The organism is uncultured Tyzzerella sp. (assembly GCF_963558545.1).
GTDB lineage: Bacteria > Bacillota > Clostridia > Lachnospirales > CAG-274 > Tyzzerella.
Map to the genome: position 1 here is coordinate 1 of NZ_CAUWHO010000009.1, position 57,671 is coordinate 57,671.

Sequence of the window (57,671 nt, forward strand, 5' to 3'; positions counted from 1 at the left end):
ATAACTCTGACTTTACTTTTTTCGTATTTTATATACAAGTGTGTGTTCACTTTTTAAATCTTCGGGTTGTTTAATTCACTTTTTGATTATTTAGTTTTCAATGTTCAATATAATTAATTTTGCCGCTTCCAATTTTTCTCTTTTCCTTAGCGACTTGTTTATAATATCATATAATTTTTCTTATGTCAACACTTTTTTTAATTTTTTATTTTATGATATAGTATATGCCTACTAAAAAATATAAAAATAATATAAAAAACAAATATAAGATATAATTACATTATAAATTATATCTTATATTTACTATACACTATTTTAAAGAGTAACTTATTTTTTACTTTAAAAACTTAAACTTAACACTTAAAAACTTCTTATGTTGTAACTATATTTTATCTTAAACTAAATTTTATTTACATAATCTTTATCAATTACTTATAATTTATACTAGAAAATATATAATATTAATTACTACTTTTTTCAATTTTAATTAGTTTTGGTATTGTTTCTCCTTTAACATATGTAAATATAGCCTCATTTCTTGGGATTTTATATACATTATTCAAGCTTGTATAATCAATATCAGCAAGCGGATATCTAATATAGAAGTAGCTTTCAATTTTATCTTTTTTACAGAATATAAATAATGACTGTCCATCACCATATTTTATTGTACTATTCTCCAATCTATTAATATTTATATTAAAATGTTTTTTAATATATTTTGAATCACTATATGGTGGAATTATAATTAATGTATCCCATTCACCATCTACTAGCTCGCTAAAGTTAATTTCATTTAACTCCAGTATTTTTTCTTTAATATCATTTGGAATAGGTGTTTCTTTAATCAAATAGCTGGAATTATACCATACATATAATCCATATAAAAAAGAAAATAATATACATATAAAGATAAAAATTTTTTTATAAATTTTCATATATAATTCCCCTTTCTTAAAGGTCAGATTTGTAGTAATTTGTTTTAATCTAATTTTCCAAGATTATATAATTATTTTCTATAAATAACCTAACTATAAAAACTAATACCCATATTTTTTACTATATTTTTTTATAAAATAAATAGACATTATTAAAGCTAATATTTCTGAAACTGGTACAGAAAGCCAAAGCCCGTTTATATTAAATATTAATGGTAATATAAAAATAGTTGCTATTAAAAATATAAATGTTCTACAAAATGAAATGATAGCAGAAATCTTACCATTAGATAAACTAGTAAATAACATACTAGAAAATGTATTTATTCCAACAAACAATAAAGCTATAGAAAATAGTTTGTTACCATTATAAGCTAGTTCAAATACTTTTGAGCTTTCGCTAGTAAATATACTTACTAATTGTTTTGAAAATGTTATTGAGCATATAGTAGAAAGTATAGATACAAAAATTATAAATACTAAACTAATATTTTTAAGTTTTTTTAGTTTATCCTTTTCGTTAGATCCGTAAAAATAGCTTAACATAGGTGCAATCCCAAACATATACCCTGTGTATAATGCACTCATAAAACCAAAAACATAAAAAGTTATTGTACTTGCCGATATTCCATTTTCTCCTGCATAATGCAACATTCTAGCATTAAATAATAGCATAACTATACCACTTACAAAATTTGTTGCAAATTCAGAAACACCGTTACTTATTGTTTTAGTCAATGTATTTAATCTAAATTTAGGTAATATAAAGTGAATAGATTGTTTTTTACCTATAAATCCTTTTAAGAGTATTAAACAAGGTATTAGCATTCCTAATCCACTTGAAATAGATGCTCCAAACATACCCAAATTAAAAACTTTAATTAATAAAAAGTCAAATACTATATTAAATATACCCCCAAATATAGCACTAAACATCGCTAATTTAGATTTTCCTGATGCTAAAGTGTAAATTTGTAGACTAGAAAAAAGTACCTGTGGTATAATGAAGAAACTATATGCAAATAAATACTGATTTGAATACGTTGTTACAACTTCATTCGCCCCAAATAAATATACTATATTATCATAAAAAAACATCATAAATATTGTAATAATTATACCTATAAAAGTTGTTATCAAAATAAGCATTGAAAAATCTTCTCTTGCTTCTTTTTCTTTTTTCTCTCCCATTTTTTTCATAATAATAGCATTTCCACCAGATGAAAACATAGCCCCTAAAGCTATAAAAAAATTAAATAATGGTGAAATCAACGTTAGAGCAGAAAGTGCATCATCTCCTATTATATTTGATATAAATATTCCATCTATCATAGAATATGATGCTTGAATTAATACCATTATCATCGTTGGTATTACATACAGTAAAATATTTTTAAAATTAATATCCTTATTATATACTTGTTCATTCATAAAACTAATCTCCTTTTTTAATTTATTCAAATAAATTGTAATCCTTTCAGTTACTGTAAAGTCAATAGTTTTATTTAATTAAATTTATTATTTATATATTTTTACAATAAATTTTGTTTATTAATATCAATTTTTCATATTTTATTTTCTAAACATATTCTTGTATTTATTATTATTTGTTTTATATAATAAATACAATTTTATTATATAAAACAAATTTATCTGTGTCAATAAATAGTTCCTAAAGTATACTTAAATTAAAAAGGCTTACTAAAGTATTTAAACCTTAATAAGCCCTTTATTTTAATTATTAGCTTCTGCCTTTTTATTTGAAAATTGTCTACCCTCGTGGTCCATATAGTAATTTTCTTTATGTATTAACTCTCCTATTGGCACTACATCATATCCCTTATCTTTTAAACCTTTTAATATAGTATCTAAAGAATCTGGTGTGTATTTTGCATCATTATGAAATAACATTATAGAACCATTCCCTAAATGTTTATGATTTAAAACTTGGTTTACTTCGTGTTCAACACCATATTCTTTCCAATCTAAACTATCAATATCCCATTGTATTGTATGATAGCCAACTTCATTAGCAGCCTTTAATACAGTATCATTATATTCTCCAAAAGGTGGTCTATATAAATTCATATCATATCCTAATAAATTTTTTATTTTATTATGTACTTCCATTATTTCATTTTTGTTCTGCTCTAGACTTATTTTGCTGCCATGAGGGTGTGTATTACTATGGTTTCCTATTTCGTGTCCTTCTTCATATATTTTTTTAACTTCTTCTGGATATTTATCTATCCAATAACCACACAAGAAAAATGTAGCTTTAACATTATTATTTTTAAGTATAGTTAAAAGCTCATCTGTATCATCAGCACCCCAAGCAGCATCAAAACTTATAGCCACCTTTTTTTCATCAGTATCTACACAATAAATAGGCAAATTTTTTTTAGCAGGTTGTGGTTGTGCAGATACAGTAGCTGTCTCCATATTTTTTTGTACAATAGGTCTAAATGTCAAAACTAAAGAAAAGCAAAGTATAGCTAATATAGCAAAGTATTTTAAATTAGCATTTTTTAACCCTTCTAATATTTTTTTAATTATTCTCATAATATTCTCCTTTATATATATTTATATATAAATATTATTAATCCCATATAAACTTTATTCTAAATTTATTAAAATATAAATTATATACTAAACTGTAACAAATACACTAGTTTAATATTAATTGTATTTCTATTTTTCGTTGTTAGTCCTATATATAAAATCTTATTACACACCAAAATAAGAATACATATATTTCTGTATTCTTATTTTTATTTATATCAATTAAGGTATGACTTATTTTTTCAAATAAAAAAATAAACAAGTTTCAAGTTTTATTTTTTATGCCGAAAAAATTCATTAAATACAATTAAGATATTCCTGTATATTTTTAATTTATTATAAATTAATTTTGTGTATTTTACTTTATTTATAATTAATGTTACCGTTATCTTAATTTAAATACTATAAAATTTTTATTAGGTAAATTAAATATTTATGCTAAGTATCTATAATTATAATATAGTGCTTTCACTTCCAAAAAATGTTGAATAAACATATTAAACTATTTCATTAGGTACAATAAAAACACATATTATATACATAAATAATAAAACTCCAAAATATGCAAATAAAATCAAAAATAAAATTCTAACCAAATTGGAATCTATATTGTAATATTTACCAATACCTCCACATATTCCAGCAATTTTTCTATCATAAAGACTTCTTGTAAATTTTTTCATAATTCTCCCTCCTTAGTTACTACCATCTATAATATTATTATCCGTAGGTATTATAGCCGACATTATAAAATATGCTATAATAGGATATATACCTAAAGCAGTTAAAAAAAACACTATAAATAATACTCTTACTAAAACTGGGTCTACGCCAAAATATACTCCTAAGCCTCCACAAACACCACTTATTACTTTTTCATTGCTTTTATACAATCTTTTCATAAAATTTATCCTCCCATACATTAATATTATCTTTTTCTGCCATCTATAATAATATATACGAGGTAAAATAAATTTTGTTTATTCATAACCTAAATTACATAATCCTTTTTTAGCAAAACTAAAGCTATCCTTACCACAAATTATTATATGGTCTAAAACTTTTATACCAACGTGTGACAAAGCATTATTAATTTTTATAGTAACATCAACATCAGCATTAGATGGCCTATTATTTCCATTTGGGTGATTATGCCCTATTATAACAAATGAAGCATTATGTAAAAGAGCATCACTCATTACCTTTTCCATATAAATGTGTGTGTTGCTTGTAACTCCATCACTTATTTGTACTATCTTTTTAAGTCTTTTATTAAGGTCTAGGCATATCATATAAAAACTTTCAAAAGACTTTCCTATTAAAGCTGCCTCAAAATAGCTATGTGCAATATTAAAAGAATTTATTAAAGGTCTATCATTGTCAAGACCACTGCTTAAAAATTTTCTAGCAAGATGAAGTACCATAGATATTAAAACAGCTGTTGTTTCAGATACCTTACATCTTTTAGCAATTTCTTCTGGTCTTGCGTTCATTAAAGTATATAGACTACCATATTCATCTAACAATTTATGAGCAAGTTCGTTAGTATCTCTCCTTGGGATAGAGTAAAATAATAAAAGCTCTAAAACTTGATGTTCTTCAAAACTGTCTAGGTTACCATCTTTTATAAATCTTGCTCTAACTCTATTTCTATGATTTGCGTGTAAATTTTTACTCATTAATTAAACTCCTAAATTTATATTAGTAAAAATATTATACTTTATTTTTTAAATTTGTCTAGTTCTTTTAGTAAATATTCATTCAATACTTTTATATAAGTACCTTTCATACCTAAAGAACGTGTTTCTATAATTCTTGCACTTTCAAACTTTCTAAGTGCATTAACTATAACAGACCTTGTTATGCCTGCCTTATCAGCAATTTTACTAGCTACAACAAGGCCTTCTCCATTTTCTATCTCTTCAAAAATACTTAATGCTGCTTCTAGCTCAGAATATGATAAGGTTGATATACAAGTTCTTATATTTTGATGTTTTGTTTGTTTTTCATTTGTTTCTATAATTTTATAGTTCCATATTAAAAGTCCAAATAAACTTGATATGTATTCACATAATGTAGATATATCACTATCAAAACAATCATCTTTTCTATATATAATAATATTTGCCAATTTTTCTTTATACATATATATGGGTAAAAATAACCCATACATATTTTTTAAAGCATCTCTATCAAACCTTGTAGTATATAGATTATCTAAAGTTATATTAATTTTTATTTTTTCAATATTTTCTAGCTGTTTTGATATTTGCGTTTCTATAATTTTTTCATTAGAAATTTCATTTTTTAATGCAAAAGATGAAAAATTATTATTTATTTCGTAAAGTACATTTCCGTAAGTATCTAATATAAGTATATCGCTATTTAAATATTCACAAATTTTACTGGAAAAAAACATTAAAACATCATCTTCTTTAGAGATATCTCCCATTGTAATATATAAAGATTTTATTATTTCTTTTAAATCCATATTTAATTTAATATCCTCTCTATACTATTTTTCTTCTTTTTCTAAATAATATCCACAGTCATCATTACTACAACAAATTATTTTTTTCTTAGTTCCTTTTTCTATTAAAAAGCTATTACATTTTGGGCATCTTTCTCCTGTTGGTTTGTTCCAAGACATAAACTCACATTCTGGGTTATTTTCACACCCATAAAATTTTCTACCCTTTTTAGTCTTTTTAATAAGAACTTTTCCACCACATTCTACACAGGTTACGCCAGCTTCTTCATAAAAAGGCTTAGTGTTACTACATTCTGGAAAGTTAGGACAAGCTAAAAACTTGCCAAATTTACCATATTTTATAACCATATTAGCACCGCATTTTTCACATAATATATCTGTTTTTTCATCTTCTATTTCTATATGCTCTATCTTTTCATAAGCCTCTTCTATTGTACTTTCAAATGGAGGATAAAATTCTCTTAAAACTTCTTTCCATTCTATATGACCTTCTTCTATTTCATCTAGTTTGTTTTCCATTTTAGCAGTAAAATCTACATTAATAACATTTCCAAAATTATTTTTAATAATATCATTTACTATTTCTCCAAGCTCCGTTTTATAAAAAACTTTTTGTTCTTTAGTAACATAATTTCTAGCTGTTATAGTAGATATAGTAGGTGCATAAGTACTAGGCCTACCTACACCTATTTCTTCTAAAGTTTTTATAAGTGTAGCTTCTGTATATCTAGCTGGAGGTTGTGTAAAATGCTGTAAAGGTTTAATTTCCTTTATTTCTAATTCTTGATTTTTGTTAATATCTGGTATTAAAATATCTTCTTCATTTTCTTTTGCTTTTTCTTCATTTTTTTTATATACTTTTAAATAACCTTCAAAATCTAATAAAGACCCAGTTGCTCTAAAATCATATCCATTAGCCTTTATTTTTATTGTTTTTGTTATATAACTAGCTGGTGTCATTTGGCTAGCCAAAAAGCGTTCCCATATAAGCTTATATATTTTATATTGCTCTGCAGATAAAGATTCTTTTATACTATCTGGAGTTCTATCTGTATAGGTTGGCCTTATAGCTTCGTGAGCATCTTGAGTTTTACCTTTAGCTTTATATTTTCTTCTTTCTTTTTCAAAAAATTCTTCACCATAATTAGATATAACAAAATCCTTTGCTTGCAAATAAGCCTCATCTGATATTCTAACAGAATCTGTACGAATGTAAGATACAAGACCAACTGTACCCTCACCTTTAATGCTTATACCCTCATAAAGTTGTTGTGCAATAAGCATTGTTTTAGATGATGCATATCCAAATATTTTAGATGCTTCTTGTTGCAGTGTACTTGTTGTAAAAGGAGGTAAAGGATTTTTTTGTCTTTTACCGTTTTTAACATCATTTACTACAAATTTGCTATCTTTTATACCTTTTAAAATTTCATCAACTTGCCCTTCAGATGATACTTCCATTTTTTTATCATCTTTACCATAAAATTTAGTTTTTAATACTTTATTTTTTTCAGCTTTTAAATCTACATCTATTGTCCAATATTCATCAGGTATAAAGTTTTCTATTTCGTCATCTCTGTCACAAATTAGCCTAAGAGCAACAGATTGTACCCTACCAGCACTAAGGCCTTTTTTTATTTTTTTCCATAATAAAGGGCTTATTTTATAACCTACTATTCTGTCTAATGCACGTCTAGCTTGCTGTGCATCAACAAGGTTCATATCTATTTCTCTAGCCTCTTTTATAGATTTTTGTACAGCATTTTTTGTTATTTCATTAAAAGTTATTCTATATACGTTTTTATCGCTATTTTCGTTTAATTTTAAAGCATATAAAAGATGCCAGCTTATAGCCTCTCCCTCTCTATCAGGGTCAGTTGCTAAATATATTTTATTAGCAGTTTTTACTTCCTTTCTAAGCTTTGCTAAAACTTCACCTTTACCTCTTATAGTAATATATTTAGGTTCAAAATCATCTTCTATATTTATACCCATTTCGCTTTTAGGTAAATCCCTAACGTGCCCCATTGTTGCTTCTATTTTATAATTGCTGCCTAAAAATTTTTTTAAAGTTTTAGCCTTGGCAGGTGATTCTACTATAACTAAATTCTTTTTAACCGCCATATAATATAAATCCTCCTAAAATTAGTTATAAAGCCTTTATATATTTTTGTCCTGCAAGTTTTTTAATATACCCTTTAAGCTCTAGCATAGTTAAAACATACTGTGCTGTTTGTATATTTATTTTAGCCTTTACAATTATTTCATCTATGGTAACAGGACCTTCTTGTATACAAGCATATACTATTTTTTCGTCTGGTGCAAGTAAATTTTTTATATTTTCAGATTTTTCTATGTTATTATTAATATTTTTATCATTTTTATTGTATTTATGTAGTATACCTAAATTTGACAAAATGTCATCTATATTAGTTAAGGGAAAAGCACATTCTTTTATAAGATTATTAGTCCCTTCACTCATAGGGCTATTTATATTACCTGGTATAGCAAATATATCTCTTCCTTGCTCTAATGCTTGCCCAACAGTTATTAAAGTTCCACTTTTTTTACCAGATTCTACAACTAATATAGCATCGCTCATACCACTTATTATTCTATTTCTCATTGGAAAATTAGCAGGATAAGGAGGTGTTCCAATAGGAAATTCGCTTATAACACACCCATTTTTTATTATATCTTCTCTAAGAGCTAAATTTGAAGGTGGGTATACTATGTCTAAACCACAACCTAAAACTGCTATTGTTTTTCCACCACCATCAATAGCCCCTTTATGTGCCATAGAATCTATACCCATAGCCATACCACTAACTACTACAATATTATTTTCTCCAAGCTCTTTTCCAAACTTGTAGGCATTCATAGCACCATATTGTGTACATTTTCTTGCTCCAATAACACCAACCTTGTTATTTAAATCGTCTGGCATATTTCCTAGCATATAAAACCCAAGTGGTGCATCTGGTATTTGCTTTAGAATATTGGGATAATCTTTATTATTTTGAGATACAAATTTGAAATTATATTTTTTCATATGGTTAATGTAATTTTCTAATATAATTTCATTTTTAACATCTAATATATTATTTATATCTATTCTATTTTTATTACAAAACAATCTAATTTCAGATACATCTGCATAAAAAAAATCTTTTGCTGTTTTAAAATGGTTTAAAATTTCCCATTTTTTCTTTATACTAATACCATCTATTCTAGAAAGCCACATTATAAAATTATCTTCTAGCATAATAAACCTCATTAAAATATAAATTTTCTATCTAAGTTTCTAAGCTGAACTGCTTCTGCTATATGTGTTATACCTATATTTAAGCTCTGCTCCAAATCTGCTATCGTTCTAGCTATTTTTAATATTTTGTGATAAGCTCTTGCACTTAATTGTAGCTTATCAAAAACTCCTTTTAGTATTTCTCTTTCGGCATCTCCTAAAATACAATATTTTTCTATAAGGCTAGCTGTTAACTGAGAATTAAAATATATACCATCATTTTTATATCTTTCTATCTGTATTTTTTGTGCCAACATAACTCTATCTTTTATATCTTTAGAAGATTCTGTTGCCTTTATATCCAAATCTCCATAATTTACAGCAGATGCTTCTACCTGTATGTCTATTCTATCTAATAAAGGGCCACTTATTTTACCTAAATATTTAGATATAGCATTTTGAGAACAAGTACACTTATCAGAATATCCATAAAATCCACAAGGACAAGGGTTCATAGCTGCCACTAACATTAAATTAGCTGGAAATGTCATTGTACCATTTACTCTTGATATAGTAACTTGTCTATCTTCTAAAGGTTGCCTTAATTCCTCTAAAACACTTCTGTTAAATTCTGGAAATTCATCTAAAAATAATACACCATTATGAGATAAGCTAACCTCTCCTGGCTTAGGTAATCTACCTCCACCTACCATAGCAGATTTTGATATAGTATGATGTGGTGCTCTAAAAGGCCTTTTTGTAACAAGTGAATTTTTATTTTGTAAAATTCCAGAAATACTATATATTTTAGTTATCTCTATACTTTCTTCAAAAGATATATCAGGCAATATGCTTGGTATCCTTTTTGCCATCATAGTTTTTCCAGAGCCTGGTGGGCCTACCATAACAATATTATGCATACCTGCTGCTGCTATTTCTAAAGCTCTTTTTACATTTTCTTGCCCTTTTACATCTAAAAAGTCAAAATTATTAATAGGTGTATTATTTTTCAATAAATTGTAAATATTAATATTTACAGGCTCTATTTTTTTTATACCATTTAAATGTTGTATAAGCTCTAATAAGTTTTTTACACCTACTATTTCTACATTATCAACTAAACCTGCTTCTTCTATATTATCATATGGAACTATATATTTTTTTATGCCCTGTTCTTTTCCAGTATGCACCATAGGTAAAACACCATTTACAGGCTTTACAGACCCATCTAAAGATAACTCTCCTATTATCATAGTATCTTTAAATGATGTATCTTTTATAACCTCTATACAAGCTAATATTCCTACTGCTATTGGCAAATCAAAAGCAGGACCCTCTTTTCTTATATTAGCTGGAGCCAAATTTATAGTTATTTTTTTAACTGGCATATTTATATTAGAGTTTTTTATAGCTGTTCTAACTCTATCCTTAGACTCTTTAACAGCCGAATCTGGTAGCCCAACTATGTCAAAAGACGGTAACCCCTGACTTATATCTACCTCTACAACTATCTCAAAACCATCTATCCCTATTAATGTGGACGATAGAACTTTTGAAAACATATTACCCCTCCCAATTCCATATGTTAATAGTATTATTTTATATATATTAACAGTATTTTTAAAATTTTTCAAATGTTTTTTATTTTTACTTGATTATTTTTATAATAAAGTATATAATCTTTTTATTGATTTTTATTAAAAAGGAGGATTTTACATTGATTTATGTACAATACCTAATATTAGCAGGATTTGTAGTTTTTTTATCCATATTCTTATCAAAATATGTAGATGCTTTAGATAAAAAGACAAATCTATCTGGTGCATTTATTGGTGGTGTTTTGTTAGCGGCAGTAACCTCTTTACCAGAATTTATAACAAGTCTAACAGCTATTTTTTCTTTAAACCAACCTAACCTTGTGCAAGGTAATGTTTTTGGAAGTAATATATTTAACCTTACTATAATAGGTGCTTGTATTTTGTTATTCCCTAAAAGATTTAAAAATTCTTATTTATCTAAAAGCCATTTACTAACAAGTATATTTACAATTATTATATTTTTTATATGCCTTTTAGGTATGAAATTTAATTATAGTATAAATTTAGGATTTTTAAATGTTAGCTACGCATCGATTATTATTTTAATACTATATGCAATAAATATAGCAAAATCTAATGATAATACAAGTGATGATAATACAGATACCATTGATGATAATATTGTAAATTTAACTGTAAAACAAATAATATTTAGATTTGTTGTTTGCTCATTATTATTAGTTATATTTAGTGTATTATTAACAAATGTTACAGATAAACTTAACACAAAATTAAACTTAGGTACAACAATTGGAGGTGCTATATTTTTAGGTATAGCAACATCTTTACCAGAGCTTACATCATCTTTTAATCTTGTAAGACTTGGAAATTTTAATGCCTCTTTTGGTAACGTAATAGGAAGTAATATATTTAATTTTACAATATTATCTATTGGAGATATATTTTATTCAAAAGGAAATATATTTTCACCAGATAAACAATCATTTAATATTATAATTTGGGGTATTATATCTACAATTATAGTTATATCTACCCTATATACTAAAAAAAGTGAAAAAACTTCTATGTTTTTAGGTTTACTAATTATAATATCATATATTTCTAGCATACTATTTTCTATATAAAAAGTTAAGGTATGGGCTAGCCCATACCTTAACTTTTTATATAGAAAACTAATACTAATTATTATTTTTAAAAAATATAAATTAAAAATAGCTATGACTGTCTTTCTTTTTTCCTAAGGTTTTTAAATTTATACATTTTTTCATCTGCCTTTTCTAATATTTCTTCAACAGATAGTTTTGTTTCTTCATCTATATAAACAACTCCATAACTAATAGACATATCATACTCTTTATCGCTATTTTCCAATATTTCATTTAATTGGTTTAATTTACTCTCTAAAATTCCATCTTTACATTTTGGTAGTATAGCTATAAATTCATCTCCACCTATACGACATATGACATCTGTATCTCTAGCTAAAGTAACTATTTCTCTTCCTATAAATTTTATGTATTCGTCACCCTCCAGATGTCCTAAATTATCATTAACTGGCTTTAGTCCATCCATATCTATCATACCTATGCTAAAACTCTCTTTTTTTGCTAACATAGAATACAAAATTTTTAAGCAATACCTTCTATTAAATAGACCTGTCAGCTCATCTTTAAATGCCATATTTTCAAGCTGTTCTTTTTTACCAACTTCTGATGTTATATCTGTAATAAAATGTACATATGCTATTGTATCATTCCATTGTATTAAAAAGGACTTGCAATGAAAAATTTTTTTATTATATTCATAATCAAACTCAAAATTAACATTATCATCTCCAATACTAGAGTACTTTATAATTTGAGCTAATATACCATCTCTGTTTGTATTTTCTTTTATATCATTATCAATATCATCAAATAACACTCTTGCTGCTTGATTTACATAAATAATATCTCCACTGCTTTTTTCTGTAACAATTATCCACTCTTGCAAGCTATCCATAATTGATACCATCAAATCCATACTCTGCATTAAGGCAGTAGTTCTAGACCTAAGTTTATTTTCTCTTTCCTCTAATTGCTCAATCATTTTATTAAATGCACTTGAAAATTCTCCCAAAAATCCTACTCTTTGTTTATAATCTCCATTTGCAACCTGATTAGCTTGCCAAGTTAAATGCTTAAGTCCAGAATGTAACTCTTTTAAGCTCCCAGATAGAAAGTTATGCCTACTGGGTGTTTGAGCATCTAAATTACCAGCGGCCAAATTTGTTAAAAATTGATTAGACTCAACTATACAATTAGAAAGATAATCTATTGCTTGTTGCAAATTTTCTAGTTCTTTAGTATTTGTCTTTAAATCCTGTGATATAGGTTTATTTAAGATAATATTTTTTATTTGCAAAAACAAACGGTAAATATCTTGTTCTTCCATAAGTTGCTCCTTTTATACTACCAATAATTAAGGTCTAACTTTTGCATCAAATCTACAAACACGAGACCCCATAGCCCAACAATCAATTTCTGTAACTATATAGTCTTTTTTAGTATATTCTTTTAAAATACCTGCTAAAAACCCTTCATCATAATTACAAACAGTTTCCCCTGTTATTGGTAATGCAGAGCAGTCTAAATCCTCACCAATAGTTAGCGTAGCTTCTCCTGTTTCTTCATCAAATTTTTCAATTCTTAATATACCAATTTTACACTCTTCTAATGTTTTTTGAAATTGGGCTATAAACTCATTAATAAGGTAGGGATAAATCTAACATATGGTTTGCAAATTAAAATCCTGCTAGTTTACCTGCATTTCTAAATACTTCAACAGTTGCTTCATTTCCAAATTTTTTTGCAATTTCATCTTTTATTGTAAATTGGAATAGTCTATAAATAAACACTGGCATTTCTTCGCCAAGATTTTTTCTCCCATCAATAACATCTCCTATAGAATCCCATAAAAACTTATTTTCATCAAACTCCTCAAAAATATTAAACATACCTTTTCACTACCTCATAGTATTATTAATAAATATATTGTATTGATATATATAATAATACATTTTTACATAAAAATCAATCTATAATTTATTAATAGTATATTAAATTATAAGTTTATTTAATAAATATTATTGTAAAATATTATCTATAATATCCATTACACTTTCCATTAAACTTTTTAATTTATTATCTGCTTTACTATTATCTTCTTCTTCTACACCAAAGTATATTTTAATTTTTGGTTCTGTACCAGAAGGTCTAACACAAAACCAAGATTTATCATTTAATGCAAAATATAATACATTAGATTTTGGTAAATTAGTACCTGATAAGGTATTGTCAACTATATTTTTTATTTCTCCTAATTTATAATCCCTAGTTTCTACTACTTCTGCACCATTTACACTTGTAGGAGCTGATGTTCTTAAATAAGTCATTATTTTATCCATATCTTTAAGCCCATCTATACCTTTTAATGTAATAGATTTTATATCTTCTTTAAAATACCCATATTTTTTGTATACTTCTTGTAACCCTTCATATAAAGTTATGCCTTTATTTTTATAAAATGCTGCCAGTTCACATATAAGCATAGTAGCAACTACGGCATCTTTATCTCTAGCATATGTTCCTGCTAAACAACCATAACTTTCTTCAAATCCAAATATATATTCATTAGAGCCTGTTTGTTCAAATTGTTTAATTTTTTCTCCAATAAATTTAAATCCTGTTAATACATTAAAATAGTCCATATTATAGCTTTTAGCTATTTTTTCTGTCATATTAGAAGAAACAACTGTGGATACTATTGCACCTTTACTAGATAATGTGCCTTTTTGTTGTTTTTGGCTAAGTATATATTCTGTTAATAATACTCCCATCATATTACCAGATAATACTACATATTCGCCTTCATTATTTTTTACAACAGTTCCTACCCTGTCTGCATCTGGGTCTGTACCAACTATAATATCTGCACCAATTTCATCTGCCAATTTTAATGCCAATTTAAATGCATTAGGGTCTTCTGGGTTTGGATAAGAAACTGTGCTAAATTTACAATCAGGAAGTTCTTGTTCTTTTACTACATTAACATTTTTAAAGCCTGCTTTTTCTAAAATACGTCTTACTGGCTTATTTCCTGTTCCGTGTATAGGTGTATAAACTATTTTTAAATCACTAGATTTTTCTATTACATCTTTATTTACTAATTGATTTAATACATTTTCATCGTATTTATCGTCTATTTCTTTACCTATAATGTTAAATAACCCTTCTTTTATAGCTTGTTCTTTATCTAATCTTTTTATAGTTTTAAAATCTTTTACATTGTTCACATAAGATATTATTTCTGTATCTTTAGGATAAGGTACTTGCCCTCCATCTTCCCCATATATTTTATATCCATTGTATTCTGGTGGATTGTGGCTAGCTGTAATCACTACACCTCCTATACAACCTAATTCTCTTATAGCAAAAGAAACCATAGGCGTTGGTCTTAATTCGTCAAAAAGGTATGTTTTTATACCATTTCCATTTAAAACAAGTGCTGTTATTTCTGCAAAATCTTGGCTCATAAATCTAGAATCATATCCAATAGCAACACCTTTTTCTTTAGTATATTCTTTTTGGTCTAATATATAGTCTGCTAGTCCTTGTGTAGCCTTACTAATTGTGTATATATTTACACGGTTAGTACCAGCACCTATAATACCTCTTAATCCACCTGTTCCAAATTCTAACTCTTTGTAAAATCTATCTTCTATTTCCTTTTCATTACCTTTTATATTTAATAACTCTTCTTTTGTTTTACTATCAAAATACTCATCATTTAACCAATTTTCATATATGTCTTTATAATTCATAGTTTACCTCCATAAAATTAATCTAAATTTATATATAAATTATTATATATCTAATATAATAAATATACAAGATTTAATTTATAATTATTATGTAAATTATAAAAATATAATAATACATTTAAACTAATACATTATTAATACTTTTTATAATCTATTAATATTTTTTCGTTCATTTTGTATTATATTTTATGTATTTTTTTGTATTTTTTTGCAATAAAAATTATCACATATATTGACATTCCTTTTATACTAATATATAATGGTTTTTAAGAGAATTTTAATTTTATTACAAGAGGTATATAATGGTAACTTTAAGCATTCTTTATAAGGATAAATACCTTTTTAAAGATTTTTTAAAACATAAAAATTTTAATTTTAATAAACATTGTCTTATTAGAATATATACTGCTATTTGCTCCCCTGAAGAAATAATGCCAATAATTAACGATATAAAAGAAACTATACCAAACTCAAGCATTATTGGTGGTAGCTGTAGCGGTGTTGTATTTAGTGGAGAACAATTTGATACAGAAACTTTAGTAATTATCGAGCAATTTGATAATGCTACTATAATTGTAAATAGACACTCATTTAAAGATAAACATCCTGCTCATGTAGCAAAAGAAGTTAACGATGCAATAGAAGGGTTTAATGTTCCTCTTATGCATATTTTATGTAGTGACTACTATGGTGATGTAACTAAATTTGTAGATTCTTTTAATTCTATAAACCAAACTACAAGGTTGGTTGGAGGTGTTTTAGGAGAGATTTTACCAAAAAATATTCCACCTTATGCCTTTACAGAAGAAGGTGTGTTAGAACAAAGCATAGTAACTGCTAGTATAATAAAAAAAGAATTACATATTTTTGCAGAAGTAAACGTTGCTCACGAGCCTATTAGCCAAGTTTACACCCTTAATTCTTGCGATGGTAGCAACCTATTAGAGATAAATAATACTCCTGCTATAGATTGGTGTAAAAGCCATTTTGGTATGGAAGACTTAAAATCTTATACAGACTGGCAAGAAATTGCTGAAAATGATTCATTGCTTAGATTTCCTTTAATTTTACAGGGTCATAATTCTAATAATATTAGTAGATTTATAAAATACGATTCTAAAAGCCAAAATATGTCTTGCTATTTTTCAAAGCTAAACGAAAATACACAGTTTAAAATAGGATATGTTAACCCTATGAAGTGTGTGCAAGAAATGTATAGAATATGTAGCTCAATAAAAGAACAGCCTATAGAAAGTCTATTTTTCTATTCTTGTCTGTTTAGGAAATTATATTTAAGTAACTGTGCAAAATGGGAAATAAGCCCATTTGGTAAAAATATATGTGGTATATTTTTATTTGGAGAAATTTTTTATGTAAATGGTAAAAATGAATTTTTAAATGGTTCTTGTTGTTTTATTGGATTAGCAGAACAAAACTCTAAAAATATAAACATAGACTTTTCTGTATTTGATGAATTATATAAAATAAAAGATGACAATGAACAATTATTAAATATTGTATTAAAAAAACAAAGTGCTACTATATACGAACAAAACAAAAAACTTCTAGAGAATGTATTATTACACCAAGAATTTTCTAAGCAACGTATTTATATAGATGCCAATTTAGGTATAAATAATAGTATTAAATTTTTAAATGAAAAGCACACTAAAAATTTTAATAAAATATGTATGATACAGTTAGAAAATTCTGACCTTCTTATGTCTAGGTTAGGCAAAGATGAATATTTTGAAATTATTAAAAATGTTATACATTCCCTATCAAAGTTTATAGATAACTACTCTCCATACAACAACAACTATAGTATTTACGCCTTAAATGACAACACTATCTTCTTAGCTGTTGGAAAAACTATGCACGATGATAAATTTGATAAGTTTATTAACGAAATATACAAAAATTTTCAATTTATAAAACTTCCTAATAGAGAAGAACTTATAATCTTTAGATTTGCTATTGTTATTGATGAAAAAAACTTAATAGAATGTGGACTAGAAACTTTACAAAAATGTAAAAGCCTTCAAACATATTTCTTAGTATATAATTCTTCTAACGAAAAAGAAATCCAATTTGATAATGAAATGGAAATTATACAATTATTAAATGAAGTTATAAAAAATAATTGGGTTATACCTTATTTTCAAGGTATGTACGATAACAAAAATAAAGTTATAAATAAATACGAAGCATTAATGCGTATAAGAGATAAAAATGGCAAAATATATTCACCTTATTATTTTATGGATATTGCAAAAAAATATAACCTTTACCCAACTTTAAGTAGAATGATGGTAGAACAAGTACTAGATATTTTTGATAACCTACAAACTAATGTTTCAATCAATTTCTCTGCTTATGATATAAATTCTAAAAGCTTTCAAAATGCTATTTTTAAAAAGCTAGAAAACATAAAAAATAAAGGCAATTTTACTTTTGAAATTTTAGAAGATGAAAATTTTAGAAGTATGGAAATGTTAAAAATATTTATAAAACGTGCTAGAGAACATAATGTAAAAATAGCTATTGATGACTTTGGTACAGGTTATTCTAATTTTATGGAAATATCAAAAATTGCACCAGATTTTATTAAAGTAGACGGAGCTATAATAAAAAATATTGATAGTGATATTATGAACTTTAAAGTATTAAAAACTATTGTATACTTAGGGAAACAACTAAATGCTACTCTAATTGCAGAGTTTGTTGAAAATGAGAGTATACAAAAAGTTATAGAGCACCTTGATATACAGTTTTCCCAAGGGTATTATTTTTCAAAACCAGAACCTTATGAAAATATTAAAGATAACTTAAAATAAATAAAATTAATATTTTTATAAAAATATAAAATAATAAATAAAAGCTAGTTTTTAAATACAACTAGCTTTTATTTATTATTGAAAAAATTTTAAATCTTCTTTTGTTGTTATTTTTATGTTGCTATAACTTCCCTCAACCATTTTAACTTTTACGCCAAAGCTTTCTACAACACTTGCATCATCTGTTACAAATATACCACTATTAATAGCATAATCATAGGCTTCTTTTATTATACTATATTTAAATACTTGTGGCGTACTGGCAAGCCATACATTATCTCTATTAGGCGTATCTTCTATAAAACCGTCCTTACATATTTTAATAGTATCTTTTGCTCTAACCCCTAAAACACAAGCATTATAAATTTTAGTTTTTTCTATTATATTTGTTATTTCATCTTCTGTTATAAAAGGCCTTACACCATCGTGTATAGCTACTATACTATCCTTATCTTTTATATAGTTTATACCATTATATACAGAATTTAACCTCTCTTTGCCTCCTTCTATAACAGCAACTATTTTTTTATATTTGTAAATACCTATTATATCGTCCCTAAAATAATTTATATATTCCTTATTAGTAACTATTATAATTTCATCTATACTACTACAATTTTCAAATTTATCTATTGTGTAGCAAACAATAGGCTTATTATTTATGTTTATAAACTGCTTAGGCATATCACTGTTCATTCTTTTACCTACTCCAGAACAAACAATTACTACTATATTTTTAGACATAATAACTCCTTAATCTTTAAAGTATCTAGAAAAGTTTAATATTAACCCTGTACAAGCCATCATTATTAATAAAGATGTACCACCGTAGCTTACAAAAGGAAGAGGTATACCTGTGTTAGGCATAGTATTAGTAACAACGGCTATATTTATAATAACTTGCACAGCTATCATAGTTGTTATACCTACACATACATAACTCATATAAGATTTAGGAGAATGTATAGCTACTATATACCCTCTCCATATTATCATTGCAAATAATAATATAAATATTATAGCACCAGCAAGTCCAAGCTCCTCGCATATAATAGAAAATATAATATCATTTTGTGCCTCTGGTATAAAGCCAAGCTTTTGCCTACTTTGTCCTATACCAAGCCCAAAAAAACCTCCAGATGCTATTGCATATAAAGATTGTACTGTTTGGTATCCTTTGTCATTTATTACCCCTTCAGCAAAAGGGTTTAGCCAAGCCTGCACCCTAGCCATTCTAAACGTATCTCCAAATATAATAATACCAGCTATACCAAGTACACCAAATAGAACCATAGGTACAAAATATTTTATTGTAGGAGATGCTACAAATATAATAGACATACCTATAACTGCCATTATTATAGCTGTACTAGTATTTTCTATCAAAACTAAGCCTGTTGGTATAGCTATTATAAAACAGCATTTTAAAAAGCCTTCCCAAGTATTTAATATATTTTTATTATCTGATACATATTTTGATAAATATAATATAAGCCCAACTTTTGCTACCTCTGATGGTTGAAACTGTATAGGACCTATTCCTATCCATCTTTTAGCACCTTTTACTTCTTTACCAATAAATAAAACTAAAACTAAAAATATAATAGATACTATAAATACCATTTTAGATGAATTTTTATAAAATCTCCAGTCAAAATGTATTATTATAGCTACTAAAATAAATCCTATAATAGCAAAAAGTCCTTGTCTTTTAAAAAAATGTAAAATATCATTAAAATCTGTTTTACCTACATAATAACTAGCACTAAAAACCATTATTACACCAAATGAAACTAAAATAATAAGGCTTAGCAAAATTATAGGGTCTATTTTACCTTTATGTATAATTACTTCTTCTATTTGCTCTATCTCAAAACTTCTTATATTGTTACGTTTATTTATACGTTGTCTTTCGCTTTCCCTAAGATGTGAACTTCTCCTAGATGTGGCCAATATAAAATCACTCCTTCAAATCCTTTACGTACTGTTTAAAAATATTACCTCTTTCTTCGTAATCTTTAAACATATCAAAGCTAGCACAGGCTGGTGATAAAAGGACACATTCTCCAGCATTTGCATTTTCATAACAATAATTTATAGCTTCAAAAAAAGTTTCTTTTATTATATAATTATTAAAATTTAATTTTTCACAATCTTTTGCAAGTCTGTCCCTAACTTGCCCTATAATAACAGCTTTAACAACTTTATCTTTAAACTCCTTTATCATAGGTAAAAAATCTGCATTTTTTTCATACCCACCAACTATAAGATATGTAGGCTTTTTCATAGCATTAATTGCTTTTATTGTTGCATCTGTATTAGTCCCTTTAGAATCATTATAATAGTCTACACCTTTTTTGCTAGCAACATATTCTATACGATGCTCCACTGCTTTAAAGGTTTTAATACCCTCTATTATAACATCGGTAGGCACTTTATAACATATACACATTAGTATAGCTACCATAATATTTTCCATATTATGCTCACCTAATATTTTTATATCATCTGTATTTATAAATGGATAATTATCTATATAAATGTAATTATCTTTTAAATATGCTCCATTTTTTATTTGCTCTTTTGTAGAAAAATACATTACTTTAGATTTAGCTTTTGGCTCCATTTTCCTGCACTCTAAATCATCATAATTTAATATTAAAAAATCGTTTTCATCTTGATTTTCAAATATTTTCTCTTTAGCTTTTATGTAATTTACCATTGTTTTATGTCTGTTTAAATGGTCTTCTGTTATATTTAAAACAGATGCTATTATAGGCTTAAATGTTTTTATAGTTTCTAGCTGAAAACTACTAAGCTCTAATGCTACTATGCTATCTTCTTCTAAATCTAGTGCATAATAAGAAAAAGGTACTCCTATATTGCCTGCTACATATGTTTTTTTATAATTTTTTAAAATATGCCCTAAAAGACTTGTAGTTGTTGTTTTTCCATTAGTTCCTGTTATAGCTATAATAGGTGCTTTGCACACTAAATATGCAAGCTCTATTTCGCTTATTACAGGTATCTTTTCACTAGCATATTTTACAAAATCTAAATCCGTAGGTAGACCTGGACTAATAACCATTAAATCCATACTATCTATAAGGCTATTACTTGGGTTTTTCCCCAAATATAAATTTATATTATTTTCTTTTAAAGTATTTATTTGCTCTATATCTTCTTCAGTTTTTAAATCTTGTATAGTTACGTTTGCTCCTAATTTTTTTAACATTAAAGAAGCACATATACCACTTCTTGCTATACCACAAACAAGCACATTTTTATTATAAAATTCCATACATAAAATCCCCCTATTTTAAAAGAAATTTTTTGTAGCCAAAAATCCTACAAGACAAGCCATAGCAGTTATTATATAAAATACTGCAACAACTTTAACCTCTTTCCAACCACATTGTTCAAAATGATGATGTATTGGTGCCATTTTAAAGAGCCTTTTACCTTTTGTAAGCCTAAAATATCCAACTTGTAGCATAACAGATACAGCTTCCAAAACATATATTATACCAACAATAATAATAAATAAAGGCATTTTCATTATTATTGCTATGCTAGCTACTAATCCACCAAGAGCAAGAGAGCCTGTATCTCCCATAAAAACTTTTGCAGGGTGTGTATTAAAAAGTAAAAATCCAAGTAATGCTCCAACAGCTGCTCCTGTTATAGGTAAAAGAGATTTATTAATAGCTAGTGCATTAAATAAAAAGAATATAACTACTAAAACAGTAACTCCAGATGCAAGTCCGTCTAGCCCATCTGTCAAATTTACACTATTAACTGTCCCTACCATAACAATAAAGAAAAATGGTATAAATAAAATACCAAGTTCTAATGTTTTTCCATTTGTAAAAGGTATATACACATCTGTACCAACATTAGAATAATTGTATAAATAATATAAAAATACGCCTGTAATAATAATCTGTCCTATTATTTTTTGGTATGCCCTAAGTCCTAAAGAACGCTTTTTTACAACCTTTATATAATCATCTATAAATCCTATTATACCATATCCTATCGTAACAAATAATACTGCTATTCCATCTTTATTCCCTTTTAAAAAAAATAATGATGATATAACTAAACTTATTAAAATCATTATTCCACCCATAGTAGGTGTTCCAGACTTTATAAGATGACTTTGAGGCCCGTCATCTCTAACATTTTGCCCAAATTTTAATCTAGTTAAAAATGGTATAATAATAGGGCATAAAAATATATTAATAATAAAAGCTATTAATATTGCATAAATAGCCGAATATAAATCAAACTGCATTGCTTTCTCTCCTTATAATTTTGTCTACCGTATTTTCTAATTTCATACCCCTAGAGGCTTTAACAAGGATAGTATCTCCTTCATTTAATACATTATATATATCTTTAATAAAATCATCTTGAGTTTTAAAATAATTTATGTTAGATTTACTATTTTTATTACTATTTGCACCTTGTAGCATATAATAGCTATGTTCTCCTATAAATATAAGTTCATCTATACCTTTTTCTGTTGCATATTTTCCTACATCATAGTGCATATCGTTAGAATATTCTCCAAGCTCAAACATATCACCAAGTATTGCAACTTTTCTACCTTTTGTAGTAGCTAGCACATCTAATGTTGCTTTCATAGAAGTAGGGTTTGCATTGTATGCATCATTTATTACTGTATATTTATCTACTTTTATAATATCCATTCTCATTTTGCTAGGCTTAAAAGTTTCTAACCCTTCTTTTATTTCATTTTCTTTAAGCCCTAAAATACTACAAACTAATGTAACAGCTAAAGCATTAGATATCATATGCTTGCCAGGTATTTTTAAGTCTAAATTAAAGCTTTTATCAAAGTAATTAATTGTAGCACTTATACCCTCTATTCCTTTTTCTTTTATATTAGTAGCGTAAGCATCTAACGTACTATCTACACTATAAAAATAACATCTACTACTATCTTCTTTTAGTGTATATAGCATATCGTCATCGCCATTTAAAATTTTTATTCCATTAGGTTTTAAGTATTCAAATATTTCATATTTAGCACGTAGTATTCCTTCTCTACTACCTAAATTTTCTATATGAGATACACCTATATTTGTTATCAATGCTATATCTGGCTTTGCTATTTTGCTAAGCTCTCTTATTTCTCCAAAATGGTTCATTCCCATTTCCAAAACAACTACCTGTGTATCTTCTTCAATATTAAAAATAGTTAAAGGAAGTCCTATTTCATTGTTAAAATTGCCTTGTGTTTTTACTGTGTTATATTTTACTGACAAACAAGATGCCAACATATCTTTAGTTGTTGTTTTACCAGCACTACCAGTTAATGCTATTACTGGGATATTAAATAAACTCTTATAATAAATAGCTAAATCTTTTAAAGCATCTTTGGTATCTCCAACCTTTATTACTATATTATCTGTTTTTATATCTTTTTGGCTTAAACAAGCAATAGCCCCTTTTTCAAATGCCACATCTATAAAGTTATGCCCATCAAAATTTTCACCTACTATTGGTATAAACAAATCTCCTTGTTTAATTGTTCTTGTGTCAGTAGATATGTTTTTTATAAAAATATCATCTGTATTAATATTATTATTTATACAACCATTTACAGCTTTTATAACATCTTCTATAAAAATAGGTTTCATTTTATAAATCCTCCAAAGCCTCTTTTGCTACCTCTGTATCGTCAAAATGTATTGTTCTATCTGCAAAAATTTCATAATCTTCGTGCCCTTTACCTGCTATTATAATGCTATCATTAGGTTTTGCTATATAAACTCCTCTATAAATAGCCTCTCTACGTCCTGTTATTTTTTCATAACTACTTGTTATAGGTTTTATCCCTAGCTCTATTTCATCAATTATAGCTTCAGGTACTTCAGAGCGAGGGTTATCTGATGTAACAATAGTATAATCTGATAATCTAGCAGATATTTCCCCCATAATAGAGCGTTTTTTTCTATCTCTATCTCCACCACAACCAAATATAGTTATAACTTTACCTTTTGTAAATTCTCTAACTGCTTTTATTATATTATCAAGTCCATCTGGCGTATGAGCATAATCTACTATTACGTTAAAGCCTTTATCATTAGGTATAGTTTGTATCCTACCAGGTACACCTTTTATACTTTTAATACCTTGTTTTATAATATCTATTGGTATATTTTGCATTAAACAAGCACCTATAACACCAAGAGCGTTATAAACACTAAACCTACCAGGTATATTTAAAATAAAGCTCTCTATGTTATCATTAATTTTTACATCAAATGTTACCTTATCCATAAAATATTGTATATTAATGGCTTGTAAATCACTTTCTTTTTCTATACTATAAGTAAATATTTTACAACTAGCATTTTTTGTTATTTCTTTTGCATATTTATCATCTACATTTATTATTCCTATTTTACACATATTAAATAGTTTGCTTTTTGCATTACAATAATTTTCCATACTTTTATGCATATCTAAATGGTCTTGTGTAAGATTTGTAAAAATACCTATATTAAAGTTACATTCGTCAACTTTATGTAACTCTAATGCGTGAGATGATACCTCCATAACAACGTTATCTACATTATTATTAGCCATTTTACTAAAAAGTTCATTAAGCTCTATTGTGTCTGGAGTTGTACTTGTTGCAAAATCAAAATCTATTTTTTTACCGTTTTCTCTAATCTCAATAGTACCTATAATTCCTACTGTTTTTTTATATTCTAACAATACTTGCTCTAAAAAATATGTTGTGCTAGTCTTTCCGTTAGTACCTGTAACACCTATAAGGTTTATATCTTTAGTAGCATTATTATAAAAATTTTTAGCTATTGTAGCTAAGGCTTCTCTTGTATTTTTTACTTGTAATATAGCTACATCTTTAATTTCACTTTTTTCTATATTGTCTATATTCTCACAAAGTATTAAAGATGCCCCACTTTCTATAGCATTTTTTATAAACTTATGACCATCTACGTTAAATCCTTTTATAGCACCATACATAGAGCATTTTTTTACTTTTCTAGAATCTATTGTAAGATGAGATACTTCAATATTTTTATTTCCAATCAATTGTATGTATTTTAAATTTTTTATTAAATCTCCTAATATCATATATATTACCTCATAAACTTTATATTCTATTTATATTAATTATACATCTAATTTAACATTTTGTGTATCTTTTTTTAAGACAAAATATTTTATTATTTTATATATACAACTATTATCTTTTAATATACCATATTTTTCAATAGTTATCTATAATTATTATAAAATTTTTACTTTAAAGTTTTACAAAATATAAATAGGAATTGTAAAATTACAATTCCTATTTATATTTTATTTATTTACCGTTAATTTTATTTTTAACATAATTTAAAAGAATGTTAGACACCTCTGCACGTGTTACAATCTCTTTTGGTTTTGAAAATATTTCTGAGCTAGAGGATATAATTCCATTTTGTAAAGCCCAGTTTACACTTTCATAAGCCCAAGGAGAAACATTTTCTAAATCTGTATTATTTGTAATTTCTACATATGTTTCATCTCCACTAAGTTTATGAAGCATAACTGCTAATTGTTCTTTTGTTATATGTGTATTTGGAGAAAAGTTTCCATTTCCAAATCCGTTTATAATACCATTATTAGATGCCCATACAACTGCATCTGCAAAATAATCTGATTTGTTTACATCTAAAAATACATTTTTTTCTGTAGCAACTGGCCTATCTTCCAAACGATATAAAACTTCTGCAAACATACCTCTTGTCATAGAAGCTTCTGGTGAAAATTTATCTTTTGTTGTACCAAAAAATAGCTCACGGCTTGTTACAAAATCTACTGATTCGCTATACCAATCATTTTTAGAAACATCTTTAAAGCTTTTGCTATTATCATATACTTCTATTGTTGCACTTTTATCTAGGTTAACTAATAATCCCTCTTCTGTAGCATATGAATATTTAATAGGCTTTTTATTACCATTTTCATCTACAATAAATGATACCATTTTATTACTATTATCAATACCTTTAATAATAACTGTTTGTGGTTTATCATTTGGTATAACTACATTTGAAACTATTTTACCATCTGGTGTTATTTGTGCTTCTGCAACAATTTTAGTTTTATTTTCTGTTGTTTGTACTGTATTTTGTGGTTGTTGTGTTGTATTTTGGCTACTAGAAATAACTGCTCCTCCAGAAGAGAATTGTCCTCCACCTAAACTACTACTAGTAACATTTATGCTACATTTTGCTATATGCTCTCCATTCCTTGTCTTTACAAATATAGTAGCATTACCTTCTTTTTTGGCAACCACTTTAATAGTATTTTCATTAATTTCTTCAATATATACTGCATCTCCTTCTACACTCCAAGAAACTGTTTTGTCACTTGCATTTTCTGGTAACACAGTAGCTTTAATATTAGTGGTATCTCCAACATTAAGATTTATATTATTCTTATCTAAAACAATATTATCTGTATTTATATTATTTTGTATATATTTTGCAACTATATTTACGTTATTAGCTGGCATTTTAAATGTTGTTGTTAAACTATTTGGTGAATTAAATACAACACCACTAGAAGTAGATGTCCATTCTACAAATTCTTTTCCATCAATTTTGTCAGCAACTATTTCAACAATTTCGCCCTCTTTTGCTGTTGTTTTATTAGCTATACCATTTTCTATATTTATTGTATAACTATTGTCTGCATCAGATGGCTCAATAATAAGCTTTCCAGCTACAAAAGTTACATCATAATTTGGGTTTATTCTTTCTGGTAATACGCCAATATATATATCATATTCACCTGGATTTGATATATTATGTTGTTCGTACCCCATTTTAACTGGGCCAATATCATTAACATCTTTAGCATCAATACTATAATGTATATTTAATTCTGGTTTTGTAATATCCATAGGGCTTTGTCCAGCTTTAATTGTTTGAGATTTTGCTGTAACTGTAACAGGTTTTTGTGTTATTTTAAAGTTGGTTGATGTTTCTCCTATAGAGTCTGCAGTATCAATTTTTACACTAATTCTATAATCACCAGCATTTATTGGCTTATCTCCACCAAGACTTTTATTATTTGTTATATCATAAAATTTAACTTGAAATTGGTTATTTTCATACCCATCTACAGACCAAGAATCATATCCATTTCCACTATAAACAATATTAGGTGCATTAAGTTTAAGATTTATTGGTGTTTTATCTGTTATCTTAAAGTTATATTCAATTATTAAATCCTTGTAATTATCATATGTAAGTTCAATAGGAATTGAAAATTCTTTTACATTTATATTATTTTTTAATTTAAATTTTAATATGTTATTATCTACATCTATTGTTGGTACTGTTTCAAAAAGTACATCACTATTAGCTATATTTCCCACTTGTTTAGTTTTAGGTGTAACACCTTTTGGCAAATGTGATGAGAAATTAATACTAAAATCAACTTGATTTGATTTTATAACCTCTGTTGGTTTTATAAGCTCTGATAAAGTTGCTTTTAAGATTTCTACATTTGCTGGCACTCCTGTAAATTCTTGCCCTTCTAATTCGTACCATTTTGCACTATCTCCAGTTAACTTAAGCTCTTTTATATCAGCTATATTGTATATCCCAACGTCTGCTTTAGCAACAGTAGCTTTCCCTCTTAATTTAGCTCCAGCTAAATCATTATTATTCCATTCAACATCTTGTATATTTGTTTCTTTTGTAGTTCCGTCATATACAAAATTTTCTAATACAACATTTTTAATATTATCTTTATTTATTGTAGCCTTGTTTAAAACTACACTAACCTCTTTAGACTGTCCGTTAAGTTCATCACTTCCACCATATGTAGCAGTTACTGTCCCTTGTCCTATTTGTATAATATTGCTTTTTGTATTATATATAAAATGTGCTTGTCCATTAACAACAGGTACTTTTCCTAAAACTTTATCTCCATATTTAAACTCAACTTCATTTTTTTCTACACTACGAGCAAATCTCCTACTATTAGGATTAGCTTTTGCTTTAAATGTAAATTTTATTTCTTCTCCATATGTATATTCTTCTTTATCTCTTGTAAATTCTAAATGAGCATCTACTTTTCCTATTTCAAATTCTTTATTTAAAGTTCCTTTATATTTTCCAATACCGTCAATTTTTACTTTAGCTTTTCTATCTTCAGTTGTTATATTTATATTATTTTCATAAGTTACAATAAAGTCTGTATTTTCTTCTAATGTTTGACCATCTAAAGTAACTTGGATAACAGGTTTAATTTCTTTTCCTGTATATGTTTGTGTTGGTATTTGAGAAACAACTGCATTATCTATTGATTTTGCTCCCGTATTGTCAGGATTTTTATGAACAGTTAAATCCATTTCAGCTTTTTTCATTCCTATTAGTTGTTCTACTGATGAATTTTTAATCTCATCTTCAAAGTCTAGACTTTTATTCTCATCTATCATAAAAAGTACTTTGTACTTGCCTACTAATGATTCAGGTGTAAATGTTGCTGCTTGGAAATAGTATGTTCCATACTTTTCTTGGTCATTTGCAAGGTAAAGTTCTATTTCACTTTCCCAATTTTCAGCCTTATTTTCATAATCTTTAATTGGTATTACAGCAGCATACACTTGTGGATTATATTCTACATTATTTATATCTAAACATTTTATAACGTGTTTATAGTGCTTTGGATTACCATTATCACCATTATTATCTATAAGTTCATTTAAAAATACTGATGTAGGTCCAGACACAATCTCCATACTTCCAAATACTCTATCTTCAGGGGCAATCTCTTTTTCCACTTGCAAGTTATTACCCACTTGTTTAATTTTGTACCCTGTATGTAAAGGGTTTAAAGAAAATTTACCATTACTTTCGTTCTTGCAAATTATATAATCTTTATTTTCTTGTAAATTTCCGGCATCAGCAATAGTATTCCCCCAAGTTTTAAATACTGTTTTTCCAGAAATATTACCATCTATAATAAGTGTATCGTTAGAATCAAGTATTAAATTTCCATTACTTTCAAAATTACCTTTAATTCTTGTTCCAAACATATTTCTAAGGTTTAATGTAGAATCTTTCTCAATTTTAATATTTTTTATTACTGCCCCATCATCAGTAGGAAATGGCTCATAAACTGCATTACCCTTTAACTCTATGTTTTCAACATCTTTTACTTTAATCCCTGTAGTAACTATATCTCTAACTACAAGTGTTGTTTTATCATTACCAAAAATTTCCATATTGCCACTTAGTGAAACACCCTTTGCTCCTCTAAGTTCTATTAAAACATTACCTGTATTTTTTGTAGCGTTTATGCCCTCTCTTACAATTGTTTTATAATCTAAAGAGATAGTTGTATTTCCATTATATGGAACCATACCATAATTACCAGATTCATTACCTGTGTAAATAGCTTTTATTTTTGTATTAGAGTTAGCTCTTTCAACTGTAAATTGAGCGTGGTTACCTATTTTACTTGAGCTAGTATTTTTATATGCTCCTGCATATATTTCAGGTAAAAGTTCATCTTCCTGACTTCCAAAACCACCTAAAGAGCCTCCTGCACCTTTTGTATAACAGTTTACATTTTCAAATATAAGGCTATGACCTGCAAGAAAAATCTCTCTATGCCCTACACCACCAATAGCACTCGAAGATATAAAATTAAGCTCTATATCTTTAAATCTAACATTATCCCCTGTAAGTTGAATAGGAGAACGAAATACTAAGGCTGCATCTGTTCCAGCTTTTCCTTCAATAGTTACATTACCAGGAAATTCTACTGGAATTAAATTATCATCTGCTTGTCCAGATGAGTCGTTTAATACAGTTATTGATTTTGTTACAACTATGTGATTGTTCCCCTTTTTTAATTCCCTCATAAAATCATTGTATGTACTAACTTCAACCTTATTTACTGCATTAATTTTTTCTTCAAATAAATTTTCTTTATTTTTTTCTTTTACTTCTACAACTTCGTTTTCATCATATTCTAATGTATCATCATTTTGTACTAAGCTATCATTTTCATCAACAAAGCTTTTAAACTGTTTTAATTCTTCTTCTGTTAAAAATGATAGTTCATCTTTTGCATATGCAATAGACCCCCCAAAGTGGCTTGATGCCAAAATAACTGCTAATGTTGCAACAAGACTTTTTTTATTTTCCAAAATACCTTTCCCCTTTCAAGTTATGTTTTATATTGTATAATTTTATTAACTTTTTAAAGTTAATATTTAACTTGTAACAATATTTTATATATTTAAATTATATACTGTAACATACTAAGTGTCAATAATTTTACCATTAAATGTAACTGTTATATGCCAAAAAAAGACAAAATTATAAATATACATTTGTCTTTTTTAGTATTAAATAAAATTAATTTAATATATTATATATTTTTTGCATATTAAGATTTTCTCTAAAATTGGTTGCCAATAAATCAAACTCTTTATTTAAATAACTTATATAATTTTCTTCTGTTTTATTATGTAACCTACTTAATAAAAGTTCTTTTGTTTTCATAATACCATTATCTACAAGGCTATCTTCGTCTTCAATATTTATATCAAAATATGGTAATACACCTAAAACATCTTTTTTACAAATATCCTCAATAATACTTACACCATCTTTAAAATATTTAGCATCACCTTTAAATTTATTTATGACAACACCTTTTACAAGGTTTTGTTCATCTTTAGACATAAGATTTATTGTTCCATATAAAAATGCAAAAATACCACCTCTTGATATATCAGACAATAAGATTACTGGAGAATTTACTTTTTTAGCAAATCCCATATTTACAATATCACTTTTAATAAGGTTAAGCTCAACAGGACTTCCTGCACCTTCTATAACAACAATGTCGTGTTCATCACAAAGGCTATTAAATGATATTATAGCTTGGTTAAAAAAATCCCCTTTTATATCCTCATAACTAAATCTATCCATATTACCCTTATATTCACCATTTAAATAAACTTCTGTATTATTATTACTTGGTAATAATAATATTGGATTCATTCTATAATCTGGTTTTATATTACAGGCATATGCACATATAGCTTGAGAACGTGCTATTTTTTTACCATCATTTAGTATGTGAATATTAGATGACATATTTTGTACCTTAAATGGTGCTACATTATATCCATCTTGTGTAAAAATTCTACATAAAGCTGTAGAAAATATAGATTTTCCAACACCAGATGATGTACCTTGTACCATTATTATTTTTGCCATTTTATCACCTATTTTTGTAGCTCTGGATATAATGCCTTAGCTATATTTTCAAAAGCTTGTATAGAATTTTCATTTGCTCTTGCACTTGTATTTTGTTCTATTACATATACTCTATCATTTTTAACTGCATCTATATTTTCCCAACCTGCTCTATTTTTTATCTCTTCAGTTACATTTTCTATATAATCTGCATTAGTTATTATAACACTAGGATTTTTAGCAACTACTTGTTCTTCAGATACTGGTAACCAACCTTCTTGGTCATCAAATATATTTTTTGCACCTAATAAATTAAGCATATCATTTAAAAATGTATCTTTACCAAATGTATAAGCCTCTGGCATAGGAGATGTTTCAAAGTATACACTTATAGGTTCATCTATTTTTAAACTTTCTATTTCTTTTAAAATAGAGTTAATCTTCTCATCATATTCGCTTACTATTTTTTTAGCCTCTTCCTCTTTTTTTGTAACTTTACCTATATATAATATATCTTCTTTTATTCCATCTATACTTGTAGATGTAGGAACAACTGTTACAAAAGCACCCATTTCTACCATTGGAGAAAATGGGTCTGTACCCTTAGATTTACTCATACCAGTACCAAAAATAATATCTGGTTGGATAGAAACTATATTTTCTGCATCTGGGTTCATAATATCAAATATTGGTAAATCTTTGTTTACACCTTCAACTTTTATAGAATATTTATCAACTGCTACAAGATTATCTGTAAGTCCTAAATTTATTAAAGTTTCTGTTATGCTAGGTGCTAAAGATATTATTTTATCTGTTTTTTCTGGTAAAACTATTTCGTTACCTTCTCTGTCTAAAACCTTACCATTGTCTTTATTACTATCTGATGTACTCTCCAAACTTGATGTACTTTGTTTATCATCTTGTTTTGTAGTATTATCACCACAACCAGATAACATAGTTGCTAACATAATAGCAAAAATCAAAATAAGCTTTTTAAAACTTTTCATTACTTATTCCTCCTAAATTTGTTTATAATTTTTATGTTTATTTTTAAAGAATATAGCATACCCTCTGCCATATGTTGGCAACCAATCATAAAAACTTTTATTTTCTTTAAATAAATAACTCATTATGATAGATATTACCCCACTATGACAAACTATTGCTACATCTCTAATATCATTTTTTATACAATGTTCAATTAAGTTATTAAACCCTTTAATAACTCTGTTTTTAAACTGCTCTTTGCTCTCACCATTAGGTACTTTATTTTTTTCTATATCTGTAATCCAATTTTGGTAATTTTTATTATTTTTTAATTGCTCATAACTTTTAAGCTCAAATTCTCCAAAATTCATTTCTTTAAAATGTTCATCTATTATGTAATCTACATTTCCAAATAATATATTTAAAGTTTGTGTAGTTCTTTTAAGGCCACTTGTTATAAAAAGATTAGATTTTTTATATTCTACTTTATTTTTTAATAATTCAAGCTCTCTTATACCATCTTTACTTAGCTCTATATCAGAAAAACCATAATACAATTTTTGCTCATTAGCATAAGTCTTTCCGTGTCTTATTAAACTAATTTTTATTTTAACTCCATTGGTATCCCACAAAATAATCTAACCACCTTATCGCTGTTTTTTGATATTATAGATAGACAATGCCCTATATTTTCTCGAAAAATACGCATCTCATAATCTATTGGTACTATACCACAGGATATATCTTCACAAGTTATTATTTTATCTTTAAATTTATCTATATTAGCTTTTATGTAAAATATAGGGTCTTTATTATTTTTTATCATAGCAAAAATAAATTTATCTATATTAGCTATAATTTTTCTATTAAAGTCTATCCTTATATCTTCTTGGCTACAAAAAAATACATCATCATATTTTATATCAAATTTTTCTCTAGCAAAATCTAATTTACCTTGGTAAGCTCCACCTATAATAAGTATCATAAAACCCTCCCATATGTTTATAATATAGCTAAAAAAACTATTGCAGTTATAGAGCCTGTTGTTATTATAAACCCACATAAATCTCCAGATATTCCATTTAAATTTTTAATACAAAATCTTGCAAAAATAATGCAAGCTATTATATCTATAATTATTATTTTAGCTACACCTAAAAAATATCCCAAAGTAAAAAATACTATTAATATTAATAAAATAATAAAAAAGTGATTATTGTCTAAATTTCTTTTAAAACTTGCAATAAATCCCTCCTTAGATGTAGCATTAGTTTTTATAATAAACAGGCTTGTAACTCCTCTTGAAAATATAGGTATAAATATTAAAGATACAAGATTTTTTTCAAACTCTAAAATTTCATAAATAGAAAAATAAGCTAAAAATGCTAGTATTAAAATGCCTATTACTGCAAAAGCACCTACGTGAGAATCTTTCAATATTTTATACTTTTTTTCCAAACTTGCTCTAGAAAATATAGCATCGCAAGTATCCATATACCCATCTATATGTATACAACCACTTAAAAATAAAGGTATTAAACATATTATTATTGTTTTAATACTATGTGGTATAGATAAAATAGTAAAAATACTAGCAGTCAGAAACCATATTAATCCTATTATAAACCCTACAAATGGTAATGATACAATAATATAAGGAAAATTTTTTTCGTCCCATTTTACATTTGATATAGGTATTGTTGTATACATAGAAAAAGCCATTAAAATTCCTCTTAACATAACTTTATTTCTTCAACTCTCTCTCTACCTTTATGTACTATAATATTGTTATAGCACACTTCTATTAAAATATCTGATATTTTAGCACATCTTCTATCTATAAAAGCTAAACCTTTTTTATATTTATTAGTTATGCTATCATACTTTATACTATCAGAAAAAATATAATCCGATACTATAATTACATTTTTCATCTTTGGTATTATATATAGTAAATCATTTATAATATTTTTATAAGCATCATCTATTACCTCGTTGTTAATAAACATTTCATTAGCTAAAAGTGCTGTCATACTATCTATCAAAAATGTTCCCTCTAAGTTACATTTTTTTTCTATCTCTCTTATATTAGTTGGTATTTCTATAGTTTCAAAAAATAGATGCTCTCTGTCTTTTTTATGTTTTATTATTCTCTTTTTATCTTCTTCATCTAATGGACTCATTGTAGCTATATAGTAAAAAGGCTTGTTATCCTCTTTTAATGAATATGCAATTTTTTCTGCTATGCTAGATTTACCATTTTTACAACCACCAGAAATATATACTACCATAAAAACTCCTATTTTAAATCTTTTAAATATTCTGTATCTATTTTTGCCTCATCAAATGTTGCCATATTTTTAAAAATGTTTAAAGATAAATCCATTATAGAAAACATTATAGGGCAACCACTACCTTCGCCTAGCCTCATTTTTAAATCTAAATATGATGGCAATCCTATGTTCTCTTGTGCTAATACATATCCTTTTTCCATAGACTTATGGGACAAAAACATATACTCTTTTATATTTTCATTTAATTTTATAGCACATAAAGCTGACACTATTGCTATAAATCCATCTACAACAACAGGTATCTTGTTATATGCACAACCTATATAAACACCTATCATCGCACCTATGTCAAACCCTCCAACTTTTTGTATAATGTCTATTACATCATTTGGGTTAGGTTTGTGTTTTTTTATCGCATTTTTTATTACATCTAACTTTTTATTATAGGCCTCTTTAGTAAGCCCTGCACCAACTCCTACAACCTTTTGTATTTCATCTTCTTTTAATCCTAATATAGATGCTAAAATAGCACTACTAGTAGTAGTATTACCTATACCCATTTCTCCTGTACCTATTATTTTATATCCATTTTTTTTAGCATCGTTTACAAGCTCTATACCAATATTTATAGATTTTATAGCTTCTTCTTTTGTCATAGCTTCTTCTTTTGCAAAATTATTTGTGGATTTTCTTATTTTTTTATTTATAATGTTAGAATGATTTATATCATATTTTACACCAACATCACAAACTAAAATATCTGTGTTAAATTGCTTAGCTATAACGCCAACACCTGTTTTACCTTCTAAAATATTTATAGTTTGTATAGCTGTTACATCTTGTGGAGTAGATGCTATACCCTCCTCAAATACACCATTATCGCTAGCCAAAACTATTATAGCCTTTTTATCAATATTTACATCTAAGGTATTATAAATACTGCAAAGTTTAGCTGGTATTTCTTCAAGTTCTCCTAAGCTTCCCAAAGGCTTTGCCAAAAAATCTATATGTTCTTTTGCTTTATTATAAATATGCTTATTAGTTTTTGTTATATTTTTTAAATAATTTTCCATTTTGACACCTAAAAAAGCCTTAGACTTAATCTAAGACTTATAACTTTCTATTTTATTATTCTAAAATTAATACAACACAGGTATGTAAATTTGCTTTAATCAAACAAACTATCTATTTTTATAGTAAATATTAAATATATCTGTATCTTTTTTTATATAAAGTATTAAAATACTGTTTATAAAAATAAATTGCATTAATAAATAATATTAAACAAAAAAATGTTTAATATAAATAGATAAGTTATAAACCTCAATGCCCTGTGAGTTTTAAAACTAAAGCTTGAATAATTTTTGGCAGGTATTCCGACTAAGACATCAACATTTATTTAAGCCTTCCCAATATTTAATCAGTGGCATAATATAAATAAACTCCGTTCATTACGGCAGCAAGGACTGTTTAAGATTTACACTTAATTCCCTATTATCGTTAAAACGCACCATCAAGCCTATCTTATATTAAATTATATTATCAGTTTTTTTATTATACACATATTATTAAAAGTTGTCAACTATTATAACATCACTTATAAAAAATAAAGATATAGTACCTACTATATCTTTATTTTTATGTCTATTGCATTATTAAATTTATTCTTCTATAATATCTTCCATTGTAGGACTTTCTACAACAATATCTTCTTTTATTATTTCTTCTGTTGTAACTTCTACGTTTTCTTCTTTTATTTGTGCTGTTGTAGTTTCTACCTTTTCATCTTTTATTATCTCTGATGTTGCTTCCTGCTTGCTAATTGTTTCTCCTTCTATTTTAGAGGCCTCTTTAACTTTTTTAGTGCCTACTAAAACTTCTTCTGCTCTAGGTTTATAATAGCTATTATTTACTAATACTTTTTCTTGTAACTTGCCATCTATATATATTAATTTATATAGCTTATATTTATACCCTTTTAAAGGATTAACTTCAACTTTTTCTTCACCCTCTGGAAGCTCATTTGTTTCTTTTACAATTTTAGGGCCTTCTTCTACAACATCTACCAATACATTTTCAAATTTTAGTTCTCTATTATCGTCTCTTTCATCATATCCATATACATTACAAACAACTTCATTATCTGTAACATAGCTTTCTATATATATAGGATAATTAGTAGAATTTTTAAATTTTAAATCTATATAATCTCCAGCTAATGTTGCATCAAATCCATAATCTAAATAGCCTACTTTTAAAGAATGGTTTTGCCTTTCTACTATATCAAGTTCTGAATATAAAATTGCATTATATAAAGTACTAGACACTTGGCAAACACCACCACCATATTCATCTATAAATTTACCATTTAATATTGTTGGAGCTGGTTTATATCCGTTTGCTTTTGTTGTACTTCCAAATTTATTGTTAGTAGAAAATACCTCTCCAGGATATAATATAGTGCCATTTATCCTTTCAGATGCTACTTTCATATTAATAATACGGTTATTATCTTTACCGCCTTTATTACTGTATTTTGTAGAAAATGAACCTAATTTATCCTGTATCTTGTTAAGGTCTTGCGCTTTATATTTAGGCTCTGTTTCTATAACAGTAATATCTACATTACTATCTCCTTCAGTAAGTAGCTGTTGGCTTAAATCTTTATATGTTTTTTCAAAATCAACTTCTAATCCATTATTGCCCTCTATAACAACAAATGTATCATTAGATTTCTTTAAAGTAGCATTTTTAGCAGCTATATTAATATCTTTAGATATTTCTTTAAGTTTTTCTTTTGATATATCTTCATTTAAATTTTTATTTATAACTACTTTCTCAACATTTTGTTGTAAATGCTTTATTTTTTTTAGCCTTTCTTTTTCTGAGCCTGTTCTACCAATATTATAGGCTTCTTCCAAAGCTTGCTCTGTGTTTAATGTAACCCCAAAGTCAGACTTATTAAAGGTATAATTTTTATCTTTATATGACAATGTTATCTTTTCATCTAAAGTAATATCCTTTAATAAAATGTTAGCATCTTCTTTAGACATATTAGACATATCTAAACCTTGTATAAATATATTATTATATATATTTGGATTATTTAACATTTTCTTATTTTCTGCTTGTGCTTTAATAAAAATAAATCCAGATACTATAGTTGTAACTAATATTATAGCTAACAATATTATTACCACTAATAATATATTTTTAGTCTTTTTCTCTCCAACATTATTTAACAATATCTTTACCTCCAAACACAATTTCATTTTAAAATTATGGAAGAGTTAGATGTGTATAAAGTAAATCTAAACTTTATTAATTAAATAAAACATTAATATAAACTATAAAATTAACTTAAAATTATAGTGGAATTTGTTGTTGTTAAAGATAAATCTAAATTTTTAAACAAATGGTTTACATACTCTGTTTTTGCTACAACTCTATAATCACTTTTTTCAGTATAAATAAGGTTATTTTTTAATATATTTACTCTTCCAAGAGAAGTTGTTGCATCTATGCTATAATTAACATTGTCCGTATTTATCTCAACATTTATAGGATTATTTTGTGTTTCTATTTTCCAATTATAATCGTCAAATAAGTTTAAATAGTCATTTATAACATCTATCTCGCCATTAAGCACATCAATAGACACATTTTTTATATCTATATTATTTAATTTTACATAATTATTTATATTACATACTTTTAGGCTATTAGCTTTTATATTTCTAATAATTAATTTTCCATTAACATTGTTTATGTTTATATTTTCTCCTTCACAGTTTTCTATTATACCATTGCTATTTGTGGTATCGCATACTACATTTTTAAAATTTATGGCATCTAAAGAGAAATTAGAGTTTATATTAGATATTAATATGCTATCAAAATGCTTTTTAGGAACTAAAATTTCTATTGACACTTTTTCAAATTTATCTTCCATAAATGTAAAAATATATTTTTGGTTATCTGTAGTATAAAAATCTACTGTACTATTTATATCTTTTGGTATATATATAGCTTTTAAAGTTAATTTATTTCCATTATACCCTTTTAAAACCATTTCTCCATTTAAAGATTTTAAATCTAAAGTATTGTTAATGTTATTTAATGTAAAATTAAATTCTTTGCAAATACTATTTTTAGATGTAATATTTGCATTTTGAAAAATATTTTTTATTTCTTTTTCTAAGTCATTATATATCTTTGAAGTCTTTTTAGCTAATATTTGTGTTGTGCTTGTTATTTTATTAATAATTTTATTAAAATCTATTGATTGTCCATTATTGTTATCATTATAATTATTATTATGTGCATAAGTATTTGATGAATTTTCTATTGCAGATAATAGTTTACTTGCTTCATCTGCTGTTATTTCACCATTTTCTAACATCTTCAATATTTTTATTCTTTCATTACTCATAAAATCACTCCTTAAAAATAATTATTAAATAATCATACGAAAAATTTTTTATTAAGTTTAGTGACCTTATATTTATTTTACTATCTCATCAGAATATATTGTCCATTTGTTTTCATTATAGTTAGCCTTTATTTTATGAAGTGTATAAACTACTTTAACATTATCTCCATCTTTTATTTGTATAGATTCTTGTACTATAGCTTCTAAATATTCATCACCCAAATTTTTAGATATTATATCTATGGTACTATTTATTTTTTTATTTGGTAATGACATATAGTATTGTTTTAAGCTATCGTTATCTAATACATCACTTGAAAAGCCTTTTATAGCATTTATAGAATTTCTATTTTGTACTCTAGATTTAAATGCTTCTAAAATTTGTTCTTCCATAATTTGATGAGAAATAGTTTCTCTTTGCATACCTCTGTTTAAATTTAAAGGTACGCTTAGTTTATCTTCTTTTAAAAGTGCAGATTTTATATTTATGTACATATTATTAGGAGAAACAGTATTTAATATACTCATTTGTTTATTGTCTAGCTCAAATATAATATCCGTACCATATCTAGCAGATTTTACTTCCGTAGGAGCTATAATAACTTCCATTCCACTAGAACTTATAGCAGATATTTCTACATCTAATGATGTTTCTACATTATTAAAATCATTAGGCCTATTTTCTGTACTAATTGTTGTATCTTTCGTATGAAGAACTAATACATACTTATTATCAAATTTAGGCATACCCTCTATAAATAGTTTATACTTATCAAAATTATATGATATATTTCCATCTTTTAAATCATTTAAAGATACTTTTTTATTTAAATCATATTTTTTATATATATTATCAAATTCTAAAACAATGCTACCTTTTTTATTTTTAATGTTAGCAAAGTCCATTCTACCTATCACTTTATTATCAATATTAACTGAAATAGGCTTATTTCCTAGTGGATTTATATAAGTATCATTTTCTTTAAGCTTTACATAATCTGTTTCATTTACACCACCTTGATATATTTTATGGTTTATATCTCCCGTTGGCTCTATTGTATAATCTACCCTAGATGATTTATCTCCAAACTGTGCATAATTAATATCTATATTATACCCACTAAAGTTATTTTTAGCTTTACTATTTATGTATATTATTTTTTCTTCTTCCAAGTTAGCATTAAAATTTAAATTAAATTCAGCTTTCTCTCCTGTAGATATACTTTCAAATGTTAATTTTAAATCTTTATTATTTCCTATTATAGTATCAAATCTTAATATGCTATTTTCTTCGTTTTCAGCATCTTTTGTAAAATTTAAATCCATAGGATATAAATTTTTATCAGAATCTATAAGAGTTATATTATATTTCATAGGTTCTATTTTATTTTTAAAATAAAACGTAGTATCTAACTGATTTATGTATACTTTTTCTAAAATTATTGTTTCATTATCTATTTCTTGTGCCATATCAAAATATACTGTGTTTTTATCTTCTGGAGTATATTTTGATACTAATGTATCCTTTTCAATTTCTTTTTGAATAGCAATATTATTAGCCCTTTTTATAGCTACAACAAAAAATATAATAGTAATTACTATAAGCACACTTAAAAATATTATACTTAATAATATTATTATACCTTGCTTATCTACATCTTTTTTAGGTTTTTTTATTTTTTTATTTTCTTCAGATGTATCACTAATTACTAATTTTTCTTCATCTGTATTTTCATATTCTTCAGGCTCATTATTTTCTTCATATTCTTTATTTATATTATTTAATGTTTCTTCAGTAGGGATACCCTCATTTTCATCATAAACATATACATCATTTATAACGTCCGTTTCTATATCATCTAAATCTATGTCATCATCTTGTTTCATTAATATGTCTAATTCTTCTTGTGATAACCCCTCAAAAGTGTCTGTATTATTTTCAACATTAATTAAGTCTTCCTCAGGAGAATTTAGTAAACTTATTAAATCCTCTAGTTCTTCATCTGATGCTTTATTACTATTTTCTTCATCTGTTATTCCCAATTTTTTTCCTAATTCTTCAATATCCATCTTTTTACCTCCGAAAAATTTAAGATAGCAATCCTAAAAATGGTATAGCTAAACTAATTAACATAGAAATTATTAACATAATAGACACAATTTGAACAATTAATCTTTTTTGTTCTTGTTTATTTCTTTTCATATTGTCACCTCTTAGTATTTATTAAGTTTTCTAAAAATCTACTAGGAACGGCTTTTACTTCATATTTAGTATCTAATACTGATATATATAATAAAGCCTTTGCCCTTGTAAGAGCTACATAAAATAGCCTTCGTTCTTCTTCTATTTCCGCACTACTTTTACTTTTTTCGTGAGGTATAATTCCATCAATGCAACCTATAACAAAAACAACATCAAATTCTAACCCTTTTGCACTATGCATAGTTGTTAAAACAACACCACTTTGATTATTAATATCTTTATGTTTTTTTATTGCTTCTTGGTTCATATTTTCTATATGGCTCAAATAATCTTCTATTTTATCGTATCCTTTAGAAGAATCTAAAACCTCATTTAAAATTTCTGTTAGCCCTTTAAGTCCTATATTTTTAAAGTTTGCATACTCCTCTAAGTAATTTTCATATCCAACAGTTTTTATTATATATTTTATAGCATCATATGGGCATTTATTTTTTATTTGTCCTAAATGAAATAGAAGTTCATTTATACTTTCTGTCTGCCAAGATTTTAAATCTACCTTGCAGTATAAATATTCCAAAATGGAAGTTTCATTTTTACATTTTTCAAAAGCATTTTGCAACATATCTTTATTTAAAAACCTTTTTGGCTTATTAGAAATCTTTAAAAATGCTTCATTGTTAAGTTTATTAATTGCTAAGTTTAAATAGCAAATTATATCTTTAGCTATAAAATGGTCGTATAAGCTTGTTATTTTATCTTTTAATTGATATTCTATGTTATATTCTCTAAGCTTTTCTACTATTGCTCTTGCTTGTAAGTTTGTTCTATATATTATAGCTATTTCTTCTAAAGGGTATTTTTTCTTTAATGTTTGTATTTTTTTTACTATTTTTTTAGCTTCTTCATAAGCATCATAAGCTCTTATTAATATTGGTGATTTATCTTCTTTACCTGTACCAACAATATTTTTTTCATACCTATTGCTATTTTCTGTAATAACTTTGTTGCACAAGTTTATTATTTGTTTAGTAGAACGATAGTTAGTATTTAATATTACTTTTTTTGTATTGTCAAAATCTTTTGGAAATTTAAGTAAAAATTCTGGCCTAGAACCTCTAAAACCATATATACTTTGGTCATCGTCACCTACAACAAATATATTTTTATATTTTGATGCCAATATTTTTACACATTCATATTGTACCCTATTAATATCTTGAAACTCGTCTATTAATATGTACTTATATTTATCTGTCCAAAAATTTTTTATATTATCCTCTTTTTTTATTAAATTATAACATTGTATAAGCATATCATCAAAATCTATCTTTTTTTTATTATTTTTTAATAATTCATATTCCTTATATATTATATTAAAATCATTTGAGCTTAAATGTTTAGAATTAAAAAAAATAGGGTTTATTAATTCGTTTTTTAATAAAGATATTTCTGATATAATAGCTTGTACAAATTCTTCCATATTATCAGATGATATATTATTATTAACTATTATACTTTTTATAATATTTATTTTTTCGTTATCATCTAAAATATTAGATAACTCATATTTATAATACGCTCTAATAATTCTAAAAAAATAAGAATGAAAAGTAGCAAAAGATACGTTGTAACAACCATTACATATTTTGTTAAACCTTCCTTTCATTTCTTCAGATGCAGCTTTTGTAAATGTAATTACTAAAATTTCATTAGGCCTAACATTATATCTTTCTATTAAATTTTTAACTCTGTAAGTTATTACTGTTGTCTTTCCACTACCTGGCCCCGATAAAACAATCATTGGCCCATTATTGTGTAAAATAGCCTTTTGCTGATTTTTGTTTAAGCTTATGCTTTCCATTTATATCACCTATATATTTATTAATTAATTATACATTATAACCTAATAATATATTCTATTAATTAATTATATATTATAACTTAATAATATATAATCTTCAAGTAATATTTAATACATTATTATTATAATATTTATTTTTTATTAAATTTTAAAACATTATATTACAATAATCTTTTTTTTATGATATAATATTATTTAAAATAATGTTTAATAGGTGCTTTTTATGTTAATCTTTTTTATTTATTCTATATTAATAGGATTTTTATCAAATTTTATAATATATGCGTATTGTCAAGATAAACTTGCATTTAAAAATTTTTATTGTTTAAAGGCCTTAAGCAATAAAATATTAAGCTTTTCAATTGTAATACTTAATTTTATTACATCTTTTCTTATATATAAAAATTTAGGTATAAGTATATATTCTTATTTATGCTTTATAGTATCATCTTTGTTAATATGTTTATCTGTAATAGATATAAAGACAGGTATTGTTCCAGATACTATTAACCTATTAATTTTTTTTATGGCAATAGTGGCTATTATATTAACTAAATATAATATATTATACCATATTATAGGTTTTTTCCTTATTAGTGGGCCATTTTTATTTATATCTGTATTAACAAATGGCATTGGTGGTGGAGATATTAAGCTTTTTGCTGTTACAGGGTTATTCTTAGGGGCTATTCATATCTTTTTAGCAATGTTTATATGCTGTATATTAGCCTCTGTAATAGGTATTATATTAAAATACTCTAATAAAACAACTAAACTTTACAATGGTAATTCTATCCCATTAGTACCTTATATATCTATTGGTGTATTTATTACAATATTGTATGGAGAAAATATATTAAATTGGTACTTTTCTACTTTTTTTATCTAGGGAGGACTTATGAATAATAAATTTAATGAAAATATTAATGATATTGTTTTAACAGATAATGACTACAAAGGTGTTATATACGAGCCTAGTGATAATGCAAAAAAATATACTAAAAATAATACTAAAACAAATATCAAAATAAAAAATAATAACAATAAAATTAACCAAACTAAAATAAAAAAAGCTCAAAACTTTAATTTTAATTTATTTATATGGACAACAGTTGCTATTGGCGTAGCCATATTTTTAATTGTAGCTACTATAACATATTCTTCTTTATCTAGCTATATTGGTGTTCCAGCTAAAAAAAATACTACTTCAGATAATAACATTAATTTAAACTTAAATAACAACAATGAAGACCCGTCAGTCTTAAGTAGCAAAACAAATAAAAATATAGTAGGTATTATAAAAAGTATAAATTATGAAAATGGTATATTTATATTTTCAAGCCTGGATAGTAATAAATCTTATACTTTAAAGTCCAAACCTTCTTCTATATTTAAAGATAAATTTGGAAATACTCTCTCTATGTCAGAGCTAAATACTGGAGATATTGTAGATTTTTCTTTTAATGATGATAATACTTTAGATTATGTTTCTCAAAATAAAGAAAGCTTTTTTTTAGAAAATGTGTCTAACATAAAAATAGACACTACCTTAAAAAATTTAACTTTAAATGATACTATATTTAACATTTCAGACAATGTTTCTGTATTAAAAAATAACGAACCTTACGATTTATTAGATATATCTAATTTAGATATACTTAACATTAAAGGATATAACAAAACCATTTATTTTATAGAATTAAAAAAAGGCGCTGGCATATTAAAGCTAGAAAATAAGCCTAACCTAAATAAAGGTATTATAGAAATTGACCGTAATATTTTTAAATCATTAGATGAAATAAATAGTATTTCATTATCAGAGGGCAAACATAAGGTTGTAATAAGAAGCGATGACTCTGTTTCTTTTGTAAAAGAAATTGATATAATATCAGATACGGAAACTATACTAGATTTAAGCCAAATACAAAATAAATCGGCTACTTTATTTATAAATAGTAATGTTACAGACTATACTTTGTATGTAAATGGTATAATAGAAACATCTAGAGAGCCATTAAAGCTACAATACGGTGCTTATACCATTAAAGCAGAAAAAGAAGGTTATACTCCTTTTGAAACTCAAATATCTATAAATAAACCTACGGTTAATATTAATATAAACTTAGAAAAAATTGAAAAGGTAGGTAAAATTAGCATAAATTCTACTCCAGATAATGCTAGTGTTTTTGTTAATAATTCTTTAATTGGATATACGCCATTAAGTTATAAACTTCCTCAAGGTGTTCATACAATAACTATAAAAAAAGAAGGTTATAATGATTTTGTTCTATCTAGCGTAACTATAGGTGATGAGGAAAGCTCATTTAATATTACTATGCACAAATCTGTAAAAGAAGATACAACAACTACTAGAGAAAACAACACAGAGCCTGTTGTTTCAGAGCCAACTATATAAAAATAGAGCTAAAGATTTTATCTTTAGCTCTATTTTTATACTCCCTTTACAGATTGTCTTATAACTATATTTCCTGGTATTATGCTATTGTCTGCTTTTGACAATGGATTTTTTATTTTTTTTATAATGTTACTAATGCATTTTTTTGCCATTTTGTCAATATCTATTTGAACAGTAGTTATTGGAGGATTGCATATCCTTGCGTGTATATCATTATCAAACCCTACTATAGATATATCATTAGGAACGCTTAACCCTATTTTATTTAAATATTGTACAAAATAATAGGCTGTTTTATCACTGTTACAAACAAATGCTGTTGGTAAATTTGACGGTAACTTAAATTCATAAAAAGCACCATTAGTGTCCCTATCATCTATTATAAAGTCTTTATTTATCTCTATTCCATTTTCTAGAAGAGCCTTAGAATAGCCTAAGTATCTATCTAGTATACTTCTGTTAGAATGTATATTACCTACATATCCTATATGTTTATGCCCATTTTCTATAAGATAATTTGTTATAGCATATGCACTATATATATTATCTCCAATAACAGAATCTACCAAAAAATGTCTATCATAAAAATCTAAAAATATAACAGGCATATTTTGTTTACAGATAGTTTTTGTATAACTTTCTTCCATTTGCCCTAGTATTATTATGCCGTCTATTCTTTTATCTAAAATTATGTTAGTTACAATATTTTCAATTTCTTTTTCTTTATCTATTACCTCTAAAATTGCATAATAATTATAATTGGATAGATGCTTTACTATGTTATTGTATATAGTAAAATAAAATGAGTTTTCTACGTCCATATATTTTTGAGCAACTATTACACCTATATTGTAAGTATAGTCTTCGTTTTTACTATTAGCAATAGATTTGTAGCCCATATCTATTGCTATTTCTTTTATTTTTGCCCTTAGCTCATCACTAACCCCTTGTTTATTAGACAAAGCCTTAGAAACTGTTACTATACTAACTCCTAATCTTTCTGCAATATCTTTCATTTTAACACTTTTACTCACAAATATCACCTCCCTAACAACTGATTTAAATTATAACAAATTTAGCTAAAAAAAGTCAATATATTTATTTAAATTTTATTAATTTTTAAAAATATTTTTTTATATTTTAAATTAAATATTGTAGAAATACAATAATATATTTTTAGTTTTATTTACATTTTTATTATGTCTTATTAATATATGTAAAATGTTGACTATATTTTTTATATATGATATATTTTATAAATATATTTGTAAGAGAAAGGAAGATGTTTTATGGAAGTTAATTGGAACTTAGACAATTTATATACAAGCTATAAAAGTGAAAAATTTATAAGTGATTTAAACAATTTTGAAACAACTGTTTTAGATTTTCTAAAATGGTGTAACAATAACTTTAATAATGTAGATAGTGTTAAAGAAAAGTTGGAGCTATATACAGAAAAACTAAATAATTTAAGTGCTTTTGACACTATTATAGGATATGTTCATCTTAGCTTAAAAGTAAACACTACAAATGCCGACCTTTTAAGCTTAATATCTAAGATAGAAAAAATATTAGTAGATGTTAAACAAATAGAAAATCATCTTACTTTATTTTTAAAAGATGTAAACAACTTAGATAGTATAATAAATAGCTCTAACATATTAAAAGAATATGCTTTCGTACTAAAAGAATCTAAAGATAAAGCCGATAAGCTATTAGATAATGAAAAAGAATATATTATATCTAAAATGGCTTTAAATGGCTCTAATATGTGGACAAAACAATGGCAACAAATAACATCAACATTAGCTGTATCCTATAATGATACTATTTTAACTTTACCAGAGGTAAGAAACTTAGCATACGATAAAGATGCTAATATAAGAAAAAATGCTTACTATGCTGAGCTTAAATCCTATGAAAAAATAGATTTACCTGCTGCTTTTTCTATAAATGGTATTAAAGGAGAAGTTATAGAAACTTGCAATTTTAGAGGATATAGCTCTCCATTAGAAATGACTTTAAAAGATTCTAGGCTAGATAAAGAAGTTTTTGATGCTATGTTTAGTGCAATAAAAGAAAGTTTGCCTAAATTACAAAAATATTTTATTAAAAAAGCACAATTACTAGGTCATAAAAATGGGTTACCTTTTTACGATTTATTTGCTCCTATATCTAACAATACAAAACAATATACATATGATGAAGCAAAACAGTTTGTATACGATAATTTTTCTAAATTTAGTGAAAAATTAGGTTGTTTTGCTAAAAAAGCTTTTGATAACAACTGGATAGATGTATATTCTAGAAAAGGTAAAGTTGGAGGTGCTTTTTGTTACAGTATACAAAGTATAAAAGAAAGCCGAATATTATTAAACTTTTCCAATTCTTTAGATAGTATACTTACATTAGGACACGAGCTAGGACACGGCTATCACAACCTATGTTTAAACAATGAAAAAGACTTAAACACTAGCTATTCTATGCCTATTGCAGAAACTGCCTCTACATTTTGCGAACATATATTAGTTAAATCTGCTTTAGAAAATAGTACTGATAACGATGAGAAACTTACTATATTAGAAAATGACTTATCTGGTACTTTACAATGTATAGTAGATATATACAGTAGATTTTTATTTGAAGATGAAGTATTTAAAAGACGTATAAATGGTTTTGTATCTAAAGATGAGCTTTGTGATATAATGGAAAATGCTCAAAAACAAGCATATGGAAATGGCCTTGACCATAATTTTTTACATAAATATATGTGGGTTTGTAAACCTCATTACTACTATGGAGATACTAACTACTATAATTTCCCTTATGCTTATGGTGTATTGTTTTCCAAAGGGTTATTTTCTTTATATTTAAATGATAAAGATAACTTTATTAAAAAATATGATAGTATGCTTAGTATAACTGGTAAATCTAGTTTATATGATGTTGGTAAATTTATTGGTGTAGATTTAAAAAATAAAGACTTTTGGTTATCTAGCCTAAATTTAATAATTAAAGATATAGAAAAATATTGCAAAATACAATTATAATAATTTAATAGTTAAAAAAGCCCCATATATGGGGCTTTTTTAACTTATTACAATTAAGGTTACGATTATATAATTACTATTGTTTCATACTAAGTAGAAGTTCTTCCATTTTTTCAGGCTTTTCTACACCATTTATTATAACTCGCATCTCTGAGCTTTTTGGCATACCTTTTATATACCAACCTAAATGCTTTCTCATTTCTCTTATAGCAATGTATTCGCCTTTACATTGTATGAGCATATGCAAATGTTTAATAGCTACATCTATTTTTTCATTTATTGAAGGATTTGATATTATTTCACCTGTTTTTAAATAATGTACAACTCTTTTAAATATCCAAGGGTTACCTTGTGCCTCTCTACCTATCATTATAGCATCGCAACCTGTATACTCTAATATCTCTTTAGCTTTTTCTGGACTAGTTATATCACCATTACCTATTATAGGTATGCTAACATTTTCTTTAACTTTTTTTATTATATCCCAATCGGCATTACCAGAATAAAACTGTTCTCTTGTTCTACCGTGTATAGCAAGGCCAGCTCCACCATTTTCTTCTACTATTTTTGCTATCTCTACGGCATTTACACAGTCATCGTCATATCCTTTTCTTATTTTAATAGTCAAAGGTTTGCTTGTACTAGAGGAAACAGCCTTTACTATTTTACCTATAAGCTTAGGATTTTTCATAAGAGCAGAGCCATCACCATTTTTTACTATTTTAGGTGCAGGACAACCCATATTAATGTCAAAAAATCCTATATCTTCATTACTATCAAGTTTTTTAGCCATATCTGACAAAACATCAGGGTCAGACCCAAATAGCTGAACAGCTACCTTGCCTTCACTTTTATCTATTTCTAATAATTTTTTAGTATTATCATTGTCATACATAATGCCTTTTGCACTAACCATTTCAGAATATGTAAGGCCACAGCCTTGCTCTTTACATAATGTTCTAAAAACAACATCTGTAACACCTGCCATTGGTGCTAAAAAAACATTATTTTGTGGCTCAAAATTTCCTATCTTCATTTTATTAACTCCATTCTATTTTATCAACATATAAAAATAATATTTTTTTAATACAATATTATTTTAAACTAAAAAAGTATATTTTACAATAAATTTAATTAAAATAGCCTTATTTTATTGTATATTAATACCTTAACTGTATAATAAAATAAATAAGATATAGGCTTTATCCTTTATTTTTAGTTGTACTACTAAATGTATTAATACTTATAGTGTATTGCTTTTTATAATTTTATAGTTTATAATTTATTTGAGGTGATTGATTTGTATATAAAATATAAAAAACAAAAAGAATTGTTATTGAAAGATATTGACGCTCTTTCTATATTAACTAGAAAATTATGCTTATACTGTAAATTTGTTTCAAAATCAAAATGTTTAGATACTCATTATATAAAAGCTCTTACTACTGATATAAAAATTTATATTGATAATATAGAAAATCATTTATAATATTTACATATTTTCAAATGTTTTTAATATATTTAATTTTCCAAATCCCCATAAATTATTGGGATATAGTTCATTACCATTTTTCTCTGCTCCTGATATAAAATACCCTGTTATAGATAATGTATTTATTGCTGGGCTATTTCCTTTAACTACTCCCCATTCTAGCATAAGAGCAGAACACCCTGTAGATATAGCTGTTGCTCCACTAGTACCTGTTATTCTATCTAAATCTCCTTTTTCATTAATACAACTAACATTTACTGCTGGAGCACTTATAGTAGGCTTTAAAATACTCTGCCTTGCAGGTCCTCTACCAGACTGTACAAAAAAGCTATTATCAAAATGGTTATACCCACCTACTGAAATAATAAAATAAGCAGTACCAGGCAATGTTACTGTATAAAATGGGTCGGGTGTTAAAAATATTGTATCTTCTTTTATAAAATTTTGTATAGGTAGCCAACTGTGTATCTTCCCTACTAAAATTCTTTCCCCATATACTTTTATACTCCAAATACCAGGGCTTGGTTTTGTAAATCTTATTAAAGTTATTTGTCCACTACTTTCAAAAGTTTTATTGTAATACTGTACCCTTATCTTTGTATTACTAAGAGGAAATAATATTTCTTCATCATAGTTATCTCTTGGTGGAATTCTACCTGTGCTTTCTCCCGTAGGAGATATTATATTTACACTTATCCTATCTGACGGGTACGTTACAATATTTAATATTATTCCTTCTTCTCCCTCTGCCACCTTAAATTCTAATGTTTTTTCATCTCCTGTACCTTTTAATTCTATTAATGAATGATGTGCTGCATTACCTTCATTTCCATTACATACGCTAACACAAATTCTATTTTTTATAGCTATATTAGATATATATTGTTCTAATAATGTTAATCCATTATGAAATGACATATTGCTCCCCATACCAATACATATTGCTAATGGTTTGTTTAATTCTAATGATTTTTCATATAAATATTCTATACCAAGCATCAAATCTGAACTGCTATAAGAAGGTACATTATCTGGTATAAATTCATATTCTTTTAATGATTTATTGGCTTGCTTTAACTTAACTACTACTATTTCTGCATCTGGTGCAACCCCTATAAAGTTTTCTTTAGTATTTTCCCTACCAGCACATATGCTAGCTAGTTTAGTACCGTGTCCTATTTCATCTTTAGATGGTACTATATCAAAAGGCGCTTCACTAGATATAGCTAAATCTATATCCTTTCTTGTATATTCTGCACCAAAGCAAAAATTTTTGGGAGGCTTACCTTTTATAGTTTGGTCCCATATACTAACTATTTTTGTAGTATTGTCTTCATATATAAATTCATCTAAAGTATAATTTATGCCAGTATCTACAATACCTATTAAAACACCACTTCCTTTTAAATTTAAAAATGGTTGATTTTGTATAGATAAAACACCTGTTTTTTCTAAAGCAGATTTATCCATTAACCCTAAATTAAAAGGCTGTCTTAAAGCCATTTTAGATATTTCTTCTTGTGGTATAAGGTTAAAACTATCTTTTTTAATGTACAAAATAACAAAATCGCCAGTCAAAACTTTACATACCCTAATAAATGGATATTTTTCTATTATAGTTTTTACTTCATTATTATATTGAGTAACTCTAACAATATAATCTTCAGAATATACTATATCATTTAGGTTATCATTTTGTTCTATACTCATTGTTTTTAAAAAATCATTTTGCTTGTATAATTCTAGTATATTTAATGTATTTAATGTACATAAACTTCCATATCCCCATTCTTTATTAGGATATTTTAAGCTATCTTTCCTTTTTGCTCCTACTCTTAAAAAAGCTTTTAACCTTTGTCCATACAAAAATAAATCATTTCTATTTACTATTCCCCATTGCATTAACAATGAACAAGCACCTGTTACAAATGGTGCTGCCATACTTGTTCCTGAAAAAGTATCATACCCTAAAAAGTTAGATGTGGTAGTTATATTTTCACTTGGTGCTACCAAATCTGGCTTTACTCTTTTATCCCTAGTATATCCCCTACCAGAAAAATCTGATATAGAATTTAACAAATCGTTGTACCCTCCAACTGTTATAACATTATTAGCCGTAGAAGGTATAGTTAGTGTAGTATCTACACTTGGTTTTAAAAACTTTGTATTTTTAGATGATATTTCTGTTATAGGTAACCATATATTAAAAGTACCTTCTACTATATTTATACCAGAAATAACTATTTTCCATATACCATTTGGCAAGTTTCCTTCTGTAGATATAATTTCAAAAAATAATCCTTGCTCTATACTATATGGGGCAGGCTCACCTAAATTAAAGTATAAATTTGCATAGCCTAAATTAAATATATTACTTGATATTGTATTATTAATAAATCCTGTTTCTACACCGTTAGGTGCTATTATATTTACATTAAATTCATCTACAAAGTTTTTAAATAAAACTATATATAATGAAGATAAATTAGTATCTAATGATATTTCTACTTCAATAGTTTCTCCTGTTTTTATAACATTTGTGTAGTGATGTGATGTTGAGCCTTCGTTACCTGTTGCCACTACTATAGATGTTTTCCATATATTAGACATATCATTTATATATGTTTCAAATAAAGATGTCCCTGTATGAGAGCCATCATTTGTACCAAAAGATATATTTATAGCCACAGGTTTATTTAGCTCTATGGCACTATCTAAAACAAACTTTATAGCACGCATTATTTCTGTATTTCTTGCAAAGGACTCTCGTCCTCTTTCTCCTAACTTTACAACTATTATATCGCTTTTAGGTGCTATTCCTCTATATTTTTGGTTAGATGATACACCATTACCACAGGCTATGCCTGCAACTGCTGTTCCGTGCCCTATAGTATCATTTGTTTTTACAATAGAAAAAGGCTCTTTAGATAATAATGCCTTGTTTATTTCTTCTCTAGTATATAAAGTTCCAGAAGAAAAACCCTTTGGTGGATTTCCATCTTGTAAAGTTTGGTCCCATATGTATTCTATCCTAGTAGTGCCATCTTCATTTCTAAAGTCTTTATGTGTATAGTTTATACCAGAATCTATAATAGCTACTAATGTTCCCTCTCCTGTTAAACTATCTGTAGATATTGGAACTTGCTCACTACAAGTACTATTTTTAGCATTATCTAAAACAATAGATAAACTTCTTGGTTTTTCTATATATTCTATCTCTCTATATAAAGTTAAAAGAAATATCTGTTCTTTTTTTAATGTAATTATTGCATAATTTGATGATAATATTTCTATATCTACATTCATTTCATCTTCTATAATTTTTAAATTATTATTATATTTTACTATAACTTCCCATATATTATTTTGTATATTATACCCTGCTTTTATATTACTTTTTTCTAATATATTATCAGGTATGCTAAGTGCTGTTTTTAATTGACTATCTAATTTAAAATCATTAAATTTAGGCATATTTTACCACCTTAAAAAATTATAATTCAATATATGCCAAAATTATAAATTTATACTAAATTGGGTTGAACTTTAGCAAAAATTAAATTATAATTTTAATATTAAAATACTTTTAGGGGGTTTTATGACAAGCTTTAATTTAAAAATAATTGCATTAATAACAATGTTTATAGACCATATAGGAAGTGTTATATTTCCAAATCATTTTTATATCAGGTTTATAGGTAGGTTAGCTTTTCCTATATATGCCTTTTTAATATCCGAAGGGCTTAAAAATACTTCTAATATAAAAAATTATGTAAAAGACCTTTTTATACTTGCTTTAATATCTGAGCTATTTTACGACATATGCTTTAATACTAGTATAAATTTATTTTATAATACAAATACTGTTTACACTTTATTTTTGGCAAGTATATCCATATATTTTTATAATAAAATAAATACTATTACAATAAAATACTTGTGTTTATTTTTAGGCATATCTTTATCATATATTTTTAAGACAGATTATGATATATTAGGTGTTTTGTTAATATACATTTTCTACTTTTCAAAAAATAAATATAACTATTTAACATATGGTATTATATGGGTTAATCTTAAATATTTAAACAATATATCTAGCATACTTTACTCAAAATTTAATACTAATATGTACCTATCAAATACATACATAACAAACTCTTTAGGGTTATACTTATTTACAATTATTCCATTTTTTATTATATTTTATTATAATGGAAAAAAAGGTAAAAATATAAAATATCTTTTTTATCTTTTATATCCATTACATCTTTTTATACTTTGTATTATAAAATTATTTATATTATAGGAGATTTTTATGAAATTAATAATAGATGCAGATGGTTGCCCTGTAACAAATATAGCTATTAATATAGCTTTAAAAAACAATTTAAAAATAATGGTTGTATCCGATACATCACATATTTTTAATTTTGAAAATGACAATATTTCTTATATAATTGCAGATAAAGGATTAAATAGTGCCGATTTTTTAATATTAAATAAATGTATAAAAAATGATGTTATAATAACACAAGACTATTCTCTAGCTGCTATGTGTTTATCAAAAAGTTGCTTTGTTATTAATCAAAATGGTTATGTTTATACAAACGATAATATAGATGAGCTTTTACTTAGAAGTCATATAGGTAAAAAATTGAGAAAAGCTGGCAAAAGTGATTTTAAAATAAAAAAACGCACTAAAAACCAAGATGAAAACTTTATTAAATCATTTCAAAATCTTTTAAAAAGTATAAAAAATAACACCTTATAATATATAAAGTGTTATTTTTTTTGTTATTTTTTTACTACTATAGTTTCAAAAGGTCTTAATAAATTATTTTTTGTATTTTCGTAATTTTTAAATAAAATATCATTTCCTAATGGTATTTCTATATTTTCATTTGTAAAATTAGCATATACTATAAAATCTTCTTTCTCCATAGAAATAATTTTACCATCTGTATTAAAAGTAGCTTTTTTTTCTATTTTTTCATAATTTTCTTTTCTAAATTTAATTATATTTTTATAATAGTTAAATACACTATCTTCGCTATTTATATCTTTTTTAACATTTATTTTATTATAATTATCATTTACATCTATCCAAGGGGCTACATCTGAAAAACCAGCATTTTTAGTATCGTCCCATTGCATAGGTATCCTTGCATTATCTCTTGACACAAGCTTAATAATTTCCATAATGCTATCTTCTGATAACCCTTTTTCTTTAAGCTCATTATATTTATTTAGTGTTTCTACATCTCTATATTTATCAATGCTATTAAAATATGCATTAGTCATACCTATTTCTTCTCCCTGATAAATATATAAATTACCCTTTAATAACCCAAACAAAGTTATTAAAAGCTTAGCACTTTCTTTTCTATATTCATTATCATTAAGCCATAAAGAAATAAGCCTTGGCAAATCGTGATTGTTCATAACAATAGCCTCTATACCTGTGTACTCATTTTCCCATTTATTTATGCAATCACAAAGCTTGTATAAATTAATTTTAGATTGGTTCCATTTATCTCCATATGTGTGTGTTAAACATTGGTGAGTAAAATGAAATGCTTGTGTAAGTCCATCTTTATTACACATTTTGTAGCTTTCATCAATAGTAGAACACCAACATTCTCCTACTGTTAATATTTTATCTTTAAAAGTGTTATTGTTAAGCTCTTTTAGGTATTCATAAAATTTAGGTCCTTTTCCCGTTATCATTTTATCTGGCTCTTTACCTATTAAATCTATAACATCAAGCCTAAAACCTTCTACACCTTTTCCTATCCAATAATTAATCATTTCATATAAGTCTTTTCTAACATTTTCGTTTTCCCAGTTTAAATCTGGTTGTGTTTTATCAAAAAGCCTAAAATAGTACTTCCCTACTTCTTCACTATAAGCCCAAGCACTTCCACCAAACATAGAATTAATATCATTAGGCTCATCTCTCCAAATGTAGTAATCATAATATCTACTATCTTTCTGTAAAGCCTTTTTAAACCATATATGCTCACTAGATGTATGATTTAACACTAAATCCATCATAATTTTTATATTCCTCTTTTTAGCTTCTTTTATAAGCCTTTCGTAGTCTTCATTAGTACCAAAAAGTTCATCTATTTGCATATAATCTGATATATCATAACCATTATCATTTTGTGGAGATTTACAACAAGGGCTTAACCATATATAGTCTACACCCAAGTCTTGTATATAATCAAGTTTTTCTATTATACCATTTATATCTCCATATCCATTACCTGTTGTATCTTTAAAACTTTTTGGATAAATTTGATATATAACTTTATTTTCTAAATCTCTCATAAAATCACCTTTTATATCCTATAATTCATCATATATTTTTAGTATTTCAGAAACGCTCCAAGCCTGTGCAAAACACCCTCTACTTTCATTTGGTAAAAGACCGTCATATATTTCTGCAACTTGTCCAACGCAACCTTCTCTTAAAGCATCTTCAAAAAATGAAAGTTGCTTTTTAACTACTTCTTTAGCAGTATTACTATAATTATTTACTTTTAAATATGCTCTAAAGTATGACCCTAAAGGAAATGTCCAAACAGTACCTTGATGATAAGACATATCCCTTTTATAATGTTTTCCACTATATTCTGGAACAAACTGTACATCATCTGGAGATAAGCTTCTAAGACCATAAGGTGTATATAGCTTATCAAATACCTTATCTACAACCATTTTAGCCTTTTCAGTATCTATTGGGGAAAATTCACAAGAAACAGCCCATATTTGATTACATCTTACTTGATAGTCATAATCCTCACCAGAAACTACATCTTTTAAGCAATTTTCTTTTTCGTTCCAAAACTTTTCATTAAAAGATTTTTTAACTTTTTCTGATAATTCTTCATATTTTTTAGTATCTTTATTTAATAATTTACCAAATTCATTAACTATTTTTAAAGAGCTATACCAAAAAGCATTTATTTCAACAGGTTTTCCGTGGCGTGGTGTTGGAAGCTCAGTGTCAAATCTAACATCCATCCACGTTAATTGGTTATAACCACTGCCTGCCTTTATCAAATAATCTGTATCCATTTTTATATCATAGTCTGTACCATTCATATAGTTTTCTAAGACAGACACCATAGGCTCAAAAGCTTCTTCTATAAATTT

The 57,671-nt window shown here is 26.1% G+C and carries 45 protein-coding genes and 1 riboswitch (1 of these 46 running past the window's edge); of the genes, 8 read left to right on the forward strand and 37 right to left on the reverse strand.

Features of this window, described 5'->3' with window-relative positions; genetic code table 11:
• Positions 1-461: 461 nt before the first annotated feature.
• From R5Z65_RS02050 to R5Z65_RS02095, 10 genes are all read right to left on the reverse strand, one after another.
• Entirely contained in the window at positions 462-938 is a 477-nt protein-coding gene (locus R5Z65_RS02050) for a hypothetical protein (protein ID WP_317366753.1), read from the reverse strand.
• A 102-nt stretch (positions 939-1,040) separates the two neighbouring features.
• The gene (locus R5Z65_RS02055) at positions 1,041-2,369 is read right to left on the reverse strand and encodes an MATE family efflux transporter (protein ID WP_317366755.1); all 1,329 of its coding nucleotides are present in this window, start codon (positions 2,367-2,369) and stop codon (positions 1,041-1,043) included.
• Between the two features lie 303 nt (positions 2,370-2,672).
• Positions 2,673-3,500 (reverse strand): polysaccharide deacetylase family protein, encoded by an 828-nt coding sequence (locus R5Z65_RS02060; protein WP_317366757.1) that lies wholly within the window; start codon positions 3,498-3,500, stop codon positions 2,673-2,675.
• Between the two features lie 497 nt (positions 3,501-3,997).
• A complete protein-coding gene (locus tag R5Z65_RS02065) occupies positions 3,998-4,183 on the reverse strand; it encodes a PspC domain-containing protein (RefSeq protein WP_317366759.1) in 186 nt (61 codons plus the stop codon).
• Between the two features lie 12 nt (positions 4,184-4,195).
• Positions 4,196-4,402, reverse strand: a complete 207-nt coding sequence (locus R5Z65_RS02070) for a PspC domain-containing protein (protein ID WP_317366760.1) — start codon at positions 4,400-4,402, stop codon at positions 4,196-4,198.
• A 78-nt stretch (positions 4,403-4,480) separates the two neighbouring features.
• On the reverse strand, positions 4,481-5,179 hold the full coding sequence (locus R5Z65_RS02075) for a JAB domain-containing protein (RefSeq protein ID WP_317366762.1): 699 nt from the start codon (positions 5,177-5,179) through the stop codon (positions 4,481-4,483).
• A gap of 41 nt (positions 5,180-5,220) precedes the next feature.
• Positions 5,221-5,991, reverse strand: coding sequence for a GTP-sensing pleiotropic transcriptional regulator CodY (locus tag R5Z65_RS02080; RefSeq protein ID WP_317366763.1), 771 nt, complete (start codon positions 5,989-5,991; stop codon positions 5,221-5,223).
• Between the two features lie 24 nt (positions 5,992-6,015).
• Entirely contained in the window at positions 6,016-8,115 is a 2,100-nt protein-coding gene (topA, locus tag R5Z65_RS02085) for a type I DNA topoisomerase (RefSeq protein WP_317366764.1), read from the reverse strand.
• 25 nt (positions 8,116-8,140) lie between these two features.
• Positions 8,141-9,256 carry a DNA-processing protein DprA gene (gene dprA / locus R5Z65_RS02090; RefSeq protein WP_317366765.1) on the reverse strand — a complete coding sequence of 372 codons (1,116 nt, stop codon included), beginning with the start codon at positions 9,254-9,256 and terminating at the stop codon, positions 8,141-8,143.
• A gap of 11 nt (positions 9,257-9,267) precedes the next feature.
• Positions 9,268-10,797, reverse strand: a complete 1,530-nt coding sequence (locus tag R5Z65_RS02095) for a YifB family Mg chelatase-like AAA ATPase (protein WP_317366766.1) — start codon at positions 10,795-10,797, stop codon at positions 9,268-9,270.
• 155 nt (positions 10,798-10,952) lie between these two features.
• Between R5Z65_RS02095 and R5Z65_RS02100 the strand changes: the two genes are divergently transcribed.
• Complete coding sequence (locus R5Z65_RS02100; protein WP_317366768.1) at positions 10,953-11,918, forward strand: cation transporter; 966 nt, start codon at positions 10,953-10,955, stop codon at positions 11,916-11,918.
• 91 nt (positions 11,919-12,009) lie between these two features.
• Here the strand turns inward: R5Z65_RS02100 and R5Z65_RS02105 are convergent, their stop codons facing one another.
• The 4 genes from R5Z65_RS02105 to R5Z65_RS02120 form a co-directional block, all read right to left on the reverse strand.
• On the reverse strand, positions 12,010-13,227 hold the full coding sequence (locus R5Z65_RS02105) for a diguanylate cyclase (RefSeq protein ID WP_317366770.1): 1,218 nt from the start codon (positions 13,225-13,227) through the stop codon (positions 12,010-12,012).
• 27 nt (positions 13,228-13,254) lie between these two features.
• Positions 13,255-13,557 carry a 4-vinyl reductase gene (locus tag R5Z65_RS10180; RefSeq protein ID WP_317366837.1) on the reverse strand — a complete coding sequence of 101 codons (303 nt, stop codon included), beginning with the start codon at positions 13,555-13,557 and terminating at the stop codon, positions 13,255-13,257.
• Positions 13,558-13,576: 19 nt separating this feature from the next.
• Positions 13,577-13,789, reverse strand: coding sequence for a hypothetical protein (locus R5Z65_RS02115; protein WP_317366771.1), 213 nt, complete (start codon positions 13,787-13,789; stop codon positions 13,577-13,579).
• 129 nt (positions 13,790-13,918) lie between these two features.
• Complete coding sequence (locus R5Z65_RS02120; RefSeq protein ID WP_317366773.1) at positions 13,919-15,655, reverse strand: phospho-sugar mutase; 1,737 nt, start codon at positions 15,653-15,655, stop codon at positions 13,919-13,921.
• A 302-nt stretch (positions 15,656-15,957) separates the two neighbouring features.
• Between R5Z65_RS02120 and R5Z65_RS02125 the strand changes: the two genes are divergently transcribed.
• Positions 15,958-18,492 carry an EAL domain-containing protein gene (locus R5Z65_RS02125; RefSeq protein WP_317366776.1) on the forward strand — a complete coding sequence of 845 codons (2,535 nt, stop codon included), beginning with the start codon at positions 15,958-15,960 and terminating at the stop codon, positions 18,490-18,492.
• 75 nt (positions 18,493-18,567) lie between these two features.
• Here the strand turns inward: R5Z65_RS02125 and ispD are convergent, their stop codons facing one another.
• The 18 genes from ispD to R5Z65_RS02215 all read right to left on the reverse strand — a co-directional run bounded on the left by ispD (position 18,568) and on the right by R5Z65_RS02215 (position 43,549).
• A complete protein-coding gene (ispD, locus tag R5Z65_RS02130) occupies positions 18,568-19,236 on the reverse strand; it encodes a 2-C-methyl-D-erythritol 4-phosphate cytidylyltransferase (protein ID WP_317366778.1) in 669 nt (222 codons plus the stop codon).
• A gap of 9 nt (positions 19,237-19,245) precedes the next feature.
• Complete coding sequence (ftsW, locus tag R5Z65_RS02135; RefSeq protein WP_317366780.1) at positions 19,246-20,445, reverse strand: putative lipid II flippase FtsW; 1,200 nt, start codon at positions 20,443-20,445, stop codon at positions 19,246-19,248.
• Between the two features lie 7 nt (positions 20,446-20,452).
• Positions 20,453-21,793, reverse strand: a complete 1,341-nt coding sequence (gene murD / locus R5Z65_RS02140; RefSeq protein ID WP_317366782.1) for a UDP-N-acetylmuramoyl-L-alanine--D-glutamate ligase — start codon at positions 21,791-21,793, stop codon at positions 20,453-20,455.
• Between the two features lie 18 nt (positions 21,794-21,811).
• Positions 21,812-22,789, reverse strand: a complete 978-nt coding sequence (gene mraY, locus R5Z65_RS02145) for a phospho-N-acetylmuramoyl-pentapeptide-transferase (RefSeq protein WP_317366784.1) — start codon at positions 22,787-22,789, stop codon at positions 21,812-21,814.
• Positions 22,779-24,161, reverse strand: a complete 1,383-nt coding sequence (murF, locus tag R5Z65_RS02150; protein ID WP_317366785.1) for a UDP-N-acetylmuramoyl-tripeptide--D-alanyl-D-alanine ligase — start codon at positions 24,159-24,161, stop codon at positions 22,779-22,781. The genes mraY and murF overlap by 11 nt, the downstream gene beginning before the upstream one ends.
• A gap of 1 nt (position 24,162) precedes the next feature.
• Positions 24,163-25,629: a UDP-N-acetylmuramoyl-L-alanyl-D-glutamate--2,6-diaminopimelate ligase gene (locus R5Z65_RS02155; RefSeq protein WP_317366786.1), complete on the reverse strand. Its 1,467-nt coding sequence runs from the start codon at positions 25,627-25,629 to the stop codon at positions 24,163-24,165.
• Between the two features lie 232 nt (positions 25,630-25,861).
• A complete protein-coding gene (locus tag R5Z65_RS02160) occupies positions 25,862-30,712 on the reverse strand; it encodes an S-layer homology domain-containing protein (protein WP_317366789.1) in 4,851 nt (1,616 codons plus the stop codon).
• Between the two features lie 211 nt (positions 30,713-30,923).
• Entirely contained in the window at positions 30,924-31,793 is an 870-nt protein-coding gene (locus R5Z65_RS02165; RefSeq protein WP_317366791.1) for a cobyric acid synthase, read from the reverse strand.
• Positions 31,794-31,801: 8 nt separating this feature from the next.
• Positions 31,802-32,779: an ABC transporter substrate-binding protein gene (locus R5Z65_RS02170; protein ID WP_317366792.1), complete on the reverse strand. Its 978-nt coding sequence runs from the start codon at positions 32,777-32,779 to the stop codon at positions 31,802-31,804.
• A 12-nt stretch (positions 32,780-32,791) separates the two neighbouring features.
• On the reverse strand, positions 32,792-33,391 hold the full coding sequence (locus R5Z65_RS02175; protein WP_317366793.1) for a histidine phosphatase family protein: 600 nt from the start codon (positions 33,389-33,391) through the stop codon (positions 32,792-32,794).
• Positions 33,364-33,744: a bifunctional adenosylcobinamide kinase/adenosylcobinamide-phosphate guanylyltransferase gene (locus tag R5Z65_RS02180; protein WP_317366794.1), complete on the reverse strand. Its 381-nt coding sequence runs from the start codon at positions 33,742-33,744 to the stop codon at positions 33,364-33,366. Before R5Z65_RS02180 ends, R5Z65_RS02175 begins: the two co-directional genes overlap by 28 nt.
• Before the next feature lie 17 nt (positions 33,745-33,761).
• Positions 33,762-34,481 (reverse strand): adenosylcobinamide-GDP ribazoletransferase, encoded by a 720-nt coding sequence (locus tag R5Z65_RS02185; protein ID WP_317366795.1) that lies wholly within the window; start codon positions 34,479-34,481, stop codon positions 33,762-33,764.
• Between the two features lie 11 nt (positions 34,482-34,492).
• Positions 34,493-35,050 carry a bifunctional adenosylcobinamide kinase/adenosylcobinamide-phosphate guanylyltransferase gene (locus R5Z65_RS02190; RefSeq protein ID WP_317366796.1) on the reverse strand — a complete coding sequence of 186 codons (558 nt, stop codon included), beginning with the start codon at positions 35,048-35,050 and terminating at the stop codon, positions 34,493-34,495.
• Between the two features lie 8 nt (positions 35,051-35,058).
• Entirely contained in the window at positions 35,059-36,126 is a 1,068-nt protein-coding gene (gene cobT / locus R5Z65_RS02195) for a nicotinate-nucleotide--dimethylbenzimidazole phosphoribosyltransferase (RefSeq protein ID WP_317366797.1), read from the reverse strand.
• Between the two features lie 275 nt (positions 36,127-36,401).
• A riboswitch (cobalamin riboswitch) is annotated at positions 36,402-36,583 on the reverse strand.
• 131 nt (positions 36,584-36,714) lie between these two features.
• Positions 36,715-38,298 carry a VanW family protein gene (locus R5Z65_RS02200; protein WP_317366799.1) on the reverse strand — a complete coding sequence of 528 codons (1,584 nt, stop codon included), beginning with the start codon at positions 38,296-38,298 and terminating at the stop codon, positions 36,715-36,717.
• Between the two features lie 110 nt (positions 38,299-38,408).
• The gene (locus R5Z65_RS02205; protein WP_317366801.1) at positions 38,409-39,485 is read right to left on the reverse strand and encodes a DUF4097 family beta strand repeat-containing protein; all 1,077 of its coding nucleotides are present in this window, start codon (positions 39,483-39,485) and stop codon (positions 38,409-38,411) included.
• Positions 39,486-39,557: 72 nt separating this feature from the next.
• Complete coding sequence (locus R5Z65_RS02210) at positions 39,558-41,555, reverse strand: hypothetical protein (protein ID WP_317366803.1); 1,998 nt, start codon at positions 41,553-41,555, stop codon at positions 39,558-39,560.
• 137 nt (positions 41,556-41,692) lie between these two features.
• A complete protein-coding gene (locus R5Z65_RS02215; protein ID WP_317366805.1) occupies positions 41,693-43,549 on the reverse strand; it encodes an ATP-dependent helicase in 1,857 nt (618 codons plus the stop codon).
• A gap of 223 nt (positions 43,550-43,772) precedes the next feature.
• On the opposite strand from R5Z65_RS02215, the gene R5Z65_RS02220 reads away from it, so the two are divergent.
• Positions 43,773-44,438, forward strand: a complete 666-nt coding sequence (locus tag R5Z65_RS02220; RefSeq protein WP_317366808.1) for an A24 family peptidase — start codon at positions 43,773-43,775, stop codon at positions 44,436-44,438.
• A gap of 9 nt (positions 44,439-44,447) precedes the next feature.
• Positions 44,448-45,965, forward strand: coding sequence for a PEGA domain-containing protein (locus tag R5Z65_RS02225; protein WP_317366809.1), 1,518 nt, complete (start codon positions 44,448-44,450; stop codon positions 45,963-45,965).
• Positions 45,966-46,000: 35 nt separating this feature from the next.
• Here R5Z65_RS02225 and R5Z65_RS02230 read toward each other — a convergent pair whose 3' ends face one another.
• Positions 46,001-46,999 carry a LacI family DNA-binding transcriptional regulator gene (locus tag R5Z65_RS02230; protein WP_317366811.1) on the reverse strand — a complete coding sequence of 333 codons (999 nt, stop codon included), beginning with the start codon at positions 46,997-46,999 and terminating at the stop codon, positions 46,001-46,003.
• Positions 47,000-47,254: 255 nt separating this feature from the next.
• Here R5Z65_RS02230 and R5Z65_RS02235 point away from each other — a divergent pair, with 255 nt between their 5' ends.
• Positions 47,255-49,015 carry a M3 family oligoendopeptidase gene (locus R5Z65_RS02235; protein WP_317366812.1) on the forward strand — a complete coding sequence of 587 codons (1,761 nt, stop codon included), beginning with the start codon at positions 47,255-47,257 and terminating at the stop codon, positions 49,013-49,015.
• 76 nt (positions 49,016-49,091) lie between these two features.
• Here the strand turns inward: R5Z65_RS02235 and dusB are convergent, their stop codons facing one another.
• Complete coding sequence (gene dusB / locus R5Z65_RS02240) at positions 49,092-50,051, reverse strand: tRNA dihydrouridine synthase DusB (RefSeq protein ID WP_317366813.1); 960 nt, start codon at positions 50,049-50,051, stop codon at positions 49,092-49,094.
• Positions 50,052-50,315: 264 nt separating this feature from the next.
• Between dusB and R5Z65_RS02245 the strand changes: the two genes are divergently transcribed.
• On the forward strand, positions 50,316-50,504 hold the full coding sequence (locus tag R5Z65_RS02245; protein WP_317366814.1) for a hypothetical protein: 189 nt from the start codon (positions 50,316-50,318) through the stop codon (positions 50,502-50,504).
• 3 nt (positions 50,505-50,507) lie between these two features.
• Here the strand turns inward: R5Z65_RS02245 and R5Z65_RS02250 are convergent, their stop codons facing one another.
• Positions 50,508-53,981 (reverse strand): S8 family peptidase, encoded by a 3,474-nt coding sequence (locus R5Z65_RS02250; RefSeq protein ID WP_317366815.1) that lies wholly within the window; start codon positions 53,979-53,981, stop codon positions 50,508-50,510.
• A 124-nt stretch (positions 53,982-54,105) separates the two neighbouring features.
• On the opposite strand from R5Z65_RS02250, the gene R5Z65_RS02255 reads away from it, so the two are divergent.
• The gene (locus R5Z65_RS02255; protein ID WP_317366816.1) at positions 54,106-54,816 is read left to right on the forward strand and encodes a TraX family protein; all 711 of its coding nucleotides are present in this window, start codon (positions 54,106-54,108) and stop codon (positions 54,814-54,816) included.
• A 9-nt stretch (positions 54,817-54,825) separates the two neighbouring features.
• A complete protein-coding gene (locus tag R5Z65_RS02260) occupies positions 54,826-55,281 on the forward strand; it encodes a DUF188 domain-containing protein (protein WP_317366817.1) in 456 nt (151 codons plus the stop codon).
• A gap of 23 nt (positions 55,282-55,304) precedes the next feature.
• On the opposite strand, the gene R5Z65_RS02265 is transcribed toward R5Z65_RS02260, so the two are convergent.
• Together R5Z65_RS02265 and R5Z65_RS02270 are read right to left on the reverse strand one after the other, a co-directional pair.
• Positions 55,305-56,843: an alpha-glucosidase gene (locus R5Z65_RS02265; RefSeq protein ID WP_317366818.1), complete on the reverse strand. Its 1,539-nt coding sequence runs from the start codon at positions 56,841-56,843 to the stop codon at positions 55,305-55,307.
• Positions 56,844-56,861: 18 nt separating this feature from the next.
• Positions 56,862-57,671 carry the end of an amylo-alpha-1,6-glucosidase gene (locus R5Z65_RS02270; RefSeq protein ID WP_317366819.1) on the reverse strand. 1,128 nt of this gene lie beyond the right edge of the window, so only the last 810 of its 1,938 coding nucleotides appear in the window; the start codon falls outside the window, past its right edge; it ends in the stop codon at positions 56,862-56,864.

Coding starts and splice junctions, on each gene's coding strand:
- dusB (WP_317366813.1), bottom strand. CDS start 50,051: ATGAAGATAGGAAATTTTGAGCCACAAAATAATGTTTTTTTAGCACCA.
- R5Z65_RS02165 (WP_317366791.1), bottom strand. CDS start 31,793: ATGGCAAAAATAATAATGGTACAAGGTACATCATCTGGTGTTGGAAAA.
- R5Z65_RS02050 (WP_317366753.1), bottom strand. CDS start 938: ATGAAAATTTATAAAAAAATTTTTATCTTTATATGTATATTATTTTCT.
- R5Z65_RS02155 (WP_317366786.1), bottom strand. CDS start 25,629: ATGATATTAGGAGATTTAATAAAAAATTTAAAATACATACAATTGATT.
- R5Z65_RS02060 (WP_317366757.1), bottom strand. CDS start 3,500: ATGAGAATAATTAAAAAAATATTAGAAGGGTTAAAAAATGCTAATTTA.
- R5Z65_RS02185 (WP_317366795.1), bottom strand. CDS start 34,481: ATGGCTTTTTCTATGTATACAACAATACCTATATCAAATGTAAAATGG.
- R5Z65_RS02115 (WP_317366771.1), bottom strand. CDS start 13,789: ATGTTTAATATTTTTGAGGAGTTTGATGAAAATAAGTTTTTATGGGAT.
- R5Z65_RS02250 (WP_317366815.1), bottom strand. CDS start 53,981: ATGCCTAAATTTAATGATTTTAAATTAGATAGTCAATTAAAAACAGCA.
- R5Z65_RS02075 (WP_317366762.1), bottom strand. CDS start 5,179: ATGAGTAAAAATTTACACGCAAATCATAGAAATAGAGTTAGAGCAAGA.
- R5Z65_RS02080 (WP_317366763.1), bottom strand. CDS start 5,991: ATGGATTTAAAAGAAATAATAAAATCTTTATATATTACAATGGGAGAT.
- dprA (WP_317366765.1), bottom strand. CDS start 9,256: ATGCTAGAAGATAATTTTATAATGTGGCTTTCTAGAATAGATGGTATT.
- mraY (WP_317366784.1), bottom strand. CDS start 22,789: ATGCAGTTTGATTTATATTCGGCTATTTATGCAATATTAATAGCTTTT.
- murF (WP_317366785.1), bottom strand. CDS start 24,161: ATGAAACCTATTTTTATAGAAGATGTTATAAAAGCTGTAAATGGTTGT.
- R5Z65_RS02065 (WP_317366759.1), bottom strand. CDS start 4,183: ATGAAAAAATTTACAAGAAGTCTTTATGATAGAAAAATTGCTGGAATA.
- R5Z65_RS02180 (WP_317366794.1), bottom strand. CDS start 33,744: ATGATACTTATTATAGGTGGAGCTTACCAAGGTAAATTAGATTTTGCT.
- R5Z65_RS02120 (WP_317366773.1), bottom strand. CDS start 15,655: ATGAATTATAAAGACATATATGAAAATTGGTTAAATGATGAGTATTTT.
- R5Z65_RS02055 (WP_317366755.1), bottom strand. CDS start 2,369: ATGAATGAACAAGTATATAATAAGGATATTAATTTTAAAAATATTTTA.
- cobT (WP_317366797.1), bottom strand. CDS start 36,126: ATGGAAAATTATTTAAAAAATATAACAAAAACTAATAAGCATATTTAT.
- R5Z65_RS02205 (WP_317366801.1), bottom strand. CDS start 39,485: ATGAGTAATGAAAGAATAAAAATATTGAAGATGTTAGAAAATGGTGAA.
- ispD (WP_317366778.1), bottom strand. CDS start 19,236: ATGTCTAAAAATATAGTAGTAATTGTTTGTTCTGGAGTAGGTAAAAGA.
- topA (WP_317366764.1), bottom strand. CDS start 8,115: ATGGCGGTTAAAAAGAATTTAGTTATAGTAGAATCACCTGCCAAGGCT.
- R5Z65_RS02255 (WP_317366816.1), top strand. CDS start 54,106: ATGACAAGCTTTAATTTAAAAATAATTGCATTAATAACAATGTTTATA.
- R5Z65_RS02235 (WP_317366812.1), top strand. CDS start 47,255: ATGGAAGTTAATTGGAACTTAGACAATTTATATACAAGCTATAAAAGT.
- R5Z65_RS02125 (WP_317366776.1), top strand. CDS start 15,958: ATGGTAACTTTAAGCATTCTTTATAAGGATAAATACCTTTTTAAAGAT.
- R5Z65_RS02220 (WP_317366808.1), top strand. CDS start 43,773: ATGTTAATCTTTTTTATTTATTCTATATTAATAGGATTTTTATCAAAT.
- R5Z65_RS02190 (WP_317366796.1), bottom strand. CDS start 35,050: ATGGTAGTATATATTTCTGGTGGTTGTAAAAATGGTAAATCTAGCATA.
- murD (WP_317366782.1), bottom strand. CDS start 21,793: ATGGAATTTTATAATAAAAATGTGCTTGTTTGTGGTATAGCAAGAAGT.
- R5Z65_RS02070 (WP_317366760.1), bottom strand. CDS start 4,402: ATGAAAAGATTGTATAAAAGCAATGAAAAAGTAATAAGTGGTGTTTGT.
- R5Z65_RS02225 (WP_317366809.1), top strand. CDS start 44,448: ATGAATAATAAATTTAATGAAAATATTAATGATATTGTTTTAACAGAT.
- R5Z65_RS02265 (WP_317366818.1), bottom strand. CDS start 56,843: ATGAGAGATTTAGAAAATAAAGTTATATATCAAATTTATCCAAAAAGT.
- R5Z65_RS02105 (WP_317366770.1), bottom strand. CDS start 13,227: ATGGAAGAACAAGATATTTACCGTTTGTTTTTGCAAATAAAAAATATT.
- R5Z65_RS02215 (WP_317366805.1), bottom strand. CDS start 43,549: ATGGAAAGCATAAGCTTAAACAAAAATCAGCAAAAGGCTATTTTACAC.
- R5Z65_RS02170 (WP_317366792.1), bottom strand. CDS start 32,779: ATGAAAAGTTTTAAAAAGCTTATTTTGATTTTTGCTATTATGTTAGCA.
- R5Z65_RS02095 (WP_317366766.1), bottom strand. CDS start 10,797: ATGTTTTCAAAAGTTCTATCGTCCACATTAATAGGGATAGATGGTTTT.
- R5Z65_RS02210 (WP_317366803.1), bottom strand. CDS start 41,555: ATGGATATTGAAGAATTAGGAAAAAAATTGGGAATAACAGATGAAGAA.
- R5Z65_RS02260 (WP_317366817.1), top strand. CDS start 54,826: ATGAAATTAATAATAGATGCAGATGGTTGCCCTGTAACAAATATAGCT.